At 70.9% G+C, this 55,445-nt stretch carries 55 protein-coding genes and 2 pseudogenes (2 of these 57 cut by a window edge); 20 read left to right on the top strand and 37 right to left on the bottom strand.

The window, feature by feature from the left end:
* Window positions 1-199 carry the 3' portion of a transposase gene (locus AB0L75_RS14660; RefSeq protein WP_365180510.1) on the top strand. 56 nt of this gene lie to the left of the window's left edge, so only the last 199 of its 255 coding nucleotides appear in the window; its start codon lies beyond the left edge, outside the window; its stop codon occupies window positions 197-199.
* Between the two features lie 18 nt (window positions 200-217).
* On the opposite strand, the gene AB0L75_RS14655 is transcribed toward AB0L75_RS14660, so the two are convergent.
* From AB0L75_RS14655 to AB0L75_RS14620, 8 genes and pseudogenes are all read right to left on the bottom strand, one after another.
* Window positions 218-868, bottom strand: coding sequence for a hypothetical protein (locus AB0L75_RS14655; protein ID WP_365180507.1), 651 nt, complete (start codon window positions 866-868; stop codon window positions 218-220).
* Complete coding sequence (locus AB0L75_RS14650; RefSeq protein WP_365180504.1) at window positions 865-1,134, bottom strand: SHOCT domain-containing protein; 270 nt, start codon at window positions 1,132-1,134, stop codon at window positions 865-867. Before AB0L75_RS14650 ends, AB0L75_RS14655 begins: the two co-directional genes overlap by 4 nt.
* 143 nt (window positions 1,135-1,277) lie before the next feature.
* Window positions 1,278-3,611, bottom strand: a complete 2,334-nt coding sequence (locus tag AB0L75_RS14645; protein ID WP_365180501.1) for a heavy metal translocating P-type ATPase — start codon at window positions 3,609-3,611, stop codon at window positions 1,278-1,280.
* Window positions 3,612-3,826: 215 nt separating this feature from the next.
* Window positions 3,827-4,210, bottom strand: a complete 384-nt coding sequence (locus AB0L75_RS14640; protein WP_365180497.1) for a hypothetical protein — start codon at window positions 4,208-4,210, stop codon at window positions 3,827-3,829.
* A 100-nt stretch (window positions 4,211-4,310) separates the two neighbouring features.
* A complete protein-coding gene (locus AB0L75_RS14635; RefSeq protein WP_365180494.1) occupies window positions 4,311-4,811 on the bottom strand; it encodes a universal stress protein in 501 nt (166 codons plus the stop codon).
* A 5-nt stretch (window positions 4,812-4,816) separates the two neighbouring features.
* Window positions 4,817-6,073: an arsenic transporter gene (locus tag AB0L75_RS14630; RefSeq protein WP_365180640.1), complete on the bottom strand. Its 1,257-nt coding sequence runs from the start codon at window positions 6,071-6,073 to the stop codon at window positions 4,817-4,819.
* A 28-nt stretch (window positions 6,074-6,101) separates the two neighbouring features.
* On the bottom strand, window positions 6,102-6,695 hold the full coding sequence (locus AB0L75_RS14625) for a cation transporter (RefSeq protein WP_365180637.1): 594 nt from the start codon (window positions 6,693-6,695) through the stop codon (window positions 6,102-6,104).
* 156 nt (window positions 6,696-6,851) lie between these two features.
* Window positions 6,852-7,200, bottom strand: a pseudogene (locus tag AB0L75_RS14620) (metalloregulator ArsR/SmtB family transcription factor).
* Between the two features lie 178 nt (window positions 7,201-7,378).
* Between AB0L75_RS14620 and AB0L75_RS14615 the strand changes: the two are divergent.
* The 4 genes from AB0L75_RS14615 to AB0L75_RS14600 all read left to right on the top strand — a co-directional run bounded on the left by AB0L75_RS14615 (window position 7,379) and on the right by AB0L75_RS14600 (window position 14,647).
* Complete coding sequence (locus AB0L75_RS14615) at window positions 7,379-8,794, top strand: amino acid permease (protein ID WP_365180492.1); 1,416 nt, start codon at window positions 7,379-7,381, stop codon at window positions 8,792-8,794.
* A 1,522-nt stretch (window positions 8,795-10,316) separates the two neighbouring features.
* Window positions 10,317-11,330 (top strand): 2-hydroxyacid dehydrogenase, encoded by a 1,014-nt coding sequence (locus tag AB0L75_RS14610; RefSeq protein ID WP_365180489.1) that lies wholly within the window; start codon window positions 10,317-10,319, stop codon window positions 11,328-11,330.
* A gap of 491 nt (window positions 11,331-11,821) precedes the next feature.
* Entirely contained in the window at window positions 11,822-14,206 is a 2,385-nt protein-coding gene (locus AB0L75_RS14605) for a phosphoketolase family protein (RefSeq protein WP_365180486.1), read from the top strand.
* A 36-nt stretch (window positions 14,207-14,242) separates the two neighbouring features.
* Window positions 14,243-14,647 (top strand): DUF1003 domain-containing protein, encoded by a 405-nt coding sequence (locus AB0L75_RS14600; RefSeq protein WP_365180484.1) that lies wholly within the window; start codon window positions 14,243-14,245, stop codon window positions 14,645-14,647.
* A gap of 969 nt (window positions 14,648-15,616) precedes the next feature.
* Here AB0L75_RS14600 and AB0L75_RS14595 read toward each other — a convergent pair.
* Together AB0L75_RS14595 and AB0L75_RS14590 are read right to left on the bottom strand one after the other, a co-directional pair.
* A complete protein-coding gene (locus AB0L75_RS14595; protein WP_365180481.1) occupies window positions 15,617-16,051 on the bottom strand; it encodes an SMI1/KNR4 family protein in 435 nt (144 codons plus the stop codon).
* Between the two features lie 614 nt (window positions 16,052-16,665).
* The gene (locus AB0L75_RS14590) at window positions 16,666-17,127 is read right to left on the bottom strand and encodes a hypothetical protein (protein ID WP_365180479.1); all 462 of its coding nucleotides are present in this window, start codon (window positions 17,125-17,127) and stop codon (window positions 16,666-16,668) included.
* On the opposite strand from AB0L75_RS14590, the gene AB0L75_RS14585 reads away from it, so the two are divergent.
* The 3 genes and pseudogenes from AB0L75_RS14585 to AB0L75_RS14575 form a co-directional block, all read left to right on the top strand.
* A complete protein-coding gene (locus AB0L75_RS14585) occupies window positions 17,126-17,839 on the top strand; it encodes an alpha/beta hydrolase (protein ID WP_365180476.1) in 714 nt (237 codons plus the stop codon). The two genes, AB0L75_RS14590 and AB0L75_RS14585, sit on opposite strands and share 2 nt — an antisense overlap.
* A gap of 83 nt (window positions 17,840-17,922) precedes the next feature.
* Window positions 17,923-18,318, top strand: a complete 396-nt coding sequence (locus tag AB0L75_RS14580) for a VOC family protein (protein WP_365180473.1) — start codon at window positions 17,923-17,925, stop codon at window positions 18,316-18,318.
* 68 nt (window positions 18,319-18,386) lie between these two features.
* Window positions 18,387-18,887 (top strand): annotated as a pseudogene (locus tag AB0L75_RS14575) (transposase family protein); the annotation flags it as partial.
* Window positions 18,888-19,046: 159 nt separating this feature from the next.
* On the opposite strand, the gene AB0L75_RS14570 reads toward AB0L75_RS14575, so the two are convergent.
* The 4 genes from AB0L75_RS14570 to AB0L75_RS14555 all read right to left on the bottom strand — a co-directional run bounded on the left by AB0L75_RS14570 (window position 19,047) and on the right by AB0L75_RS14555 (window position 22,974).
* Window positions 19,047-19,277: a hypothetical protein gene (locus tag AB0L75_RS14570; RefSeq protein WP_365180470.1), complete on the bottom strand. Its 231-nt coding sequence runs from the start codon at window positions 19,275-19,277 to the stop codon at window positions 19,047-19,049.
* A gap of 30 nt (window positions 19,278-19,307) precedes the next feature.
* Window positions 19,308-19,619, bottom strand: coding sequence for a hypothetical protein (locus AB0L75_RS14565; RefSeq protein ID WP_365180468.1), 312 nt, complete (start codon window positions 19,617-19,619; stop codon window positions 19,308-19,310).
* Window positions 19,616-22,027: a glycosyl hydrolase family 65 protein gene (locus AB0L75_RS14560; protein WP_365180465.1), complete on the bottom strand. Its 2,412-nt coding sequence runs from the start codon at window positions 22,025-22,027 to the stop codon at window positions 19,616-19,618. Before AB0L75_RS14560 ends, AB0L75_RS14565 begins: the two co-directional genes overlap by 4 nt.
* 71 nt (window positions 22,028-22,098) lie before the next feature.
* Window positions 22,099-22,974: a universal stress protein gene (locus AB0L75_RS14555; RefSeq protein WP_365180463.1), complete on the bottom strand. Its 876-nt coding sequence runs from the start codon at window positions 22,972-22,974 to the stop codon at window positions 22,099-22,101.
* Window positions 22,975-23,160: 186 nt separating this feature from the next.
* Between AB0L75_RS14555 and AB0L75_RS14550 the strand changes: the two genes are divergently transcribed.
* A complete protein-coding gene (locus tag AB0L75_RS14550) occupies window positions 23,161-23,811 on the top strand; it encodes a CBS domain-containing protein (protein WP_365180459.1) in 651 nt (216 codons plus the stop codon).
* Between the two features lie 11 nt (window positions 23,812-23,822).
* Here the strand turns inward: AB0L75_RS14550 and AB0L75_RS14545 are convergent, their stop codons facing one another.
* Window positions 23,823-24,743 carry a pyridoxamine 5'-phosphate oxidase family protein gene (locus AB0L75_RS14545; protein WP_365180456.1) on the bottom strand — a complete coding sequence of 307 codons (921 nt, stop codon included), beginning with the start codon at window positions 24,741-24,743 and terminating at the stop codon, window positions 23,823-23,825.
* A 116-nt stretch (window positions 24,744-24,859) separates the two neighbouring features.
* On the opposite strand from AB0L75_RS14545, the gene AB0L75_RS14540 reads away from it, so the two are divergent.
* A complete protein-coding gene (locus tag AB0L75_RS14540) occupies window positions 24,860-25,534 on the top strand; it encodes a CBS domain-containing protein (protein WP_365180453.1) in 675 nt (224 codons plus the stop codon).
* A gap of 25 nt (window positions 25,535-25,559) precedes the next feature.
* On the opposite strand, the gene AB0L75_RS14535 is transcribed toward AB0L75_RS14540, so the two are convergent.
* The gene (locus tag AB0L75_RS14535; RefSeq protein ID WP_365180450.1) at window positions 25,560-25,841 is read right to left on the bottom strand and encodes a dsRBD fold-containing protein; all 282 of its coding nucleotides are present in this window, start codon (window positions 25,839-25,841) and stop codon (window positions 25,560-25,562) included.
* Between the two features lie 91 nt (window positions 25,842-25,932).
* Window positions 25,933-26,751, bottom strand: a complete 819-nt coding sequence (locus AB0L75_RS14530; protein ID WP_365180447.1) for a universal stress protein — start codon at window positions 26,749-26,751, stop codon at window positions 25,933-25,935.
* Window positions 26,752-26,978: 227 nt separating this feature from the next.
* Between AB0L75_RS14530 and AB0L75_RS14525 the strand changes: the two genes are divergently transcribed.
* On the top strand, window positions 26,979-28,007 hold the full coding sequence (locus AB0L75_RS14525) for an alcohol dehydrogenase catalytic domain-containing protein (RefSeq protein ID WP_365180634.1): 1,029 nt from the start codon (window positions 26,979-26,981) through the stop codon (window positions 28,005-28,007).
* 149 nt (window positions 28,008-28,156) lie between these two features.
* On the opposite strand, the gene AB0L75_RS14520 is transcribed toward AB0L75_RS14525, so the two are convergent.
* Genes AB0L75_RS14520 through acsA form a run of 5 tightly spaced genes read right to left on the bottom strand, consistent with a single transcriptional unit; the run spans window position 28,157 to window position 33,827 of the window.
* Window positions 28,157-28,432, bottom strand: coding sequence for an acyl carrier protein (locus tag AB0L75_RS14520; RefSeq protein WP_365180445.1), 276 nt, complete (start codon window positions 28,430-28,432; stop codon window positions 28,157-28,159).
* A gap of 5 nt (window positions 28,433-28,437) precedes the next feature.
* Window positions 28,438-29,880 (bottom strand): dihydrolipoamide acetyltransferase family protein, encoded by a 1,443-nt coding sequence (locus AB0L75_RS14515; RefSeq protein ID WP_365180443.1) that lies wholly within the window; start codon window positions 29,878-29,880, stop codon window positions 28,438-28,440.
* Between the two features lies 1 nt (window position 29,881).
* Window positions 29,882-30,961 carry a pyruvate dehydrogenase complex E1 component subunit beta gene (locus tag AB0L75_RS14510; RefSeq protein WP_365180440.1) on the bottom strand — a complete coding sequence of 360 codons (1,080 nt, stop codon included), beginning with the start codon at window positions 30,959-30,961 and terminating at the stop codon, window positions 29,882-29,884.
* Complete coding sequence (pdhA, locus tag AB0L75_RS14505) at window positions 30,958-31,983, bottom strand: pyruvate dehydrogenase (acetyl-transferring) E1 component subunit alpha (protein WP_365180437.1); 1,026 nt, start codon at window positions 31,981-31,983, stop codon at window positions 30,958-30,960. The genes AB0L75_RS14510 and pdhA overlap by 4 nt, the downstream gene beginning before the upstream one ends.
* A complete protein-coding gene (acsA, locus tag AB0L75_RS14500; protein WP_365180434.1) occupies window positions 31,980-33,827 on the bottom strand; it encodes an acetate--CoA ligase in 1,848 nt (615 codons plus the stop codon). The genes pdhA and acsA overlap by 4 nt, the downstream gene beginning before the upstream one ends.
* Before the next feature lie 202 nt (window positions 33,828-34,029).
* Here acsA and AB0L75_RS14495 point away from each other — a divergent pair, with 202 nt between their 5' ends.
* From AB0L75_RS14495 to AB0L75_RS14465, 7 genes are all read left to right on the top strand, one after another.
* The gene (locus AB0L75_RS14495) at window positions 34,030-34,617 is read left to right on the top strand and encodes a hypothetical protein (protein WP_365180631.1); all 588 of its coding nucleotides are present in this window, start codon (window positions 34,030-34,032) and stop codon (window positions 34,615-34,617) included.
* A 155-nt stretch (window positions 34,618-34,772) separates the two neighbouring features.
* Window positions 34,773-35,957: a 4Fe-4S dicluster domain-containing protein gene (locus AB0L75_RS14490; RefSeq protein ID WP_365180431.1), complete on the top strand. Its 1,185-nt coding sequence runs from the start codon at window positions 34,773-34,775 to the stop codon at window positions 35,955-35,957.
* Window positions 35,954-36,772: an FAD/NAD(P)-binding protein gene (locus AB0L75_RS14485; RefSeq protein WP_365180429.1), complete on the top strand. Its 819-nt coding sequence runs from the start codon at window positions 35,954-35,956 to the stop codon at window positions 36,770-36,772. Before AB0L75_RS14490 ends, AB0L75_RS14485 begins: the two co-directional genes overlap by 4 nt.
* Before the next feature lies 1 nt (window position 36,773).
* Window positions 36,774-37,640, top strand: coding sequence for an oxidoreductase (locus AB0L75_RS14480; RefSeq protein ID WP_365180426.1), 867 nt, complete (start codon window positions 36,774-36,776; stop codon window positions 37,638-37,640).
* Window positions 37,641-37,666: 26 nt separating this feature from the next.
* Window positions 37,667-39,013, top strand: coding sequence for a nickel-dependent hydrogenase large subunit (locus AB0L75_RS14475; RefSeq protein ID WP_365180423.1), 1,347 nt, complete (start codon window positions 37,667-37,669; stop codon window positions 39,011-39,013).
* Window positions 39,010-39,492 carry a hydrogenase maturation protease gene (locus AB0L75_RS14470; protein ID WP_365180421.1) on the top strand — a complete coding sequence of 161 codons (483 nt, stop codon included), beginning with the start codon at window positions 39,010-39,012 and terminating at the stop codon, window positions 39,490-39,492. Before AB0L75_RS14475 ends, AB0L75_RS14470 begins: the two co-directional genes overlap by 4 nt.
* 125 nt (window positions 39,493-39,617) lie before the next feature.
* Window positions 39,618-40,493, top strand: coding sequence for a universal stress protein (locus tag AB0L75_RS14465; protein WP_365180418.1), 876 nt, complete (start codon window positions 39,618-39,620; stop codon window positions 40,491-40,493).
* 36 nt (window positions 40,494-40,529) lie between these two features.
* On the opposite strand, the gene AB0L75_RS14460 is transcribed toward AB0L75_RS14465, so the two are convergent.
* Complete coding sequence (locus AB0L75_RS14460) at window positions 40,530-40,742, bottom strand: hypothetical protein (RefSeq protein ID WP_365180416.1); 213 nt, start codon at window positions 40,740-40,742, stop codon at window positions 40,530-40,532.
* 159 nt (window positions 40,743-40,901) lie between these two features.
* Here AB0L75_RS14460 and AB0L75_RS14455 point away from each other — a divergent pair, with 159 nt between their 5' ends.
* Window positions 40,902-41,528: a hypothetical protein gene (locus AB0L75_RS14455; RefSeq protein WP_365180413.1), complete on the top strand. Its 627-nt coding sequence runs from the start codon at window positions 40,902-40,904 to the stop codon at window positions 41,526-41,528.
* A 19-nt stretch (window positions 41,529-41,547) separates the two neighbouring features.
* Here the strand turns inward: AB0L75_RS14455 and AB0L75_RS14450 are convergent, their stop codons facing one another.
* The 7 genes from AB0L75_RS14450 to AB0L75_RS14420 all read right to left on the bottom strand — a co-directional run bounded on the left by AB0L75_RS14450 (window position 41,548) and on the right by AB0L75_RS14420 (window position 49,718).
* Window positions 41,548-42,204 carry a TrkA family potassium uptake protein gene (locus AB0L75_RS14450; RefSeq protein WP_365180410.1) on the bottom strand — a complete coding sequence of 219 codons (657 nt, stop codon included), beginning with the start codon at window positions 42,202-42,204 and terminating at the stop codon, window positions 41,548-41,550.
* Window positions 42,201-42,860: a TrkA family potassium uptake protein gene (locus AB0L75_RS14445; RefSeq protein WP_365180407.1), complete on the bottom strand. Its 660-nt coding sequence runs from the start codon at window positions 42,858-42,860 to the stop codon at window positions 42,201-42,203. Before AB0L75_RS14445 ends, AB0L75_RS14450 begins: the two co-directional genes overlap by 4 nt.
* Window positions 42,857-45,715: a cation-transporting P-type ATPase gene (locus AB0L75_RS14440; RefSeq protein ID WP_365180404.1), complete on the bottom strand. Its 2,859-nt coding sequence runs from the start codon at window positions 45,713-45,715 to the stop codon at window positions 42,857-42,859. Before AB0L75_RS14440 ends, AB0L75_RS14445 begins: the two co-directional genes overlap by 4 nt.
* Window positions 45,712-46,164 (bottom strand): CBS domain-containing protein, encoded by a 453-nt coding sequence (locus AB0L75_RS14435; RefSeq protein ID WP_365180401.1) that lies wholly within the window; start codon window positions 46,162-46,164, stop codon window positions 45,712-45,714. Before AB0L75_RS14435 ends, AB0L75_RS14440 begins: the two co-directional genes overlap by 4 nt.
* Window positions 46,165-46,209: 45 nt before the next feature.
* Window positions 46,210-47,199, bottom strand: coding sequence for a nitroreductase (locus tag AB0L75_RS14430; RefSeq protein ID WP_365180398.1), 990 nt, complete (start codon window positions 47,197-47,199; stop codon window positions 46,210-46,212).
* Window positions 47,200-47,230: 31 nt separating this feature from the next.
* The gene (locus AB0L75_RS14425) at window positions 47,231-48,109 is read right to left on the bottom strand and encodes a universal stress protein (RefSeq protein ID WP_365180395.1); all 879 of its coding nucleotides are present in this window, start codon (window positions 48,107-48,109) and stop codon (window positions 47,231-47,233) included.
* Between the two features lie 235 nt (window positions 48,110-48,344).
* Window positions 48,345-49,718, bottom strand: a complete 1,374-nt coding sequence (locus AB0L75_RS14420) for a nicotinate phosphoribosyltransferase (protein WP_365180392.1) — start codon at window positions 49,716-49,718, stop codon at window positions 48,345-48,347.
* 171 nt (window positions 49,719-49,889) lie between these two features.
* On the opposite strand from AB0L75_RS14420, the gene AB0L75_RS14415 reads away from it, so the two are divergent.
* On the top strand, window positions 49,890-50,294 hold the full coding sequence (locus tag AB0L75_RS14415) for an Hsp20/alpha crystallin family protein (protein ID WP_365180389.1): 405 nt from the start codon (window positions 49,890-49,892) through the stop codon (window positions 50,292-50,294).
* 65 nt (window positions 50,295-50,359) lie between these two features.
* Here AB0L75_RS14415 and AB0L75_RS14410 read toward each other — a convergent pair whose 3' ends face one another.
* The 7 genes in view from AB0L75_RS14410 to AB0L75_RS14380 are tightly spaced (at most 4 nt apart) and all read right to left on the bottom strand, a layout consistent with a single transcriptional unit that may run on beyond the window.
* Window positions 50,360-50,980 (bottom strand): V-type ATP synthase subunit D, encoded by a 621-nt coding sequence (locus AB0L75_RS14410; protein WP_365180386.1) that lies wholly within the window; start codon window positions 50,978-50,980, stop codon window positions 50,360-50,362.
* The gene (locus AB0L75_RS14405; RefSeq protein ID WP_365180383.1) at window positions 50,977-52,377 is read right to left on the bottom strand and encodes a V-type ATP synthase subunit B; all 1,401 of its coding nucleotides are present in this window, start codon (window positions 52,375-52,377) and stop codon (window positions 50,977-50,979) included. Before AB0L75_RS14405 ends, AB0L75_RS14410 begins: the two co-directional genes overlap by 4 nt.
* Entirely contained in the window at window positions 52,374-54,113 is a 1,740-nt protein-coding gene (locus AB0L75_RS14400; protein ID WP_365180380.1) for a V-type ATP synthase subunit A, read from the bottom strand. Before AB0L75_RS14400 ends, AB0L75_RS14405 begins: the two co-directional genes overlap by 4 nt.
* Complete coding sequence (locus AB0L75_RS14395; RefSeq protein WP_365180377.1) at window positions 54,110-54,619, bottom strand: hypothetical protein; 510 nt, start codon at window positions 54,617-54,619, stop codon at window positions 54,110-54,112. Before AB0L75_RS14395 ends, AB0L75_RS14400 begins: the two co-directional genes overlap by 4 nt.
* On the bottom strand, window positions 54,616-54,849 hold the full coding sequence (locus AB0L75_RS14390; protein WP_365180374.1) for a V-type ATP synthase subunit F: 234 nt from the start codon (window positions 54,847-54,849) through the stop codon (window positions 54,616-54,618). The genes AB0L75_RS14395 and AB0L75_RS14390 overlap by 4 nt, the downstream gene beginning before the upstream one ends.
* Window positions 54,846-55,259: an ATP synthase subunit C gene (locus tag AB0L75_RS14385; RefSeq protein WP_365180371.1), complete on the bottom strand. Its 414-nt coding sequence runs from the start codon at window positions 55,257-55,259 to the stop codon at window positions 54,846-54,848. Before AB0L75_RS14385 ends, AB0L75_RS14390 begins: the two co-directional genes overlap by 4 nt.
* 4 nt (window positions 55,260-55,263) lie before the next feature.
* A protein-coding gene (locus AB0L75_RS14380; RefSeq protein ID WP_365180368.1) for a V-type ATPase 116kDa subunit family protein crosses the window boundary here: on the bottom strand, window positions 55,264-55,445 show its final stretch. It continues 1,243 nt past the right edge of the window; only the last 182 of its 1,425 coding nucleotides appear in the window; its start codon lies beyond the right edge, outside the window — the gene reads right to left on this strand; its stop codon occupies window positions 55,264-55,266.

The raw sequence follows: 55,445 nt of genomic DNA, 5'->3' as shown, positions 1-55,445 counted from the left end.
ACTCTGGTCACATGTCAAGGACAGCCTGGCGGGCCTCGCCTGCGGCGCACTCGATCGACTCGACACACTCGTCCGCGACCGTCTCAAACGCCTGCACTACTACTCGAACGTCCTCGACGGCTTCCTCGCGGCCAGCGGCCTCAACTCGGTCAACCGCCGCAGTCACCCTGGAATGCTGAAGTCAGCGATGCGTTCCTGAGGCGCCTGCGCCCTGTTGTCAGCCGCTCGTGCTGTTGCGGGAAGGGGATGGTTCTTCCTCCCTGACGAAGCGGCCATGCCACGTGTGGTACCAGACGTCGCCGGTGGTCGCGTTGACCGAGAGCATGCCGACGATGTGGTCGTCGCGCAGGGTGTGCAGGGTGTAGTAGCCGGGGAACCAGTCGGGTTTCGCGGCGTGCAGGTCCTTGTGGTGGTCGCGCAGCCACCGGTCGGCGATCCGCACGGCTTGCCCGGGTCCGATCTTCGTGGGGCCGGGCTGAGTGCCGGCGGGCATCATGCCGTAGGCGGTGTTCCACATCATGGCCGGGCCGAACTCCAACAGGACCGCGCCGCTGCGTGGGTCGATGAGTACCTCGGTGGCGCCCTTGCTGGAGGAGTCGAGGAGTTGGGCGTAGTACCCGTTGCTGAACTGCATGACCTCACCGACGCGCAGACCCCACCGGTCGGCGAAGCGCCCTGCGGCGCGGTCCGCGTCAGCGAGGTTGCGTATGGGGCCCTGTCGGGACGCCACGCCGCCCGTCATCATCCCCATCCGAGGTCCCCACGACGGGGAGCTGTTGCCCGCGACCCACACGAGCGAGGCGATCAGTGCCGCCACCGAGGCGAGCAGCACGGTCAGCGGCAGCAAGCGCCGGCGGAGCCCGCTCACCGTGGCCTCGGCCGGTGGGCGGTGAGGCGCTCGTGGGCCTCGGTGTACGTGTCCGTGTCGATCTCTCCCGAGGCGTAGCGACGGTCGAGGATCTCCTCCGGGGTCTCCCGGTGCTCGCGGTCTTCCCAGCCGTGGCTGCGACCGGAGGCGCCCCCGGACGGGCCGTGCGTCAGGCGGATCACGGCCCACACGGCGAGGCCGATCAGTGCGATCCACAGCAGGGGCATGAAGGCCATCCAGGCCCAGCCGCCATCCCAGTACATCACCGTGCCCACCTCCACCTGCAAGGTTTCGACCTGTGCCTTTTGTGTTCATGGTGGGCCTCGGCCGGGTGGGGACACCAAGGGCTTTTCGGCTCTGCCTCTGGACCACTCGGCACCTCTTGCCAGCTGGCCTGCATGCCTGTCGCTCACGGGGCGAGGGAGAAGTAGTTCTCCTCTTCCTGGGTGAAGTGCAGGCGTAGCACGGTGTTCAGGCCGTAGAGGCAAGAGCGCAGGTCGTCGAGTTGTCCGGGGGCAAGGCGGCCGTCGGCGCGGGCCAGTTGCAGGTGGGTGGCGATGCGGCGGGAGAGCCGTTCGATCTCGGTGTGGGCGCGGCTCATGGTGGCGGTGGCCTCGGGGCCGCCGAGGGTGGGTGCGAGGGCGGGGTATAGCTCGTGTTCCTCGGCGTGTTCGTGGGGCAACAGGCGTTCGGTGAGCAGCCGGTGGGTCTCTTCGACGGCGGCCAGGGCCGCGGGGCCGGGGGCGTCGGAGAGGCGGTCGGCGGCGGCGCGTACGGCTTCGAGGACGTCCTGGAGCTCGTCGTGTTCGGCGGCGAAGCGGTGGATGAGGGCTTCGGCGGCGGGGGTGATGGCCGGTCGCGTGGCGTGGTCGACGTGCAGGGCGCGCAGGGCGTTGAGGATGACGGCGACGTCGATGCCTTCCTGGAGCAGGGCGCCGGCGGCGGGCGGGAGGAGGCCTGCGGCGGCTGCGGCCATGGCGGCCAGGGACATCAGCATGCCGCCGAGGGCGCTCTGTACGGCGATGCGGCGGGCGCGCCCAGCGATGGTGACGGCGTCGGCGAGGCGGTCGACGCGGTCGGTGGTCAGGACGATGTCGGCGGCCTCGGAGGAGGCGGTGGAGCCGCGGGCGCCCATGGCGACGCCGATGTCGGCGGCGGCGAGGGCGGGGGCGTCGTTGACTCCGTCGCCGACCATGACGGTGATCGCGCGCTCGCGCTCGGCGCGCACGGCGGCGACCTTGTCAGCGGGGCCCAGTTCGGCGCGTACGTCGTCCAGGCCGAGGACGGTGGCGACTTCGTGGGCGGGTGCGGATCGGTCGCCGGTGAGCATCAGCAGCCGTTGGATGCCTGCCGCGCGCAGCAGGCGCAGGGTGCGCGGGGCGTCGTGGCGCAGGGGGTCGCGTAGCAGGACGGCGCCGGCCGGGCGTCCGTCGACGGTGAGCCAGGCGACGGCCGCGCCGTCAAGGAGGGCGCGGTTGTCGACCGCCCTGGCCCAGGTGGGCCGTGCGTCCGCGGGGCCGAGGCGGCCGATGGAGACCCGGTGTCCGTCCACGGTGCCGGTGGCGCCGCGGCCGGGTTCCTCGGTGACGTCGGAGGGGACCGACAGCTGCAGCCTGCGTTCCCGGGCGGTGTCGACGATGGCCTGGGCGAGGACATGGGGCGAGTACTGGTCGAGTGAGGCGGCCAGGCGGAGGGCTTCTTTGGGGGTGAGGCCTGGGGCTGCGGTGACGTCGAGGACGCGGGGGCGGCCGCGGGTGAGGGTTCCGGTCTTGTCCAGCAGGCAGGTGCGGGCGCGGCCGAGGTTCTCCAGTGCGCCGCCGTCGCGGATGACCACGCCGAGGCGGGAGGCACGGGAGAGTCCGGAGACGATGGCGACCGGGGCGGCCAGCAGCAGAGGACAGGGGGTGGCGACCACCAGGACGGCTACCGCGCGTACAGCGGAGCCGCTGATCAGCCAGGCCAGGCCGGCCACGGAGAGGGACAGGGGGAAGAACCAGGCGGCGTAGTGGTCGGCCAGCCGTACGACGGGCGCGGACTCGGCCCCAGCCTGCTGGGCCAGACGCACGATCCCGGCATAGGTGCTGTCCTGCTCGGTGGCGGTGGCGCGCAGCTCGAAGGCGCCGCCCGCGTTGACCACGCCACTGCGCACCATCTCGTCCCGAGCCCGCTCGACCTGGAGGGGCTCCCCGGTCAGCACGGACTCGTCGAGCACAGCGGCGACGCTCTCCACGCGGCCGTCGACGGGAACCACCTCACCGGGGCCGACGACGAGAAGGTCGCCGGCAGTGACCTCGGCCAGTGGCACCGTGGCCACCCCGGCGTCGGTGCGGCGGCGTGCGGAACGGGGCGCACGTTCCAGCAAGGTACGCAGGTCGTGGGAGGCACGGCGCTGGGCCGCGGCCTCCAGCGTGCGGCCGGTGGCCAGCATCAGCGCGATCAGGGCACCGGCCAGGTACTCGTGAACGGCCAGGGTACCGGCGAGCGCGAGGACGGCGATAAGGTCCACGCCCGCGTGCCCGTGCCGTAGCGCGGACAGCACCCATGCCACCGCGGGAACGACAGCCGACAGGGTGCCCAGCCCCCAGAAGCGGTCAGCGAGGCTGCCGTCACCGATGAGCCAGGCAATGCCGCCGCTGGTCAGGGCCGCTGCGGTGACGGTCAGGAGGACGGGTTCGAGCCGAGGGGACACCACCGCTGCGGACAGGCGACGCAGCCCTGCTGTGTGAGGAGAGCGGTGGTTCATGGGGTACCTCGGTCCGTCCGGCCCGGCGACCCTGGGGGCGGTCTCTAGCCATGACACCGTGCCGCCGGCCGCGGGTGGCAGGGGACGTCCGGCCCTCCTTCAGGGCCGGACAGCCGGTGCGCGCGTGTGCTCGTCATCGTTGTCCCCGGTCGGTGCGGAGGCGGAGGAGGGGGCGGTCGGCGACGGCTCGGCAGGCGGCCAAGGCGGGGAAGCCGTCAGCCACGGTGGGCAGCCCTGAATGGCAAGGGGTCGCATGGGCGGGCGCCGCGGGCGGCCAGGTAGGCGAGCCTCTGTGCTGTCTCACTCAGCCCGCGGGCCGATCGGGGGAGTGGGATGACGAGGGCCGGGACGATCCAGCAGCCCTGCACCTCATCGAGCTGAGGCTTCACCACCCGGTCGTCCTTGACCCGCGGCAGGGAGCCGGACAGGCCCACGAGGGTTGGCGACAGCGAGTTCCGCCACACGCCTGACTCGGCGGTGAACCGGCTCAAACCACCTGCCAGGACGTGCCGGCGTTCGGCACCCTTCGACCTTCCGCCGACGCGTATCGACACGGTGTGGGTGTCTGCGGGTTCGATCAGGCGGCTGTCCAGCTCCACGGTGGCCTCAGTCCGCCAGGTCGACTCCGCATTCCATGTCAAGCCGGTCCGGCGGTTCTGCCAGCGAATCGGACCCCGGCCGGCACGACCTCGCTGCTGTCTATCGGTGGTGCGGTGGGTGGGGCGGCGGTGACGGGATAGTGGCCGTGCTGGGTGCGGCCTCGGGCCAGACCAGCAGGACGGGGCAGGGAGCATGGTCGACGATGAAGCGGCTGGCGTGGCCGAGGCTGCGGGGGCCGAGGCGGGTGTGGTCTCCGTCGCGGGCGAGAATGAGCAGGTCGGCGCCTTCAGCAGCGGCCACGACCTCTCGTTCGACTGGGCCGGAACGCTCCGTCCTGGTGCACGGGCGGCCCAACCGCTCGGCCGCGGCGGTCAGGAGCTGTTCGCCGGCGGCAGCGGCCAGGTGTTCCACCGTGGTGCCGGGGTCGCGGTCGGGGCGTGCGCGGCCCAGCAGTGAGGCGTAGGCGCCGTGGGCGGCGCCGGGAAGTTCTGGGCCGGTGACGTGCAGGAGCACGATGTCGGTGCCCTCGGGCGTGTGGGTGCGGGCCGCGTCGACACAGGCGGGCCAGGTGCCCTCGACGATCCAGGCGATGACGGTCACGGTGCTCAGCCTCCGATCATGTGGAGTGAGGCCCACAGTGCCACCACCGCGAGCCCCAGGGCGGGGGGCACGGCGAGCAGACCGAGGCGGGTGAACTCGCCCAACTGGACGTCGGTGTCGTGCTGGCGCACGATACGCCGCCACAGCAGCGTGGCCAGGGAGCCGGCGTAGGTGAGGTTCGGGCCGATGTTCACCCCCAGCAGCACCGCGAGGACCGCTCCGGAGCCGGTGGGAGCGGTCAGTGGCAGCAACACCAGAATGGCGGGCAGGTTGTTGATGACGTTGGCCAGCACGGCGGCCAGTGCCGCGAGGGCCAGGAGGGCCGGCAGGGAGGTGCCGCTCGGGATGAGGTGTCCCAGTGCGCCCGCGAGTCCGTTGTCGACCACCGTACGGACCACGATGCCCAGCGCCAGGACGAACGCGAGGAACGGCACCGCCGCGGCGCGGACGATCGTAGAAGGGGTGGTGCGGCGCTGGGCCAGTGCGCGGCCGACGAGTACGACCGCGCCCGCCGCTGCCGCCCACGCCGGGTTGATCCCCAGGGCCGAGGTCAGGACGAACCCGGCCAGCGTGCACACGACGATGGCCAGGGCGAACACCGGTACCTCGCGAGGCTCGGCGGCCCGCGGGGCCCGGGCTCCTGCAGCCAGGTCGGTGGCGAAGAACCGCCGGATGACCGCGTACTCAGCGCCGATGGCGACCAGCCAGGGCAAGGCCATCAGGGCCGCGAAGCGCGTGAAGCTCACTCCGCTCGCGGCGAAGGCGAGCAGGTTGGTGAGGTTGGAGACCGGCAGCAGCAGGGAGGCCGTGTTGGACAGGTGGGTGCAGGCGTAGACGTGTGGCTTCGGGCGGGCGCCGAGCCGGGCGGCGGTGGCGAAGACCACCGGGGTGAGCAGCACCACGGTGGCGTCCAGGCTGAGCACCGCGGTGATCAGCGAGGCGACAACGAACACCTGGACCAGAAGCCGACGGGGACGCCCGGCCGCGGTGCGGGCCATCCAGGCTCCGCAGGCATGGAACAGGCCCTCGTCATCGCACAGTTGGGCCAGGACGAGGACGGCCGCGAGGAAGCCGATCACCGGTCCCAGCCGCGACGCCTCGGCCGCCGCGTGGTCCCAGGAGATCGCGCCGGTGGCGACGACCACCCCGGCGGCCGGGATGGCGACGACGGCTTCCGGCCAGCCCCACGGACGGATCACCGCACAGGCCAGCACCGCCACCAGCAGGGCGACGGAGAGCACTTCTGCGAGCGAGGCGTTCAGGGCTATGGCCTTTCCGTGGGAGGACCCGTCAGTGGTCGGCGGAGAAGATCTCGCGTACCTCGCGGACGGCGTAGTAGACGAGCACGTAACCGGCGGCCGGGTCGGCCCACCACCAGCCGACGGCAGTGTTCAGGGCGAGACCGAGCAGGACGGCGGCGGCCAGCAGCCCGTCGATGAGGGTGACCCGGCCTTCGGTCTTGAGGACCGGGTTGTCCAGGGCGGCGCCAGCGCGGGCCTTGCCCGCGGCGAGGGCGAACATCACGGCGGCGGTGACGGCGGTCCAGCCGATGCCCAGCGGCGAGTGGCGCGGGTGGTAGCAGGCGACGAGCACCCACGTGGACTGCACCAGCAGGTAGACGGCGAGCCCGGCGAAGCCGACGCCGATCAGCTTCAGCGCCCGGCGCCGGCGGTCCTCGCCGGTACCCGACAGCTCCCATACAACGACGGTGGACGCACCGATCTCGATCAGGGAGTCCAGGCCGAACCCGGCGAGTGCGACAGACCGGGCAGAGATCGCCGCGATGGCGAGCACCACGATGCCGACAACGTTCCAGGCGAGGGTGATGTACTCCAGGGTGAAACCCCGGCGGAGCAGGGCTGCTGCGCGCTCGGTCTTGTCCATAGTCACCGCCCGAGTCTCCCAGACCGCGTCACGGCCCCCTGACCGGGCATCTGGTCCTGCGCTGCTTCGGCGTTGCGGCGAGCCGTGTCACTCTCGGCGAGGCCGAGGTAGACGACGGTGACCGATAGGGGTTCGCCTTTGTTCCCTCGCGGAGAGCTACTGAATGCTCAGGATGGCCACGGCTTCGCGCTCCGGATCGGCGGCGAGGGCTGGGCTGTCGGTGACGCCGAGGCGGGAAGCGTTCGACGTGGTAGAGGGCTTTGGCGAGGAGTTCGGCGACGTGGTTGTCGTAGAGGGAATACACCACGGAGCGGCCTTTGCGGGTGCCGACCACCAGGCCGAGGTTGCGCAGCAGACGCAGCTGGTGGGAGCAGGCGGACTGCTCCATGCGGACCTCGGTGACGGCGAGGGAGCCCTCGCGCAGCCGGACAAGGATCAGCAGCCACGAGGGGGTGGCCGGGGCCCGCAAGGTGGTGGCGACGCGTGTGGCATGGGCCGCGTCCAGGCGCGCACGTCACCCTGCGGGAGGTGCGTTGTCGTCAGGAGCGGGCAGGCCGCGACCTTAACGACTTCTTGATGCTCTGCTGTCCCGTCCTTGACGTACAGTCATGCTCCGGTGTGCCGGGAAGTCTGGTCGGCGTTGCAGTCCCCTTTCGTTCCATCAACCGGGAAGCCCGACCGCTGTGAAGATCACGCCTCCGCCCGCCCCCGCCGGACTCTCCGACGCCGCCCACCAGGCCGGGTGGCGTGCGCTGCTGCATGCCCGCCCGGTGCTGCTGGTCGCGTTCGCGTTCGCGGTGATGGCAGACCCCGTCTCCTCGGTCGCCTACGCGATCGAGGCCGCGCTGCGTGCCCTGCACGGCGACCTCGGCCTGCTGCTGCCCACCATGGGCCTGGTCGTCGGCTTGATCGCACTGGTCATCGTCAATTACCACCAGCTCGTCGCCCGCTACCCGCAAGGCGGCGGGGCCGCCGCGGCGGCCGGGGAGGCGTTCGGCGAGGCATGGGCGTTCGTGCCGATCGGGGCGCTGATCGTGGACTTCGTGCTGACCATCGCGATCAGCTCCGCCGCCGGCGCCTCCGCGATCATCGCCTACCTGCCCGCCGCGGCCCCCTGGCGTATTCCCCTCGCGCTCGCACTCACCGCGCTGGTGGCCGGGATGACCTGGTTCGGGCACCTGGGCCGGGCCGTCTTCGCCCTCATGACGCTGGCGTTCATCGCCGTCACCGCCGCCGTCCTGACCGGCGGACTGACCGCCCCGGTCCACCCCACCGGGACCATCACCCACAGCACCGGGCACTGGGCGCCGCTCGCGGTCGCCGTCGCCTTCCCCGTCGCCATGGCCCTGGCCACCGGCGTCGAGGCCCCCTCCTCCGCGATCGCCCAGCTCGGACAGCTCGACGACGCCGGGCGGCGCCGCTTCGGCCGCATCACCCTGTGGCTGACACTGCTCCTGGTCGGCGGCATCACCCTCGGCCTCACCGCCGAGGCCGTCCACCTCAAGATCGGCATCCCCCGTCCGGACAGCACTCAGATCGCCGACCTCGCCGACCACGCCGCCCCCGGCGCCCTGTACGGCGTCTTCCAGCTGCTGACCGCACTGCTGCTCCTGTCCGCAGCCTCCTCCTCGTTCGCCGCCGGCCCCGGACTGCTCAAGGCACTGGCACGCCACCACCGCCCCGACGGCCACCAGGCGGGAATCCTCCCGGCGGTGTGGGGCCGCACCAACAGCCACCACACCCCCTACTGGGGCGTCGTTCTCTTCCTCGCCGTCTCCGGCGTGGTGATCGTCGCAGCCGGCGGAGACGACCAACGCCTGGTCCTCTTCTACGCCGTCTCCGTGTTCATGGCCTTCATTGCCGGACTGGTCGCCATGACCCGCTTCTCCCTGCGCGAAGGAAAGTTCGGCCACGCGACGGTCAACCTGATCGGCGCCCTTGCCGTCGGCTTCGTCCTGCTGGTCAACCTCTCCCGCGGCGAGCCGATCGCCTCGCTCGTCGCCGCCCTGGCCATCGCCGTGCTGCTGTACCGCATGTGGGTCAAGGCCGGACGCCCCCGCGGCATCCGCGACGCCGCCGCCGAAGCCGAAACCGGCTGACCCTGGAGGGCTTTCCGATGGAAGCGGTCCGCCCGGTGCTGCTGGAGCCGAACGCACCCAGTCCGGATCGGCTCCACCTGGCCTGGCATTTCGTCGCACACGGCAAGACCTCCGTCTGGATCAACCGCCGACTCGCAGTGCCACCCAAGGCGGTCCGCGTACTGATCGACGCCGCTCGCCAGCGAAGCTGACCTTCTACCAGGACACTGCGCCGACGCCTGCCATCGGCTAGGCCCAGCCGTCGTCGATCGTCCCGTCCGTACGGCGCAGGCTCATCGAGACTTCGCCGACCACATGGGACGTGCCCCACCTCCGAGCAGCAAGAACGGGAGGCAGAGTCCCCGGTCTGGACCAGCTGACCGCGAGCGGATCATCTCCGCCGCCTCCTGCACGACCGATTGCCTGGCACCGATGGTCCAGGTACTCGACGAAGCCTTCGGCATCGACTTGCGGCCTGCTGACCACCGTCCACGGCCACACCAACGGACCAGACGCTCCTCGACGGCCCGCACAAGGTCTGCGTCGGGCCGCCCGCTCGCTGGCCCTGAGCATCATTCCGACCACGACGACGAGGTCAACGCCACGGTCACCGAGGCCGCCGAGGGCCCGCTGAACGGCATCCTGCGCGTCTCGAAGGCCCCGATCGGCTTGTGGGATGCCATCAGCGACCCTGCCTCCCGTGTCTTCGACCCGGCCCTGAACTTGACCAATGGCACCTTGACCAAGGCCTTCGGCTGGTACGACGACGAGTGGGGGCGACGCCAACCGGCTCCTCAGCCTCACGGCGCCGACCGCCGATGGCTGACGCATACGGAGGGGAGCGGTGCCTCTCGTTCACCATGGCCGCCAGCAGGCGATAGCGGACGTCTTCGCACATGAGCTTACGCAGCCTCGTCCCAAGCTGTGCAGAACCCTCCCGCGGAGCCGCTGAGGACGGCGACCACGGAAACCAGGAGGACGCCTGCGCCGCGCACGCGGTGTGGCGCGCTGCGTCCAACCGGCCCGGACGAGAGGACCAGCAGCGACGAAGCAAGGCATCCGCCCCATCCAGAAGATCGCAACGAGCATGGACGAGCGGTGCTATCAGGGTTGCGGACCTCCAGGCACGCCGGTGATCTCATCATCGAGGTACGTGCCGAGCACGTCGAGGACTTCCGTTGCCCCTGGCGCCTGCGGAGTGGCTGCTCCAGCGGCCTGCGCCGGGTCCGACTCGGCAGGTCCGTCCAGTACGGACAGCACCAGGCGGCGGTTGACCAGCCGGTCGGCCTAGGCCCGGACTGCGGTGTCCCGGATCGCTGCCGACAGCCGGACGGGAACGGGTCTCCGCGCGGGTTCGGGCCGGTTCCGCGGCGCCGCCTCGGCCCAAGGAAATGGGAGGGGTTGTTCGGGGCTCGGGGCTCGGGGCTCGGGGCTCGGGGCTCGGGGCTCGGGGCTTGGGGCGCGTTGGGCCTGCCGCAGGGTCCCATCGGCCCTCCCGACCTACGGTGGGGGCAGATCGCCCGACTCGGCAGGAGGACAGCAGATGGAGATCGTTGCGTATGGCGTCCTCGCGGACGAGGAGCCCTTGCTGCGGAAGGCGTTCGACACGTCGTTCGCCAGCCGCCATGAGCTGCGCTGTCTGGGGATGTTCCTGGACCGGGACACCGTCCCGACCGCAGCCGGCCACGAGGTCGTGCTCAGCAGCGTCAACGACACGCTGGAGGCCGAGGTGCTGCGCCCGCTGGCCGAGGGCGGCACCCGGCTGATCACCCAGCGGTCCACCGGGTACAACAACATCGACCTGGGCGCCGCCCGGGAACTCGGGCTGACGGTGGCTCGAGTCTCGTACTACTCGCCCTACTCGGTCGCCGAGTTCGCTTGGACGCTGGCCCTTGCGGTCAACCGCCGTATCGTCCGGGCCGCGCACCGCACCCGGGAGTTCGACTTCCGGCTCGACGGCCTGATGGGACGCGACCTGCGCGGCCGAACGGTCGGGGTGGTGGGCACCGGAAAGATCGGGACTGTCTTCACCCGGATCGCCCATGGGTTCGGGATGCGGCTGCTGGGCTGGGACATCACCGAGAACCCCGACTGCCTCGCCCTCGGCATGGAGTACGTTCCGCGGGAACGACTGCTCGCCGAGGCGGACCTCGTCAGCCTGCACGTCCCGCTGCTGCCGGACACCCACCATTTGGTCGACGCCAAGGCCCTGGCTCTGATGAAGGACGACGCGATCCTGGTCAACTCCAGCCGCGGTGGCCTGGTGGACACCGACGCGTTGCTGGAGACGCTGCGCGCGGGGCGGCTGAGTGGTGTCGGCCTCGACGTGTACGAGGAGGAGGCCGGTGTGTTCTTCCTGGACAAGTCGCTGGAGGTGATGACCGACGAACGCCTGGCCAGGCTGATGACCTTCAGCAACGTCCTGGTCACGTCCCACCAGGCGTACTTCACCAGGGACGCCGTCGGCCAGATCGCCCGGACCACCGTGTCCAACATCGAGGACTACTTCTCCGGCCGCTCCGGCGACAACACGCTCGTGTGCCCCGAGACCAGGTGATCCCCGCCAACCTTCGCTGAGTCATCCCGCGCATGTCTGCTCTCGCGGCCGCGTGAAGAGAGGCCGCTGCTGACCGCGACCGGGGCCAGGGTGACCGGACTGCTGTTCGCCGAGTACCACGGCATGGTCGGTCAGGACTCCGACCGACCTGTGGAGATGTGCGTCACCGCCGACAGCCCGCTGACGGCAACCGGCCGGATCACGGTACGTGTCGATCCCGCCCACCTGGCAGCGTACGTGGAGGTGCCCAAGCGGGACCGTCCCTATCCGATGGTGCAAGTACGCCCTGAGCTCTGCCGGCCGAGGCGGTCATCCGCATGGACGAGCCGGCCGTGGGCCAAACGCCACCAGAGCAGCGGCAATTCGGGCTCTTTCGCAGGGGTGTGGCCCGAACGGCCCTGTCGGGGGTCCGACGGGGCGGTGGAGGGTGGGACGTGCGAACCGGCACGTATTGCCACCGGACCGCTGCCCCGGCATGGAAAGGAATCCCGATGTCCGTCGACAGGCGGCAGGCGCCCGCCCAGCTGGACGAGGACAAGCTGAGGTCGCTGGACGCCCACTGGCGCGCCGCGAACTACCTCTCCGTCGGCCAGATCTACCTCATGGCCAACCCCCTGCTGACCGAGCCACTGCGCCCGGAGCACATCAAACCGCGTCTGCTGGGCCACTGGGGCACTTCTCCGGGCCTGAACCTCGTGTACACCCATCTCAACCGGGTGATCCAGGCCCGTGACCTGGACGCGTTGTGCATCTGGGGGCCCGGCCACGGCGGACCGGCGGTGCTCGCCAACTCCTGGCTGGAGGGCTCGTACGCGCAGACGTACCCCGACGTCACGCGGGACGCGGCAGGCATGGCCCGGCTCTTCAAGCAGTTCTCCTTCCCGGGCGGGGTGCCGAGCCACATCGCGCCCGAGACCCCCGGCTCGATCCACGAAGGCGGCGAGCTCGGCTACTCCCTCTCCCACGCCTATGGCGCCGCGCTGGACAACCCCGGCCTGCTGGTCGCCTGCGTGATCGGCGACGGCGAGGCAGAGACCGGGCCGCTGGCCGCGTCCTGGCATTCGAACAAATTCCTCGACCCGGTCGACGACGGGGCGGTGCTGCCGATCCTGCACCTCAACGGGTACAAGATCGCCAACCCGACGGTGCTGTCCCGGCTCCCGGAGGCCGAGCTGGACGCACTGATGCGCGGCTACGGCCACGACCCCCTCCACGTCACCGGCGACGACCCCGCCGCCGTACACCGCGCGATGGCGCAGGCCATGGACACCGCCATGGACCGTATCGCGGCGATCCAGCGTGCCGCCCGCGAGGAAGGGGCCACCGACCGGCCGCGCTGGCCCGTCATCGTGTTGCGCACCCCGAAGGGCTGGACCGGCCCGGCGGAGGTCGACGGCCTGCCGGTGGAGGGCACCTGGCGCTCCCACCAAGTGCCGCTGGCCGCCGTGCGGGACGACCCCGAGCACCTGCGACAGCTGGAGCAGTGGCTTCGCTCGTACCGTCCCGAGGAGCTGTTCGACGAGCACGGCGCGCCGCGCGACGAGGTGCTGGCCTGCATTCCTGAAGGGGCCCGTCGGCTGGGCGCGACACCGCACGCCAACGGCGGCCTGCTGCTGCGTGAACTGCCCCTGCCGCCGCTGGAGCGATACGCCGTCGCCGTAGACAAGCCCGGCGCCACCCTGCACGAACCCACCCGTGTCCTCGGCGACGTGCTCCAGGACGTCATGGCCGCCACCGCCGACCGCCGCGACTTCCGCATGGTCGGCCCCGACGAGACCGCCTCCAACCGGCTCCAGGCGGTCTACGCGGCCAGCGGCAAGGCATGGCAGGCCGAGACCCTCTCGGTCGACGAACACCTGGACCGGCACGGCCGGGTGATGGAGATCCTGTCCGAACACACCTGCCAGGGCTGGCTGGAGGGCTACCTCCTCACCGGGCGGCACGGTCTCTTCTCCTGCTACGAGGCGTTCGTCCACATCGTCGACTCCATGGTGAACCAGCACATCAAGTGGCTGCGCACCACGCGCCGTCTGCCCTGGCGCGCCCCCATCGCCTCGCTCAACTACCTGTTGACCTCGCATGTGTGGCGGCAGGACCACAACGGCTTCTCCCACCAGGACCCCGGTTTCGTCGACCACATCCTCAACAAGAGCCCCGAGGCCGTCCGGGTCTACTTCCCGCCCGACGCCAACACCCTGCTCTCCGTGGCCGACCATGCGCTGCGCAGCCGCGACTACGTCAACGTGATCGTGGCAGGCAAGCAGCCCTGCTTCGACTGGCTGTCGATGGACGAGGCGAAGGTGCACTGTGCGCGCGGCGCCGGCATCTGGGAGTGGGCCGGCACCGAGGACGGCTCGCGGGAGCCCGACGTCGTCCTCGCCTGCGCGGGGGACGTACCGACCCAGGAGGTACTGGCCACGGCCCAGTTGCTGCGCCGGCACCTGCCGGAGCTGGCTGTGCGCGTCGTGAATGTCGTGGACATCGCCCGGTTGTTGCCGAGCGAGGAACACCCGCACGGGATGAGTGACTTCGAGTACGACGGACTCTTCACCGTCGACAAGCCGGTGATCTTCGCCTACCACGGGTACCCGTGGCTGATCCACCGCCTGGCCTACCGGCGTACAGGTCACCACCACCTGCACGTACGCGGCTACAAGGAGATCGGCACCACGACCACCCCCTTCGACATGGTCGTCCGCAACGACCTTGACCGCTACCGCCTGGTCATGGACGTCATTGACCGTGTCCCCGGCCTCGCGGTCCGCGCGGCGGCCGTACGCCAGAACATGGAAGACGTACGACAGCGCCACCACGCCTGGATCCGCGAACACGGCGTGGACCTGCCCGAGGTGGCGGACTGGACGTGGGACGGCTGAGGAACGGAGTGATCGCCACGTGAGAGGTGTGCCGAGATGAGCCAGTCCGCGACCGAGGCCCGGCACCACCCTGCGGTGATCGTCCACCACCGCAGGCGTACCGAAGACGTTCAGCTGCGTGTCGCCGACGCGATCACCAGATTCGCCGGATCGATGCCGTTCGTATATATCCATGCGATCGTCTTCGCCGTCTGGATGGTGTTCTTCGAGTCGAGTCCCTGGCCGACGCTGACCCTGGTGGTGTCGCTGGAAGCGATCTTCCTGTCGACGTTCGTCATGATCGGTCAGAACCGGCAGGTGGCCTTCCAGCAGATCAAGGCCGACCATGACTTCGTCGAGCAGGAGTTGGAGCTCAAGACCAATACCGAGCTGACTCGGGCGATCCACGCGATGACCAAGGAACTCCACAGGCGTTTCGTCGACGGGGACAGCGAGGAGTAGCGGCATCAGGCCGCTGCGACGGGTGACCGCAGGATCGATCCCTCGGCCGTCGGCCACACACAGCTTCAGGCGGGCCTTGGTGGCCTCAACGCTGACGTAGACAGCGCCAGGGCGAAGCCGAGCGATTCGGTGGACCGTTCGGTGGCCGCCACCATCTGGGCGCGTAGCCTGCTGTCGCGACGCGCCTGATCGTGGAGGGGCGTGGAGGACCAGCTCGGCTAGTCAACGATGTACCGCGACTGTGGCTTGCCGCTGACTGGATGAAACGGGCCAAAACGTGGCCTATGTGCGAACACCGATGGGCAGTGCGGGGTGTGGTGCTACCTCCACAGGACGGGAGTGGTTGGGATGGGGGTACTGCCGGGAGGCATTCGGCGTCTTGGCGGTGCCGGGTCCTTGACCGAGGCGGAACTTGCACGGATGGTGCGGACGCACTACGACAACGAGCCGCTGATGCGCCCGAAGACCACGGGGTACTGATGGAGCTCTCCGTAGACGTCGCGGCCTGGCTGGGGACTTCCGGGCCACACGTTGGTTCCCAGTGCCCACAGGGAGCCTGTGGGTTTGTCCCAGAGCACGGCGTGCCCGGAAGGGGAGCTTCATTTTCTGGACCAGCTTGCCGCAATTCCCCTGCCCGACATCGAAGACGCGCAATGTGTGGTGTGAATTGTTGCTGATGGCCAGCACTAGTCAGTGCCGAGGCCGCACGCAACAGCGTCACGTTCTGCACCCGCACGGTGTCCTCGCTGAGCAAGACAGCCCACAGTCCCTCCGTGTCCCGAGGAAGCCAGCCCTCACGCGGCACGAACCGGAACCAGACCTTGATCCGAAAGTCCTCAGTGCCATCGGGCTCGGTCGAGGTCGACAAAGTCATGGGCGAGATGATCGCTCATCTGTGACCCTCATCGCCATCGGGCGCGAACCCGACCCCTCCACCCGGCCATTACCTTGATCGCGTTGCTTGGCCGACTACTGATACCACTCGTCTCCACCCTCGCGAAGCGATCGTTCCAAGTAGTCCCTTAGGTGTCCAGCCACCCACCTGCGGCTGTCGGTCTCGTGCTCCCAGACGAAGATGTCCGGGCGCTCTGGCGACTGCACGAAGGCGAACTGGTCACCGCCACCGTTGTCCCCGAAGAACAGCAGGGGGTCAAAGGGCATGTACAGCCCGGCGAAGGACGCGTCGGTCCGGACGAAGAGGTTCTGCTCGATGATCCGGCCAATGGACCACACGGTGTCTACGCCGCTGTGGCCGATCACGCCGTTGGTCTCCAACAGCAACTTCCTCAGCTCCGTGGGTAGCCGTCCACCCAGCAGCTCTTCCGCTGCAGCCAGCTCAGCCTCTTGGACCGGGTCTTGAAACTTGGTCTCACCGAAGACCTGACTGACTGCTTCTCTCCACATAGGCGGAAGCGTAGTCGGCGCCCGAGCGGAACCGCCCCCCCCAGGAATCACTGGCAGAGTCGAGCTGCGGTGTAGTCCGGAAGAAGCACACCAGGCCGCCATCAGGCTCCGCGACCACCACGCGCGCCACGGAAGCCGCTGCGGAGCCATCCCTGCTACCGCGACTCAGTGGGCCAGCCCGGAGACAGTCGCAGACTACGTCCAACAGGAAGCCGCCGCGCTGGAATCCCCTGCTGAGGCCTTCTGCCTTCCATGTTAGTGCCAAGGGGCATGACAGACCGCCAGCACTTCGCGGCCCTACTGGCTGCCACGCGGGGCAATCTCCATGAGCGCTCCCACCGACCAGCAGCACCGGCAGCCCGATCATCAGCGGCAGCGTGGCCCGCTTGGGCAACACGTCCAAGCGCAGCACCACACCGGTCTTCTCGCGCCAGCCGGCGGCGGCGATGGCGAACAGCGCCACGTAGACCACGGTGGCGACCACCGTGATGACGGTCCATACGAGCCTCGCGAGCAGCGACTGAGAACTTGCCGTGATGCCCCCGAAAAGCGGTGGGATCGCGGCGATGTCGCGAGATGTGGCAGCGGATCGCGCTGCTCACCCGCGGCCGGCATCAAGAAGTGCCGCTACAGGCCAGGCGATCTCCTCCGTCCGAAGCGGAGATGGTGACGATGTACGGCATAGGGAAGTCAACCGCACGTGCCGCAGTCGCCGAGCTGTGCGGCATGGGACTGGCGGAGTCCTTGCAGGGCAAGGGCAGCAGGGTGCTTGCCACCGGCGGAGCCTGCCCGCCACTCGTGTTGACCGGCCCATCCAGCGCACTGCGAAAGGCAGTTGGCGTCTTCCGGTGGCGAAGGAGGCCGAGGCCCCTGCCGTCAGCAGGACCGCGCTGGATGGACCGCCAGCCCTTTTGCTGGACCAGCTCGACCAGGATGCCATCAGCGTCGACCGCATGCTCTGCGACGCGGCGACCGGCGCCCAGATGGCCCACCGTGTCCTCATCCCGATGGCCACCGCAGCCGATGTGCCCACTCTGGCCGAACAGCCGGACCGCGATCCTGGTGGGCGCATCCATGGGGGCCAGCATTGCGGTCGACACCGCGCTGGAGCACCCGGAACTGGTCCGCGCCGTGGTCGTCAGCGGCGCCGGGACCAGCGAGCCGTACTTCACCGACCCCTGGACCACCAAGACTTGGGCCGCGTGGCAATCAGCGATGGCCGCAGGCGACCTGGACGCCTCGGTCGAAGCGTTCACACTCTTCGCCGCAGGGCCGCACCGCACCCTTGGCGATCTCAACCCCAAAGTCGTCAGGCACCTGTGCGAGATGACGCGAGGCACCCTCTCCAAGCACACCGCCGACGAACCCAACTTCCTCACCCTGGTCCGTGACACCTGGAACCGTGCCGTCAAAATCGACGTTCCTGTTCTGGCCATCAACGGCGCCATCGACTCACCCGACCACATTGGCATGGCCGAACGCCTCACCCGTACCGTCACCGACGGGCGGGCCATCTCGATCGACGGGACCGCCCATTTCCCCAACATGGAACGCCCGGACGCCTTCAATGAGACCCTCGATCGAGGGCTTCCTCCGTACGGTGTGAGCATGCGGCCGCCTCCCCTACCCACGAACACCGGCCGTCACCAATGGCGGCCAGATAGCTCCCCTCCAGCGACCGTGGGGCAATTGATGGTGGGGCCGTCTTGGCTCGGGGTTTCGGCTGATGACGATCAGCGGGCGGTCGTGCGGACCGCCACCAACTCGCCGAGACTCACCGCGCAATGAGGACAGAATCTGACCTCAGTGACCCCTACTGTCGCGGCGTCGGCCGGGATGCGGTATCCACGGCGGGAAGGAAGGGGACACTCATGCTGCGAGGGCTTGCCACCGTCAGCTTCTGGGCCGCTGATCTGGCGGCGGCACAGAGCTGGTACACGGAACTACTGGGCGTGGAGCCGTACTTCCAGCGACCGGGGTACGCCGAGTTTCGTCTCGGCGACTACCAGCACGAGCTGGGGCTGATCGACAGTCGCTACGCGCCCGCAGGGGCGGGGACCGGGCCGGGCGGTGCTGTCGTGTATTGGCATGTCGACGATGTGAGCGCGGCTCTCGCAAGGTTGCTGTCCCTGGGGGCGAAGGAGCACGAACCACTCACGGAGCGCGGAGCAGGGTTCGTCACCGCCTCTGTGACCGATCCCTTCGGGAACATCCTGGGCGTGATGTACAACCGGCACTACCTCGATGTGCTGGGCGCACGCGGGTAACAACAGGGGTGCGGCGAGGGGAACGGTCGGGCCGTTACATGTGAGGGGCTGTACGGATTGGGTGAGTTGTGAAGCTGACCTGGGCCCGTACGGCCTGCTGCCACCCTGCCGCGTCCGGGGTCTCTCGTGCACACTTCGGGGCCGTTGCTCGAAGAACTCGCCCCGAAGTGGGCAGCGGCCCGTGAGTCGGCACTCTGCGAGCGGCGCGGCGGGGAGCGCTGGCTGGTGCTGGTGCTGTGCCCAAACGGCGGCTGGGGTTCGCCGATCGGCTCCTGATCACGTTGGTGCACCTGCGGTTGGGGCTGCCGCTGGGCGCGCTGGCCGAGTTGTACGGAGTGGACCGCTCCCCGTGTCCGGAGCGATCCGGGAGGTCCGCCCACTGCTCGCGGCCCGCGGCTTTGCGGTGCCCGATCGGCCTGGGGTGCGGCTGCGCACGCTGGAGGACCTGTTTGCCTACGCTGATGCGGAGGGTGTGGAACTGCGGATCGACGCCACCGAGGCGCAGGTCCGCCGCCCGCGCGCGGCCCGGCCGCAGGGCATTCGTGTCCGGCAAGAAAAAGCGGAACACCTACGGCGGTTCATCGGCCGCCGTGAGACCTACGCCGATACCCACCTCGCGATAGCCAGCCTGGTCTCCGACTGCTTCGCCCGCCAGGCGACCCGCCGCAACGTCAGCGCGGCCGAGGTCCGTCCGCCTCCACACATGTCTCGGATCCGGCACCCTCCTTTCAGTACCACTGGGTGGTGTCGTTCGGCACCGGCTGGAGAGGGACCCCGTAGGGTTGCGGCTGTGGGAGGGCCGCGGTGCGGTCGTCCCCGGAGGGCTTCAGCCTCGCCGGTGCCTGAAGGCTGCCATAGCGCTCCATGCGCTGCCACCGCAATCGTGAGCCCGACACGGCCGTGAAGACGGACTGGATGACCACCAGGTACATCAGCTGGCGGTGGACGAACTGCTGCAACGGCAGGCTCCACAGCGGGCCCGGGCGTTCTCAGTCCAAGCGGAACGCGTACAGGCACATCAGCAGTTGCAGAAGAAGGAAGGCCAGCCACAGGGCGGTGATCCGGACCGGGTCCAGGAACACCCGGCCGTACAGGGCGAAGATGTCTGTGACCGGCGCGAGCAGGGGCAGCAGTACCTGGAAGAGGAGGAGATACACCAGGCCGCGGCGGCCCAGTTTGCCGGCGGCGCCGCTCTGGACCAGTGCATCGTGGTGCTTCCACATCGCCTGCAGGGTGCCGAAGCTCCGGTGGTACCGCTGCCGCCGCAGGGCGTTCAGGGACACGGGTGCCTGGGTGCTCACAGGGATGAACTGTTCGGCACGGCGAGTGAGCAGGTCTCCCCGGGGCGGATGGTCACCGCACGATCGGCCAGCACCACACGGATCGGGGACTCCTCCGAGTCGGGCACGCTGATCTCCAGCCGGCCGCTCCTGCGCCGCACGCCGACCCCCCAGTGACCGCGATAGCGCAACGCGAAGCCGTACTCGGAAAGCGCGGGAAGCGGCACCGGGTCCAGCCATAGGGCGTCCTCACGTGTCGCCAGTCCCGTCAGACCGCGCTGGACCAGGTCGAGGGTGCCGGCCATGGCTCCGAGGTGGATGCCCTCGCCGGTCGTGCCGCCCTGGATGTCTGCGATGTCCGCCTCCAAGGCCTCGTGGACGTACTGCCATGCCTCCGCCCGTCGCGCTTTGGCGAGGACCAGGCCGTGGACGAGTTCGCTGAGGGTGGAGCCGTGGCTGGTGCGCCGCAGGTAGTAGTCGACGGTGCTGCGCCAGACGTCGTCGTCCAGGTCGTACCCGAGACGCCGGAACAGAGCCTGCAGTTCGGCGGGCGAGAACAGGTAACCCAGCATGAGGACGTCGGCCTGCTTGCACGCCTTGTAGCGGTTGACCGTGTCGTCCTCGGCCTCCAGGATCCGGTCGAGTCGGCGGATGGTGCGGTAGCGCTTTCGATAGGCGTCCCAGTCGAGTTCGGCGAGGTCGTCGTAGCCCTCGAACTGGCTGATGATGCCACGGTGGAACGGCACACTCAGGCGACGGGAGACCTCCTCCCATCGCGGCAGCTCATCGGTGTGCAGTCGGACCCGGTGGAACAGCTCTTCGCGGCGCCATGTGGGAAGGCGCCGCAGCAGTTCCAGAGTGAGGGTGAGGACCCAGGCGGCGGTGACGTTGGTGTACGCGTTGTCGTCCAAGCCGGGCCGATCGGCGCCCGGATAGCTGTCGTGGTACTCGTCGGGGCCCACGACACCGCGGATGCGGTAGCGGCCCGTGCCCGGGTCGAAGGCCGCGAAGTCCGCCCAGAAGCGGGCGATTTGGAGTAGCATCTCCGCGCCTCTGGTGTGCAGGTACTCCGTGTCACCAGTGGCTTCGCAGTACTGCCAGATGTTGTAGGCGATGGCCGAGCCCACATGATGCTGGAGCCGGGAGCGGTCCGGCAGCCAGCGGCCCGAGGCGGGGTTGAGATGCCACTCCTGGGTCTCCTCGCGGCCGTCGCTTCCGCTCTGCCATGGATACATCGCCCCGGCCCGCCCGGCTGCGGCCGCCGCTCTGCAAGCCCGCGGCAGGCGTCGGTAGCGGTAGTCGAGCAGTGACCGGGAAACCTCCGGGAAGTGCAGGTTGAGATAGGGCAGGACGAAGAGTTCGTCCCAGAAGACATGGCCCCGGTACGCCTCGCCGTGCAGCCCCCGCGCGGGAACCCCCACGTCCAGGTCCGCGGTGTGCGGCGACAGCGTCTGCAGGACGTGGAAGAGGTGGAAGCGCAGGATGCGACCGGCCTCGCCGGGCACGTGCATGTCCGTGCGTCGCCACAACCGCTCCCACGCGGCGGCATGGGAGTCCAGCAACGCGGGGAACTCCTCCGCCGCAGTCACCCTGTCGACCGCTTCGCCGAGCGGGTCGCTGATCGCCGTGTCGCGGGAAGTGTGCAGCGCCACGGTCTTGTCCACGGTGACGGGCCGGCCCGGAGCGATCGGGACGACCAGGCGGTGAACGGCCCGGTGGCGGGTCGCAGTAAGCTCCGACGAGGTCGGAGCACGGTCGGCTACGACCGTCGTCCGGGCGGCCATGGCCACGGCGATGCCCGAGGTGCTGGTCCGGCAGCTCAGCCAGACCGTGTGGGGCTCGTGTGCGCCGGTCCGCACATGAGCCACGTGATGGCGGTCGAGGGCGCGGTAGCGGTGCACATTGCCGTTGATCACCTCGCCGTCCAGGGAGCTTTCGATCTCGATCTCCCCCGACCAGCCTTCGGTCGTGAAGACCGTCCGCAGTGCGGCCAGGTGCGGATCCCCCATGTGCACCAGCCGGGTCTGCTCGACGCCGAGGAGGCCCGCATCTTCGCCGCGGTGGCGGAAGGACCGGGTGAGCGTGCCACGGCGCAGATCCAGGGTGTGCCGGTGCTCCAGGAGGGTGTGTGTGCCGGGGGAGAACCACGGGCCCCGTGCTCCGGCGGCGCGGTTCAGCCGGAACCGCAGAAGCAGCCAGTTCGGGAGGTTGACCAGGTCTTCGTTCACCACCTGCCGCCCGGCCACGGTCGACTCCAGGCGGTTGTAGCACCCGGCGGCGTAGGTGCCGGGGTAGTGCACCAGGCCCGCCCGACGTTCGGGCAGCGCGCCCCGCGTCGCGAAGTAGCCGTTGCCGAGGGTGCAGAGCGCTTCACGCAACCGCTCGGCAGCGGGGTCGTAGCCAGTCCACTCCCATGTCCACTCCGACATCCGCCACGCTTCCCTCTCGTCCTCAGGACGTCCTCCACAGGACGATGGAGGCCCACGTATGTGCGGGAGCCTCAGGCCGACTGAGGGACGACGGCGACGGGGCATGGCGCGTGGTGCAGCAGGGTGTGGGCGACCCTGCCGAGTTGCAGACCGAAGCGGCCGTGCCGGCGCTGAGCGCCGACGACAACCAGGTCGGCGTCAGCCGATGCCTCCAGCAGGACGCGGTGTGCGGGGCCTTCGACCGGCTGGCGCCGGACATCGACCCGGGGATGCTCCCGTACCGTCTCGCGCAGGGCGTCCTCGAGGGCGGTCGAGGCCCGCTGCTCACGCAGGCGTGCCGCGTCGTCCGCGATCAGCATGTGGTCCACAGGCTCTTGCAGTGGGTTGCGCCAGGCCCGTACGGCCGTCAGGATGCAGCCGCGCACCTCGGCCTCGCGCACGGCGAACCGTACGGCGGCCGTGCCCCCGGTGGGGTCCCCGATCCCCACCACGACCCGGCCGAAGCTTCCCCGGCGGTTGGGTTCCGCGCCACGGATCACGATCACCGGGCAGACGGCGCGAGCCGCCACCGTGAGGCTGACGGAACCCAGCAGCATGCCGGCGACCTCGCCACGCCCACGTGAGCCCGTGACCAGAGCGAACGCATCAGGTGCAACGCGCAGCAACGCGGACACGGCATCCTCGGCTAGCGCCCTGCCGGAGACCTTCACCTCGGGATTGCGCAGCCGGGCCCGTTCCGTGCAGGAAGCGACGATGTGCTCGGCCATGACCTCACCGGCAGAGCGGTCGGTGTGGAAGGACGGCTGGGCTCTCTCGTAGGTCTCCCATAGGGAGGCATGGACAAGGTGCAGGGGAAGCCCGTGCCGTGCTGCCTCGTCCACCGCCCAGTCGACCGCCGCGAGACTGGAGTCTGATCCGTCGACGCCCACGAACAGTGGGAGGTCCATCGTCGTCACCGCCTTCGCCCCGTCTGCCGAGAGCCCCTGTGACTACCGTCGCACCGCCCGCGCAGCGCCGCTACACGCCACCGGGACCGGATCGGGTGGGGCCGGTTTGCCGGCGGCCGGGTTGTGGTGATGCTGGAGGCGATGGCCGAGCCGGCTCTTCCGGCGCGCCTTGCGAGGACCGAGGACATGCCTGTCGCCGCTGCGCACATCGTGAGCGATGTGATGACCGCGCCCGCGGTGGCTGTCGGGCGCGACACCCAGGTCAAGGAGATCGTCCGGGTCCTGGGGGAGCGCCATGTGAGTGGTGTGCCGGTCGTGGATGCTATAGGGCGGGTCGTCGGTGTGGTGTCCGAGGCCGACCTGTTGCCCAAGGAGGAGTTCCGGGGCCGTCGGCTCACCCGTTTCGAGCGGATCCGGTACCGGTCCGATCTGGCCAAGGCGGGAGGAATGACGGCCGAGGAGCTGATGAGCACACCCGCCGTCACGGTCCGCCCGGACGTCACGCTGGCTCAGGCGGCTCGTCTCATGGCCGTGAACCACGTCAAGCGGCTGCCCGTGGTCGGCGACGAGGACCGGTTGCTGGGCGTCGTCAGCCGTGGCGATCTGCTGAAGGTCTTTCTGCGGCCGGACGGGGACATCGAGGAGGAGGTCCGCCGTACGGTGGTGTCCTACCTGTTTCCGATGCACGCTCATGCCATCCATGTGTCGGTGCGGGACGGGATCGTCACGCTGCGGGGACCTGTCCACGACACCTCGCTCATCTGGGTCGCCGAGCGTCTCGTCCGCGGTCTGGAGGGCGTGGTCGGCGTCGAGACCCGGCTCATTGGCGTCGGGTGAAACGTGGCCGTCTACTGATCCGCCGGGGTGATCCGGCGGCCTGTGAGGGTCGTGGGCCGGATCGACACCCACATCTCGCGCTCGCCGCCCGCCCAGGGCGTGGTGTGGGCCTGCTGGGTGAGCCTGCGCACGGCCTCGGGATCCGTCACCACGCTCGCAGGGCCCACGGCGAGCACGCTCCAGCCCTGGCTCAGCGCCTCGTCCACGTGGTCGACCTCGAAAGCGACTTCCCTCTCCGCGGCGGCCGCGGGCACGGAGTCGGGTACGGTCCGGAAAGCGATGGTGTCGTCGACGACCTCGTAGTTGACCGGGACGACCGCCGGGCGGCCGTCGGAGTCCGACACCGCGATGCGCCCCACGCCATGTGTGGAGAGAAGGGTGCGGCATTCCTCCGGACTGAGGTCCCGCAGCCGGGGGTGCAGCAGTGCGTGGCCCTGGCCGGGTGGGAGATCGATACCCCCGCCACGCAGCGCGGCGACCGTGGTGCCCAACGCGTCGGCCAGCCTGATGAGTGTCGCCAGCGTCGGGTCGGCGGGCCGTTCCTCCAGGTAGGCCAGGTAGTCGGGCGACATCCGGGCGCGGCGGGCCGTCTCCTCCCGGCTGAGCCCTCTTCGGCGGCGTTCGACGCCCACGCGCCGGCCGATGTCGCCGGCATCGGCCGGCCCGGTCGGGTGGGCGGCCGTGGTCATGGTCTCCGCCTCACTCGTGCCCGGCGGTGCCTTGGGTGTGGACGTGGCCTGTCCCTGCTCCAGATGGCGGATGTGGGCGTCGGGCCCGGGGAAGACGAGCGTGATTTCGTCCGTGTCCGACCAGCGCACGTCGTAGGGAGGTGTGCCGTCCTGGTGGTGGAGTCCGACGATCTCGCCGTCGCGCCTGGCGGCGCCGGTCGTGGGGCTTTCTATGACGAGCTGGTCGCCGAGGTGAGCTCGCATGGTCGCCGCCCTCTCCTCAGAATGGTGCTGTATCCAACCTGCCACGCGGGACACACCGCCGCACGGGGCGAGAGCCCTGTGTCCGCGTGGCAGGAGGCCCGGATCCGGGAGGCACCATGCACCACCGAACGGTCGAGGAGCTCATGACCCGGGACGTCGTCCGGGCACGGCGCGATACGCCGTTCAAGGAGCTCGTCAGGCTGTTGGAGGAGAACGACGTCACCGCCGTGCCCGTGGTGGACGATCTGGACCGCCCGATGGGCGTGGTGTCCGAGGCCGACCTGCTGCGCAAGTGCGCCGACCAGGCCGATCCGACGGGCCGGACTCCCCTTCCGCACCTGGAGGCGTGGGAGCGGGCCAAGGCCGAGGGTTCCCGGGCCGAGGAACTGATGTCGGCGCCCGCGGTGTGTGCGCGTCCTGACTGGAGCGCGGTCGAGGCCGCCCGTCTCATGGAGAGCCAGCACGTCAAGCGGCTGCCCGTGGTGGACGAGGCGGATCGGCTGCTGGGCATCGTCAGCCGTGGTGATCTGCTGCGGATCTTCCTGCGCCGTGACGAGGCCATCCGGGAGGAGATCGCCGGTGACCTGCTGCGGCGCACACTGGGCCTCGATCCGCGGGACGTGACCGTGGAGGTGCGCGACGGGCGGGTCACCCTCACCGGCACCGTGGAGAACCGAAGCATGATTTCCGTCGTCGAGCAGTTGTGCCGTGGTGTTGACGGCGTGGTCGCGGTCTCCGGGAACCTCGCCCACCGGACGGACGACACCCCCGACTCACCCACCGGGACGTGAGCTCAAGTTCTGCATCGGCCTGGGTTCACACGGTCCGTCCGGCGATGTGACGGGACTGGGACGCCGCCATGCCCTGGATATCGCGTTCGGCGGTGTTCAGCAGTTGATGGGCGAGGTCCTGCATGGCCCTGCCCGCCGCCAGCTCGTCGCCGATCTCCGGCACGTTCGTGTCCGCCGGATTGCAGTGCGCGTCTCCGTGGCCCGTGAGCGTCGTGGTGCCGGTGTCCAGCACCACATGTGCCTTCGTCGTTCCGTCGTCGTCCTCGAAGAGGTGGAGACGCACGTTCCACTGTGCCGTGTGCGACATCGCTCTCTCCTTGCCTCTCAGTCGAGTCCCGCTGAACTCCGCAATGTGTCTATGTCTACTGGTGTGTGATATTTCATCAGTTGAATGGCCGTCACCTCTGGGGGACCACCGCGACCGGGCACGGCGCGTGATGCAGTAGCGCATGATTGATCAGGCCCAGTTGCAGACCTGGATGCCCAAGCCGCCGCCGGGCGCCCACGACCAGCAGATCCGCCGTCGACGCGGCTTCCAGCAATGCCGGGCGCGCCGGTTTCTCGATCAGCTGTCGGCTCACCGAGGCGTCGCGGTACCGAGCCGTAGGATCGCGCAGGGCGTCGTCGAGCACCTGCGCCGGCGGGCGCCGGTGAGCTTCCATGACCCACGACGGGGCTTGCGGTGTAGTGCACGCACCGGACGGTGCACTCCAGGCGTGCACCGCCACGAGCCGGCACCGTCGAACACGGGCCTCACGGAGCGCGAAGTCCACGGCCGTGCCGCTGCCCTCCCCGTCCTCGACACCCACGACGACGCTCCCGAACCGGGCATCACGGTGCTCCACGGTGCCGCGCACCACGACGACCGGGCAGTCGGCGCGTGCCACCACGCCGAGGCTGACCGAGCCCAGCAGCATGCCGTCGAGGTCCCCGGACCCTCTGGACCCCAGGACCAGCGCGAAGGCGTTGCGTCCGATGTCGATCAGGGCGGAGGCCGCGTCTTCGCGCGACACCTCACTGGACAACGGGACCGCGGGAGCCCGCCTTCTGGCACGTGCCGAGGCGGCGTCGACCACCTCGGATGCCTCACGCTCACCGGCCGCCGCGTGCAGAAGCCGGAGCGGGACTCCATGCCGGGCCGCCTCGTCGGCGGCCCAGTCGACCGCCTCAAGGCTCCCCTCGGATCCGTCGACGCCCACCACCAGCGGAATCGTCACCGCCCCGGCCTCCTCTCGTCCCGTATGCGGGCGACGCCGGGCCTAGCCAAGCGGTCGGACCGTTCACCGTCATGTCCGGCTTCCATGTCCAGCTTCTTACGAGACCGAGGCCAGCGCCATGCAACCAGCGATCACCGTGGGCCTCGACGACGGCGCACGGACGGCCGTGTTGCCCGGAAGCACGGCGGGGGTGACCGTGGAGGTGGGGGAGCGAGGGAGTGAACACCGTGCGAGCGCTCGTCTACCACGGCCCGGCGCAGACCTCCTGGGACACCGTCCCGGACCCTGTGATCGAGGAGACGACCGACGCGATCGTGCGCATCGACGCGACCACCGTCTGCGGCAGTGATCTGCACATTCGGCGGGGAGACTTTCCCGAGGTGAAGCCCGGTACGGTCCTCGGCCACGAGGCCGTCGGCGAGGTCGTGGAGGTCGGCGGCGAAGTCCACCACCTTCGCCCCGGCGATCAGGTGATCGTGTCGTCCGTCTCGGCCTGCGGCGATTGCAGGGAGTGCCGTGACGCCATGTATGGGCAGTGCCGTGGAGGCGGCGGCTGGATCCTGGGGAATCTGATCAACGGGACCCAGGCCGAGTGGGTGCGGGTGCCCTTCGCCGATCACTCCACCACCCGACGCCCCTCGGACCTCCCGCTCGACGACGCGCTGCTGCTCGCGGAACTCCTCCCGACCGCCTACGAGGTCGGAGTGCGGAACGGACATGTGTGCCCGGGAGACACCGTCGTGGTGGTGGGCGCGGGCCCCGTCGGTCTCGCCGTCGTCATCGTCGCGCGGCTCTACTCGCCCCGGAGGATCATCGTCGTCGACCTGGCCGGTGCCCGGCTGGAGACCGCCGCCCGGGTGGGGCCGGACGCCGCCGAATCGCCGGGGAGGATGATCGCCGACCTGTCCGAGGGGCCGGGCGCCGACGTGGTCATCGAGGCGTCGGGCGATCCGGACGGGTTCGTGCTGTGCACGCGCGCTGTCCGGACCGGAGGGCACATCGCCAACATCGGTACGCACGGCAGACCGGCGACGCTGCATCTCGAGTCCCTGTGGCGCAAGAACGTGACGATCAGCATGGGCCAGGTCGACACGTCCTCCACGCCCCGCCTGCTGGAACTGATGAGGTTCGGGCGCCTGCACGTCTCCCGGTTGGTCACCCACACCTTCGGCCTCGACCGGATGGAAGACGCCTACGAGGTGTTCGCACACGGAACCACCACGGGCGCCGTCAAAGTCGTACTCCATCGCGAGTGAGCCGCACGGTAGCGGTGACCATGGGGAACACGGTCGTTGGTGAGCCGCTGACGGTGCTGGAGATCGAATCGCGCACCCCTGGCCGCATACGGCCGCTGCCCGGGCACCGCACGGGTATGAGACGCAGGGCGCGTACGAACGGCGGGAGTTCACGTTGCTGAGCCGGTCCCCTCCTTCGATCTCTCGACCAGGAACCGCGAGGCATCCGACAGCGTGGTCAGTTCCGGGTAGTCCTCCTCGTCGATACGGACTCCCGTGCGCTCCGACAGCAGCTCCACCAGGCTGAGGAAATCGAGCGAATCCAGTTCGAGAACGTCGCGGAACTTGTCGTCCGGTTCGACCAGAGTGAAGTCGGCGTCGGGGATGATCTGAGCGATGGACTCCTTGACCACGGACAGAGCTTCCGCGTTGTTCAGGGGCTTCATCTGAGTCACAGCTCCTCCGGATTCTGCAACAGTCGGTCGACCGCCGTGAGGTAGCGCGCCCCTACGGCGCCGTCCGTGGCCCGGTGGTCGGCGGCCAGGGTCGCGGTCATTACCGGACGCACGCCGAGCATGGCGCCGGTGGCCCAAGGCCGTTCGACGACCGCGCCGAAGCCGACCAGGGCCACCTGGGGCGGATGGATGACACCGAACACCGTCTCCACGCCCTGGTCGCCCAGGCTGGTGACGGTCAGGGTGGCACCCCTCATCTCGCTGCCCCGCAGCCGTCCCCGGCGGGCGCGCTGGACCAGGTCCTTGAGGCGGGCCATGAGGGCATCGGGCGGCAGTGTGTCGGCGCGGTGGATGACCGGCGCGAGCAGTCCGCCCTGCCGGAGCGACACCGCGACGCCCACATTGACCTCGTCAGCGGGGACGAACCCGCCGTTCTGCCAGTAGCCGTTGAGGCCCGGCACCTCGCGTACCGCTGCCGCGGCAGCCTTCAGCAGGAGGGCCGCGGGCACGAGGCGGTCGGCGGGCGAACGGCCGTGGTTGATCCGGTGCAGCCACTCCTCGGCCGCCGTGAGGTCGATGGTGGTGGAGAGGTAGTAGTGCGGGATCTCCCGCTTGGAGCGGCTCATGAGGTCGGCGATCGCACGGCGCATGGCGTCCGTGCGCTCTTCCAGGCGGCTGTCGGTCGGTTCGGCCACGCGCGTACGTCGCTCGCCGTCCTGTCGGCGCCGAACCGGCCGTTCGTGTTCGTCTCCTGCGGCGCGTGCGTGCACGGCCGCGTGCACATCCGTCGCTCGCACCGCGCGGCCCTCCCCGGTGCCCCGTACCGCCGTCAGGTCGATGCCGAGTTCACGGGCGAGGCGCCGTGCGTACGGGGTGGCGCGCACTCTGGGCGTGAGCGGCGGCGCTGCGTGCTCCACGTCGGCGCGGGTGATCCGTCCGCCGAGCCCGGTGCCGTGCAGTGTCGTCAGGTTGACGCCCCTCAGCTCCGCCAGGTGCCGCACGAGCGGTCCGGCTCCGGGAGCAGGCTCGGCCCCGGCGGGCACTTCCAGCGGCGGGTGCACAGGGCGGCCCGTCGCACGTGCGGGCTGCATTCCCGTGCGTGCAGGTTCCTGGACCATCTTCGGTCCGCGGACAGCCTTCCGGCGGGGCTTCGGACGTTCGTGTCGCGCGGGCGTTTCCACCACCGCCCGTACACCGGGCGCCGCCTCGCCCTCGATCACCGCGAGCGGTGTCCCCACCGGCACCCGGGCCCCCGGCGCGACGAGCAACTGTCCCACGGTCCCGGACTCGAAGCACTCGACCTCGATGGCCGCCTTGTCGGTCTCCACGACCGCCACGACGTCACCCTTGTGCACCCGGTCTCCGGGGCTCACGAGCCACTCCTGCAGCACTCCCTCGGCCATGTCCGCGCCGAGAGACGGCATGGTGAACGCGGTCATCTCAGCCCGACCCTTCGGTGGCCGGCCGCCGTTCCGCTTCGTCGGCTCCGGTCGGCGCGGGCTCGCCGACCGCGCGGCGCGCGGCTACGACGATGCCGTCGACCTGTGGCAGCGCGGCCTCCTCCAGTCTGCGCGCGTACGGCATGGGCACCTCGGCACTGCACACCCGCTCGACGGGGGCATCGAGGTCGTAGAAGTGCTGTTCGGTGAGGCGCGCGGAGATCTCGGCGGCGAGGCTGCCGGTGCGCCAGCCCTCGTCCACGACGACGGCGCGGTGGGTGCGTGCGACCGAGTCGCCGATGGTGGCGTCGTCGAGCGGGCGCAGGGTGCGCAGGTCGACGACCTCGGCGCTGATGGCGCCGCTCGCGAGGTCGTCTGCGGCGGCCAGGGCCTTGGGCAGTGAGCCGCCGTAGGTGATCAGGGAGACGTCCGTGCCGGGTCGGCGGACGGCCGCGTGATCGATGTCGACCGGTCCCGCGTCGGCGGGCAGGTCACCCGAGACGTTGTACAGACTGCCGTGTTCGAAGATCAGCACGGGGTCGGGGTCGGCGAGTGCGGGGGCCAGCATGTAGCGGGCGTCGGTGAGGGTCGCCGGGGCGAGGACCCGCAGGCCGGGGATGTGGGCGTACCAGCCCTCCAGGCTGTGCGAGTGCTGGGCCGCGAGCTGCCGTCCCGCGCCCGTGGTCATCCGGATCACGATCGGCACGGGCAGCTGGCCGCCCGACATGTGCAGCAGGGTCGCCGCGTTGTTGAGGATCTGGTCCAGGGCCAGCAGGCTGAAGTTGACCGTCATGATCTCGACGATCGGGCGCAGGCCCGCCAGGGCCGCGCCGATGCCGGCGCCGACGAAGGCGGACTCCGACAGCGGGGCGTCGCGGATTCGTTCGGGGCCGAACTCCTCCAGCAGTCCGAGGCTGACGCCGAAGCAGCCGCCGTACCGGCCCACGTCCTCGCCCATCAGGAACACCCGCTCGTCTGTGCGCAGTGCCTCGCGCATGGCGTCGCGCATGGCCTCCCGGTAGGTCGTCTTCCGGTCGGTGGGGGCGGCGGGCTCGGCGGTACGGGTGTGGGTCGCGGTCATGGCCGGCTCGCCTCCACCTGGCTGGTGACGTACTTCAGCAGGTCCTCGACGGGTTCTTCGGGAGCCTGGTCGGCCGCCTCGACGGCATGGTCGATCTCGGCGGCCAGGCGGTCCTCCATGGCGGTGCGGGCCTTGTCGGTCAGCTCTTTCGCCTCCCGCAGCCGCCGGGCGAGTCCTTCGACCGGGTCGCGCTCCTTCCAGTGCTCGATCTCGGCCTTGTCGCGGTATCGGTCGGCGTCGTACATGGAGTGGGCGCGGAAGCGGTACGTGCGCATCTCCAGGAAGTGCGGCCCGGTTCCGGCACGCACCCCTTCGGCCGCCCGTCGGGCTGCGTCCTCGACGGCGAAGACGTCCATGCCGTCGACGGCCCAGGAGACCATGCCGTACCCGGCGGCACGCAGCGCGAGGTCGGTCTGGGCCTGATGCCGGGCCAGGGCCGTGCCCATCGCGTACAGGTTGTTCTCGCAGACCAGCAGCAGGGGCAGTCCCCAGAGGGCGGCGAGGTTGGCGGTCTCGTGGAACTCGCCCTCGGCGAAGGCACCGTCGCCGAAGAAGCAGCAGGTGACCCGGTCCTGGCCGGTCATGTGGTCGGCGAGGGCGAGGCCGGCTGCGAGGGGGAGCCCGCCGCCGACGATCGCGTTGCCGCCGTAGAAGCGGCGCCCGGCGTCGAAGAGGTGCATCGAGCCGCCACGGCCCCGGCTGCAGCCTGTGACCTTTCCGAACATCTCCGCCATGATCGCCTCGGCCGGAACCCCGCGGGCGAGGGCGTGCCCGTGTTCGCGGTACGTCGACACGACCGCCTCGTCGTCCGTGAGCGCCTCGTTGACGCCGACGGCCACGGCTTCCTCACCGATGTAGAGGTGCATGAAACCCCGGATGCGCGCTGCGCTGTACAGCTCCACACAGCGTTCTTCGAACCGGCGGACGCGCAGCATCGACTCCAGCAGGGTCAGCCGGTGGGCGGCCTGTCGGTCCGGCCGGGGGGCGGCCCGCGGCGTGCGCCGGGTGCGGGTGGTGCTCATGCCGGCTGCTCCGTCCTCTCCCGGGAGGAGGTTTGCGGGGAGGACGCCTCCAAGGTGGAGTCCTCAAGGGTGGAGATGTCGCCCTCGGGCAGGCCGAGTTCACGGGCCCGCAGCAGGCGGCGCATGACCTTGCCGCTGCGGGTGTGCGGCAGGTGCTGCTCGAAGGCGATCTCGCGGGGCGCCACGGCTGGGCCCAGCCGGCGTCTGGCGAAGGCCAGCAGTTCCCGCCGCATCGCGGTGGTCGCGTCGAAGCCCGGGCGCAGCGTGACGAACGCCTTGACGACGTTCCCGGCGACGGGATCGGGCCGGCCGATCACCCCGGACTCGGCGACCGCCGGATGCTCCATCAGGGCGCTCTCGACCTCGAACGGCCCGATCAGGTGTCCCGCCGACTTGATGACGTCGTCGGCGCGTCCGACGAACCAGTACCAGCCGTCCGCGTCGCGCCGCACCACGTCTCCGGTCAGATACCAGCCGTCCGCGAAGGCCGCCGCGGTGCGCGGCTCGTCGTGCAGATAGCCGCGGAACATGGACGGCCAGCCGGGCCGCAGCGCCAACTCGCCCTCCACACCTGGCCTTTCCAGTACGGTGACGTGCCCGCCGACGACCTCGGCCAGGCCGTCCTCGCCGCGCCGCAGCACCGCCGCCTCCACACCGGGTAGCGGACGCCCCATGGAACCGGGGCGGATGTCACAGGCGGCGAAGTTGGCGATCATGATGGCGCCGGTCTCGGTCTGCCACCAGTTGTCGTGCACCGGCAACCCGAGCACGTCCCGCCCCCACGCCACGGCCTCCGGATTGAGCGGCTCGCCGACCGATGCGATGAACCGCAGCGCGCTCAGGTCGAATGAGCGGGGCAGGTCGTACGGCCCGTTCCGCGGTGTCGTCCGCATCAGCATGCGCAGGGCCGTCGGCGCCGTGTACCAGACGCTCACCCGCTGCTCGGCGAGGATCCGGTACCAGCGGCGGGCGTCGTAGTCGCCCTCGTCCACCACGACCGTCACGCCGTGCATGAGAGGGGCGATGATCCCGTAGGACATGCCGGTGACCCAGCCGGGGTCCGCGGTGCACCAGAACACGTCGTCCGGGTGGAGGTCGAGGGCGTACAGCGCGGTCAAGTAGTGGGCGACGGCCGCCTCGTGCACGTGCACCGCGCCCTTGGGGATGCCCGTGGTGCCGCTCGTGAAGTGCAGCAGGGCCATGTCGTGGGGCGAAGTCGGTGGAATGGCGAAGGTGTCGGCAGCGTCGGCCATCAGGGCGGCGAGGGGGACGGTGCCGGGCAGGTCGTCCGCGCCCTCGCCGACGATCAGCACATGGCGCAGGGAGGCGAGCCGCGCGCGTTGCCCGGCGACCTTCCTGCGGTACAGCTCCGCCGTGGTGACCAGTACCTGTGCGTCGCCCAGTGTCACCCGCTGGAAGACCGGGTCCGGACCGAAGGCGGAGAACAGCGGGCACAGGACGCTGGTGTTCTTCAGCGTGCCGAGGACCACGGTGTACAGCTCGGGACAGCGCCCCAGAAGCGTCATCACCCGGTCGCCGTGACCGACACCGAGGCCACGGAGCACGTTGGCGAACCGCGCCGTCGAACGGGCCAGGTCCCCGTAGGTCACAGAGGTGACCGAGTCGTCCCGCCCGACACAGCGCAGCGCGACCGCTGTCGCACGGTCCGATGCGGCGTGCCGGTCCACGGCCTCGTGCGCGATGTTCAGTCCTCGCCCGCCGGGCAACCCCTGCAGTCTGGCCCGCTCCTGCGTCCAGGAGAAGCCCCCGCACTCCTTGTCGTAGTCGCGCAGATTGGGCGCGACGCGGAGTGGGGTGTCCTTCCGGATGATCTCCCCACGCATGCCGGCCCCTCCTTCCTTCGGGCCTTCTTCGACCATCCGTCCGGCCCGCTCCGTGCGCACTGGGTCGAACGGCCCGTGTACCTGGCCGGACGGCTCAGGCCCACGGCCGGCCGCTTGCCTGAGACGATGCCCTGGTCACGCTTTCCGGGAGGTGACCCGTACGGTGCCCCGGCTTCGGCTCACACTGCTGGGCGTGGGTGCGATGGCGTCTCCGCGTTTCGCACCGGCCGGTCTCCTGGTCGTCTGCGGCCGCCATCGTGTCGCGTTCGACGGCGGCCCGGGGGCGGAGCCGCCCGAGGGCCGGCTGGACGCCTGGCTCGTCACCGACGAGCACGCCGAACTCCGCTCTGCCCTGCGGCGTCTCGCCGCCGAGCGGGGGCTGGAGCCCCGCATGACGGACGCGGACCTCGGCGAGCTGCGCATCCGCGCGCTGCCAGTCGCGCACACCTCCCATCCCACCTGCGGATATCGCATCGAGGGAGAGCCGGGGGTGGCGGTGTGGGCACCGGAGTTCTTGACCTTCCCGGCCTGGGCGGCGGACGCGGACCTGATGTTCGCGGAAGCCTCGGGCTGGGACCGCCCCATCCGCTTCCGCGGTGGCGTGGGCGGGCACGCTCCCGTGCGCAAGGTCGGAGCCGAAGCGGCACGGAACCGGATCGGACGCCTGGTCTACGCGCACATCGGCCGTCCCTGTCTGCGGGCGATGGACGCGGGTCTGACGCCCGAGTACGGGGAGTGGGGCCGGGAAGGTCACACGTACCTCCTCTCCCCACGCCGCCGAGCGCGCTGATCAGTGCCGTCTCGACCAGGTCAAGGGGACCAATGGACCCCGCGCGTGCCCGTATGGCTCTGTCGGGGCTCCGACGATGCCGGAAACGCTGTGGTCGTGGGCCTGAAAAGACGGTTGGGATCCGCGTGCCGTCCGCAGCGCTGTGGAGGTCGGTCATGAGTCTCGACGCCAATCGGAACGCCTCCCCGGCCGCCGCGTCCGACGGGCTCGTCATAAGCAAGGGCGGAATGGCCGCGCTGGTGGACGTACTGATCAGGCGCGGTTTCACCGTGATCGGGCCCACGGTGCGGGACGGTGCGATCGTGCTCGCGGAGCTGCGGTCGGCCGACGAGTTGCCGTACGGATGGGGCGTGGAGCTGGAGGCCGGACGGTACCGACTGCGGGAGCGGCCGGACGGCGCGGCCTTCGCGAACTCGGCGGGCCCCCAGTCGTGGAAGGCCTTCCTGCATCCGTCGCGGGTACGGGAGTGGAGCGCCGACCGAGTGGACGACGAGGTGGTCTTTACTGCCGACCAGGTCACGCCTCCTCGGTACGCCTTCCTGGGCGTGCGTCCCTGCGATCTGCGGGCCATCGCCATCCAGGACCGGGTACTGACCGGTGGGGCGTACCGCGACCCCGTCTACGAGGGGCGGCGCTCCGGCGCACTGCTGATCGTGGTCGAGTGCACGGAGCCCGGCGCCACCTGCTTCTGCGTTTCGATGGGCACCGGACCCGCCGCCTCTCCCGGCTACGACCTGGCGATGACCGAAGTGGTGGATGAGGGCGGGCACCGCTTCTGGGCCCGCAGCGGCAGCCCGGAGGGCGCCGAGATCCTGGCCGAACTGCCCAGCCACCCGGCCGACCCCGAAACCCAGGAGACGGCACGCGCAGGCGTCGCAGCAGCGGCGGACCGTATGGGACGGACCATGCCAGAGGCCGATCTGCGGGAGCTGATGGCCAAAACGCTCGACGCGCCCCGCTGGGACGACGTCGCCGGACGGTGCCTGACCTGCGGAAACTGCACCATGGTGTGCCCCACCTGCTTCTGCACCACCACCGAGGACATCACGGACCTCACCGGCGACCACGCGGAACGGTGGCGGCTGTGGGACTCCTGCTTCGACCTGGACTTCTCTCAGCTGCACGGCGGCCCGGTCCGCGCCTCCTCGCGCAGCCGCTACCGGCAGTGGATGACCCACAAGCTCGGCACCTGGTACGACCAGTTCGGCTCGTCCGGCTGCGTGGGCTGCGGACGCTGCATCGTGTGGTGCCCGGTCGGCATCGACATCACCGAGGAAGCCGCCGCTCTGCACGACTGGACACGGTCCGGGGAATCGGAATCGGCACCGGAGTCACCATGAGCACCGTGACGCCCCCGCTGCCGTACCGCGTCGCCGACGCCTGGGACGAGACTGCCGACACCCGCTCGATCGAACTGGTATCGGCCGGGCGGGAGCTCCCGCCCTTCTCACCGGGGCAGTTCGCGATGATCTACGCGTTCGGGGTCGGCGCGGTGCCCGTCTCGGCCAGCGCCCTGCACGGCCGCCACGGCGGTCTCGTGCACACCGTGCGCGCGGTGGGCGCGGTCTCGACCGCGCTGTACCGGCTGTGCCCGGGTGACACCGTCGGGCTCAGCGGGCCGTACGGCACCGGCTGGGACCTGGAGGCCGCAGCCGGCCACGATGTGCTGGTGATCGCGGGCGGCATCGGGCTGGCTCCGTTGCGGCCGGTCGTGCACGCGGTCCTGGACCGGCCCGCCGCGTACGGTCGGCTCGTGATCCTGGTGGGCGCCCGTACCCCCGCCGACCTGGTCTACCGGGACGAGATCGAGAGCTGGCGCGGCCCGGCCCGGGTGGAGGTGACCGTTGACCGCCTCGGCCCGGGCTGGCGCGGTGCGGTGGGCGTGGTCACCACGCTCCTCGACCACCTCGACCTGAGACCCGACCGGACCAGCGCGCTGGTGTGCGGACCCGAGGTGATGATGCGGCACACGGCACGTGACCTCGTGGCCCGGGGCTTGGTCCCGCACCGCGTCCAGGTGTCCTTGGAACGGAACATGCACTGCGCCACCGGCCATTGCGGCCACTGCCAGCTCGGCCCGCTCCTGCTGTGTCGGGACGGGCCGGTCGTCGGCTACGACCGCGTGGCACAGCTGCTCCTCGTGAGGGAGTTGTGACATGGTCACCCATCTCCGAACGGCCACCGAGTCTGGACCGGCCACCGATCCACGGCCGACGCTCGCCGTGTGGAAGTTCGCCTCCTGCGACGGCTGCCAGCTGACCCTGCTCGACTGCGAGGACGAACTCCTCGGCCTCACCGAGCGGGTACGGATCGACCACTTCCTGGAAATGACCCCGGCCGAGGGCGCCGACGGGGAGCGCGCGCGGCTGGCCGGCCGGGGGCCGTACGACCTCTCCCTGGTCGAAGGGTCGATCACCACGGCCGAGGACGCCGAGCGGATCCAGCACGTCCGTCGCATCTCCCGGTACCTGGTGACCATCGGAGCCTGTGCCACCGCGGGCGGCATCCAGGCACTGCGCAACTTCACCGACGTCGACGAGTTCCTCGACGCGGTGTACGCCCAGCCGGAGTACATCGCCACGCTGGAGACCTCGACACCGATCTCGGCCCACGTCCCGGTCGACTTCGAACTGCGCGGCTGCCCCATCGACCGCCGCCAGCTCCTCGAAGTCATCACCGCCTACCTGGCCGGACGCAGGCCCCAGATCTCCAGCCACAGCGTCTGCTTCGAGTGCAAGAGACGCGGCACCACCTGCATCACCGTGGCCCACGGCACCCCCTGTCTGGGCCCGGTCACACACGCCGGGTGCGGCGCGATCTGCCCCGCCTTCGGACGGGGGTGCTACGGCTGCTTCGGACCGATGAGCAAGCCCAACCTGCGCTCCATGGTCGCGCAATTGCGCCACGACGGGATGAGCGAGCGTGACATCCAGCGTGTCTTCCGCACCTTCAACGCCGCGTCGCCGGAATATGCCCCCGTACCCGATCTCGAGGCCGAGGGGCAGCACAGCTCCCGGGCCTGACACAGACCACACCCCGAAAGGCCCGCATGAACCATCGCGGAACTCATGTCCTGCGACTGGACGCGCTGGCCAGGGTGGAAGGCGAAGCGGCTCTCCGCCTGCGCGTCGAGGACGGTTCCGTCACCGAGACACGTCTGAGCATCTACGAACCTCCCCGCTTCTTCGAGGCCTTCCTGACCGGCCGCGGCCACACCGAACCCCCCGACATCACCGCTCGCATCTGCGGCATCTGCCCGGTCGCCTACCAGATGAGCGCCTGCCAGGCGATCGAGGACGCCTGCGGTGTCACGGTGGACGGTCCTCTCGCGGAGCTGCGCCGCCTGCTGTACTGCGGCGAGTGGATCGAGAGCCACACCCTGCACATCTATCTGCTGCACGCTCCGGACTTTCTCGGCCACGCGGATGTAGTGGGCCTGGCCCGCGAGCAACGACCCGCCGTGGAACGCGGCCTGAGACTCAAGCAGACCGGCAACGCGATCCTCGAACAGCTCGGCGGCCGCCCCATCCACCCGGTCAATGTCCGGGTCGGCGGTTTCTACCGGACGCCCGCCCCGGAAGAGCTCCGCCCGCTGGCGGAACGGCTGCGGCAGGCCCGGGAGGACGCGCTGGAGACCGTCCGCTGGGTGGCGGCATTCGACTTTCCCGACGCCGAGTGCGACCACGACCTGTTCGCGCTGCGTGACCCCGGCCGCTACGCCGTCGATTCCGGAACACCGGCGGTCATGGTCGGCCATGACCAGGGCCCGGCGCTGCGCGAGTTCCAGCTGGCCGCCTTCGAACAGCACGTCCAGGAAGGGCAGGTGCCGCACTCCACCGCCCTGACGGCCACGCTCGACGGCCGCCGCTACCTGACTGGCCCGCTCGCCCGCTATTCGATCAACGGCCGGTGGCTGCACCCCGTGGCCGCCGAGGCAGCGAGGGACGCCGGGCTGGGGGACCCGCTGACCGGCGCCGTCTGTGACAACCCCTTCCGGAGCATCGTCGTACGCGCCGTGGAAGTGGTGCAGGCCGTCGAGGAGGCCCTGCGGATCATCGACGGCTACGAACCACCTCCCCGGCCGGCCGTCGAGGTTCCGCCGCGCCAGGGCGTCGGCCAGGGGGCCACCGAGGCGCCTCGGGGGCTGCTGTACCACCGCTACGCCCTCACGGAGGACGGCACGCTCACCGAAGCCCGTATCGTCCCGCCCACGGCCCAGAACCAGACGGCCATCGAAGAGGATGTGCGCAGGGCGGTCCAGGCCCGCCTGGACAGGGACGGACCGGCCGCGGACGACGACGAACTCACCCTCCTGTGCGAACGAGCCATTCGCAACCATGATCCCTGTATCTCCTGCGCCGCCCACTTCCTCGATCTGACCGTGGAACGCACATGAGCTGCCGGGTCGTGGTGATCGGCGTGGGCAATCCCCTGCGCGGTGACGACGGGGTCGGCCCGGCGGCGGTGGAGGCGTTGCGGGGCCGGGTTCCCGACGACACCGTGTTGGTGGTCAGCGACGGTGAACCCGCGCGCATGCTCGACCTGTGGCGCGGTGCGGACACCGTGGTCGTGGTGGAAGCCCTCCGCACGCCGCAGGCCCGGGCAGGCGAGCTGCACACCATGACCCCGGCGGAAGCGGCCGGCCACGCACGGGGTACGGCAAGCACCCATGCCTTCAGTCTGGGGGAGTGCCTGGCCCTGGCGGAGGCCCTCGACCAGCTACCGCCAAGGCTTGTGGTGCACGCTGTGGAGATCGCCGACGTCGCACTCGGCGCCGGTCTGAGCGACGCGGTGCGTACGGCGCTCCCCGAATTGATCGACCGGGCCGCCGCCTCCGTACGACAGGCGAACGAACGACACCACGAGCCGTCGTAGGGGGCCGAAGGTCCTGCGACGCGGGCCGAAGCGCCCTCGCGACTCCGGTCACAGCGGTGCGACGGTGAAGTTCACCCCCCATGTGCCTGCACGATGTGACGGCTCCACGAAAGGCGGTGGGGAGCATGACACTCCCTCTGGTGGTGGGCGTCGACGGATCGGACTCATGTCTCCTGGCGGTCGACTGGGCCGTGGACGAAGCCGTACGCCACGGTCTTGCGCTCAGGCTGGTCTACGCCTCCCTCTGGGAGCGCTACGAGGGCGGCCTGCCCTCAGTAGGCCACGAGCGTCCCTCCGAGCAGGTGCTGGCGGAGCACATCGTGGCCTCTGCGGCCGACCGTGCCGCGCGGCGCAACACCGATGTGCAGGTCACCACCGACATCATCCCGGAGGACGCGGCGGACGCCCTCGTACACGAGGGCAACCATGCCTTCGCCATGGTGACGGGGTCCCGCGGCCGCGGTCCGCTGAAGAGCATGCTGCTCGGATCGGTCGGTCTCGCCGTGGCGGCCCAGGCACACTGCCCGGTGGTCGTGGTCCGGGGTGATCGGGCGGGCCTGGCGGGTATGCACGAGCGGATCCTGCTCGGCTTGGGCGAAGCCGACACGAGTGCCGAGGCTGTACGGTTCGCCTTCCGGGAGGCCGAGCTGCGTGGTTGCGTCCTGGACGTGGTGCGTGCCTGGCGCAGGCCCGCCTACGACGGGAGCGGTGACCGGTTGTCGGCCGCAGGACCGGCAGAAGAGTACGAAGGGCGAGCCTCCGCCCTCCTCGACGCTCAGCTCGAAGCCATGAGCGCCGCTTACCCGCACGTTCGGACACGCCCGACGACGGTTGAGGGCCCCGCGGGGAAGGTCCTCGTGGACCGGTCGGCGGCCGCGGATCTCGTGATCATCGGAGCACGGCGCAGAACGGGCCACTTCGGGCTCCAGCTCGGCCGGGCCAGCCACACACTGCTGCACCACGCCCAGTCTCCGGTCGCGGTCGTACCGCAGAGGCACTGACGTCACGACTGAGGCACGGGGCCGCGGGTCTCGCGCTCAGCCGAACAGACTCCGCACCCGGATCGTCTCGACGCGCCGCCACGTGCCGTCGGGCAGCAGCACCCGATCGCCACCCGCACTGCGGGCCTGCGAGCGCATGGAGCCGGCCGTCGACCGCATGGCCCCGCGCCGCGTCTTCCCGGCCCACGGCAACGCGGCACTACAGTTGGCGCGCTCGACACGCGAGTCGACTCGGGTGCGCTTGCTCATCGTCCCTCCGTACACAGCATTACTCCTGCTTACTCCTGGGGCACCCGGTCGGGTGGGGCCGAACGGCACTCACGAGGACCGTGGGGCCCATACCGGGCGGGTCTGTGGCGAGCGACGAGGGCACACGGAACCGACGAGTCCAGAGCGGAGGGCCGTGTCATGCGGACACCCGATTCCTTCAGTCACCGGCCCGCCTCCGGCCCGCCCGGCAAGCGGGCGCCGCACGGACCCGACCGAACACCGAGCCCCCTGGAACGGCCGGCGGACCGGGCGGAGCGCAGATTTCGCGTCGTTCTGGCGGCCGTCGCCCTCGTGGTGCTGCCGCTGACGGCGTGGGCTGCCGGGCAGGGGGTGTACAGCCACTACACACATGCACGGCAGACGAAGCTGGCGCGACTGCATCCCGTCACCGCGCGACTGGTGACCGACGCGCGGTCGGCCGGCGACCGCCCCGGTGCGCAGTCCGGTTTGCACGCGCTGGTGCGCTGGAGCGACCGGGAAGGTGGCCATACGGGCGTCGCGCCGGTGCGGGCCTGGCTCCACCGCGGGGCTGCCACGACCGTGTGGCTGGATGCCCAGGGTGCCATCGCCACGCCGCCCGAGGGCCGGGACTTCGCGGCGACGGCCGGTGTGGCGGTGGCCTTCGCGACCGCGTTCGGCGGCGTTGCCTCCGCCTACGGCCTGTGGTGGGCCGTCGGCAGGAGCATGGACCGCCGCCGTCTTTCCCAGTGGGGCCGCGAGTGGGAACGCGTCGAGCCCGGCTGGGTGACGCGCTATAGCCGCTGACGGCAGTGCGGGGTCCCCGTCACTGGAAGGCCGCGTGGATCTCCTGCTCGGTGGCCTCGTGCGAGACGAGCAGGAGTTCGTCGCCGGGCAGCAGCCGTACCTCGGGACCCGGGACGGTGGGTCGGCCGTCGCGTACGACGGTGGCGACCACGGTGCCGGCGGGCAGGGCGATCTCGCCCAGGGTGTGCCCCGCGGCCCGGGACTGCGCGGTGATCGCGGTCTCGATGACCTCGACGCCCGCCTTGCTCAGCCGCAGCAGTGCCACCGTGTCCGTGGCGCCGGTGGCCTCCTCGATGAGGGAGATGAGCGGGGTCGCGGCTGGGACCGCCACGTCCACGCCCCACCGCTCGTCGAAGAGCCAGGCGTTCTCCGCCTCGTTGACGCGGGCGGCTACCCGTCCCACCCCGAACTGTCCTTTCGTGAGCAGGCTGATGACGAGGTTGTCCTCGTCGCGGCCGGTGGCGGCGATGACGAGATCGGAGGTGAGGGCTCCCGCGCGCTCCAGCACATCCGGCTCGCAGGCGTCCCCGGCCAGGAGGCGCACCTGCGGCAAACTCCTGAGCTCGGCCACCCGGTCGTCGTCGGACTCGACGAGGGTGACGTCGTTGCGCGCGGCGGACAGCACCTGGGCGATCTGGGTGCCGAGTCGGCCTGCGCCGGCGATGAGGACCTTCACGTTCCCAGCTCCTTGTCGAGGACGCCGCGCAGCCGGCCCAGTGCGGTCGCGGCGACGGCGAAGGTGACCAGGTCCCCGGGCTCGGCGAGGACACCGTGGGCGGGCAGCAGTGAGCGGCCGCCCCGGGTGATCTCCACGACTCGGATCTCGCCGTCGACGTCGAAGTCGGTCACCTGCCGTCCGGTGAGATAGGACGGCAGCTGCGAGCGTACGAGGGTCGTCTCGCCGTTGCCGAAGGAGAGTTCGGGGGTGAGGTGGCGGTGCAGCAGCATCTGGTGGATGCGGCCGACGGCCCAGCGGACACTGGAGATCGTGGGGATGCCCAGGTCCCGGTAGATGTCGGCGCGGCGCGGATCGTGGATACGGGCGAGGACGACCGGGACCCGGTACGTCTCCTTGGCGGTCCGTGCGCTGACGATGTTGCTGTTGTCCCCGGAGGTGACCGCGACGAAGGCGTCCGCATGGGCGATTCCGGCCGCTTCCAGCACGGAGCGGCTGAAGCCGTTGCCCACGTGGAAGGCGCCGGGAAAACCCGGAGACAGCAGTCGGCGCGCCTTCGGCTGCCGGTCGATCAGCCGTACGTCGTGGCCCTCGGTGACCAGCTGCGTGGCGAGGGCGGAACCGACCCGGCCGCAGCCCGCGATGATCACTCTCATGGTGTGCCTCCCTTCGGGGACGTCCTCCGGCGCCGCAGTGTCCATTTCCGTGTTTCCTCCGCGGCCAGCAGGAGCGCCCCGAACGCGGCCAGGACCGCCCAGTCGGTGGCGGTCAGCGGCGCGGTGTGGAAGACCGCCTGGAGCGGCGGCGCGTAACTGATGGCGGCCATCAGCGCGATACCTACGCAGCCGGCGCCGATCAGCCAGGGATTGCTCAGCAGCCCGGCTCGGAAGACGCTCTGCCGGTCGGTGCGCACCGCGAGCGCGTTGAAGAACTGGCTGACGACGATGCCGGCCTGGACCATGGTGATCGCCTCCCGGTAGACGGGAGTGCTCCTGGTGAACTTCGCGTAGGGGATGCCGGAGGCGTGGATGTGCCAGAAGAAGACGGCGCACACGCCGAGAGCCTGGATGCCGCCGAGGAAGAGAATCCGGCCCATGACGGCCGTCGAGAAGAGCCGCTCCTCGCGGGGCCTCGGCGGGCTGTTCATGACGTCGGGCTCCATCGGCTCCGCACCGAGCGCCAGGGCGGGCAGCACGTCCGAGCCGAGGTCGATCGCGAGGACCTGCACGGCCGTGATCGGCACCAGCGGGAACCCGGCGAAGGTCGCCGCCAGGATCGGCACGAGTTCGGCGATGTTGTGGCTGAAGAGGTAGATAAGGAACTTCCGGATGTTCCGGTAGACCGAACGGCCCAGCCCCACCGCGGTGGTGATGGAGGCGAAGGAGTCGTCGAGCAGCACCATCACGGCGGCCTCGCGGGCGACGTCGGTGCCGGAGGCGCCCATGGCGACGCCGATGTCCGCGTGCTTCAGGGCGGGGGCGTCATTGGCTCCGTCGCCCGTGACCGCGACGACCTCACCGCGCCGCTGCAGCGCCGTGACCACCCGCATCTTGTGCTCGGGGCTGACCCGGCACAGCAGCAGTTCGGCGGAGCCCGCCAGCAGGGAGTCCAGGCCGCCGTCGTCCAGCGCGTCCAGCTGGGTTCCTGTCGCCACGGTCGGGTCCGGCTCGCGCACGATGCCGACGCGGCGGGCGACGGCCTCCGCGGTCAGGGGATGGTCACCGGTGACCATGACGATGCGGATACCGGCCCGCCGGCAGGCGTCCACCGCGTCTCGCACCTCCGGCCGGGGCGGGTCGTACATCCCGACGAGCCCCAGCAGGGCCAGCTCCGACTCGACGTCCCCGAGCGGCGGCCGGGCACCGGCGACCCGCCGCCGGGCGACCGCCAGGACGCGCAGACCCTGCCCGGCCATCCCGTCCGCGGCCGAGGCCACTTGGGTGCGGTCGGCCTCCGTCAGCGGCGTTCCCGTGCCGCCCCGGTCGATGGCATTGCAGCGGGCCAGTAGTTCGAGCGGTGCGCCTTTGATGTACGCGAAGAACGTGCCGTCGTCGTCGCGATGCACCGTGCTCATCAGCTTGCGTGCGGAGTCGAAGGGATACTCCGCCACCCGCGGTGTACGGGCCTCCTCCTGCGTCGGATCCAAGCCGGCTTTCAGGGCGGCCACCAGCAGTGCCCCCTCGGTGGTGTCCCCGAGCACCCGCCAGGTGTCCCGCCCGGTCGGAGGCACCAGCCGGGCGTTGCTGCACAGGGCTGCCGCCCGCAGCAACTCCCGTACGGACGCGTCGTCGTCGATCTCACCGACCGGCGTGTACCCCACTCCCGCCACGGTGTGCGACACACCGTCCGCCCACAGTTGTACGACGGTCATCTCGGCCTGTGTGAGGGTGCCCGTCTTGTCGGTGCAGACCACACTGGTCGAGCCGAGAGCCTCCACCGCGAGCAGCTGTTTGACGAGCGCGTGCCGGCGGGCCATGCGGCGCACTCCGATCGCCAGGGACACCGACAGCGTGGCGGGCAGCCCCTCCGGCACGAGTGCGACCATCACGCCGAGCGAGAAGACGAACGTGTCGACGAACGGCTGCCCGGTGGGCACCCGAATAGCGAACAGGGCGGTGCCTGTGGCGAGCGCGACGCCCGCGACCCGGCGGGCCATGGCGGCGACCTGGCGTTGCAGCGGGGTCTGCTGTCGCGGGGCGGCGGCGGTGAGCCGGAAGATCCGCCCGAACTCGGTTGCCGTGCCCGTGGCGAACACGACGGCCTTCCCGGTGCCTGCGACCAGATCGGTGCCCATGAACACGCAGTTGCGCGCCTCCAGCACCGGCCCCGGTGGCACGGGGCCCGCGACGCGCGTGACGGGATCACTCTCGCCGGTGAGCGCGGCGTTGTTGACGGCGGCTTCCTGGGCCTCGACCAGCCGGCAGTCGGCCGGCACCGCGTCCCCGGCTTCCAGAACCACCAGATCGCCCGGTACCAGATCCCCGGCGGGCAGCTCCCGGCGCTCCCCGCCACGCAGCACCCGGCAGGTGTGCGGCACCATCGCCTGGAGGGACTGCGCCGTGCGCTCGGCGGAGTACTCCTGGGCGAAACCGATGCCGGCGTTCAGGAGCACCACCCCGAGGATCGCCAGGGCCAGCTGGAGGGTGGCGGGATCCCGTGGTCGCCCCAGACCGTACGCGAGGAAGGTGATCGCCGAGGCGACGAGCAGCACGACCGCGAAGAGGTCGGTGAACTGCGCGACCAGCCGCCGCCACACCTGGCCGCGGCCCGCACCGGGCAGCACGTTCGGGCCGTAGCGGGCCTGCCGCGCGGCTGTCTCCAGCGGTGTGAGCCCGCGCGCGGAGCTGCCCAGGGCGGTGAAGACGTCGGGCACCGGCAGGCAGGAGAAGGACGACGCGGGGACGCCGCCCGGCCGGTCGGCGGGCGGCTCCGGGGCCGGGGCCGGGACGCAGGTCGGCGGGCCGCCCTCGCGCAGAGCCGCCGTGCCCAGCCGTGCCGGTTCGGGGCTCATACGGGACACCCCGTCTTCGTTGACGGCCCCGGGGGCTCCTGCAGGACGCTCCAGGTGACCGGACCCAGCAGGTCCGCCAGCCGCCGGAAGACGTCGAGGAGCAGGTCGTCGATCGTGAGCACGCCCACCACCCGCTCCGCGTCGAGGACCGGCAGCCGGCGGACGCCGGTGCGGCGGAACGTCTGGTAGGCCACCTGGAGGTCGTCGTCGGCCTGGACCGTGACCGCTCTCGCCGACATGACCGCGTCCACCCGTGCCGTCGGGTCCAGGCCGCCGCCGATGCCGCGCAGGGCGAGGTCGCGGTCGGTGACGATGCCGCGCAGTGCTCCGTCCGCGACGACGAGGACGGACCCGACGGCGTACTCGGTCATCCGTCGGGTCACCTCGGCCAGGGAGACGTCCGGTGCGACGCACACCGGCGGAGCGGTCATGACCTCGGAGACCTTCATGCGGCTCCTCCTCGCTGTCGGATTCCGGCCGCGCCCGAGCCCGTGTCAGAGGACGTCGAGCAGGTCGGCGACCGGTCGCCGTGGGCTCGCGGGGCCCTCGGGGCCGTAGCCGAGCCGGATCACCATCTGGACGTGTGCCATGGCCGAGACGGGATCGCGGACGGCCCACCGGAACTCCGGCCACTCCAGGGGCTGCGACGTGAGCGAGGTGACCAGTCCGTCCGTGGTGGCCTGGAGCAGGACCCGCTCCAGTGCCTGACCCGCACGCAGCCAGTCCGCGGGCTGGTCGTAGGCGGTGCCCAACAGGGCGATGTTCGGGTGCTTCTCGAAGGGGGCCCAGCCGCGCCCGGGCACCGGGCGGCCGGCCGCGAAGTCGCGCACGGGGGCCGAGGTACCGCTCTGGCGAGGACCGAAGGCCTCGGCGGCGATGCCGTCAGTTGCCCCGGCGGTGCCAGACGGCTCGGTACGCGTCCACCGCGCCGTTTCCTCGCGTATGCCCGGGTCGACCGCTTCCCTGCCTTCAGCGTCCTGTACCAGGTCCAGGACCGACCGCACATGCCAGGCGCCCGGAAACAGCAGCTGTGCTCCCTCGGCGCGGGCCGCCTCGTGCAGTCGCTCGTTCACGAGGGCGGGGATCTCCTCGTCGCGGTAGGGCACGCGGCTGGAGTGACGGCGGCGGATCGCGGGGCGCAGCCCGGTGAGCGCCGCGTCGGGTGCTCCGGTGCCGCACAGGTGCACCTCGGCGAGGAACTCCGGACAGGCCGGGTCGGGCAGCAGCCGGACGATGGGTGCCAGCCCCGCCGCCGCGGCGGCCACGCGCAGGTTGAGCAGCGCGGCGCCGCAGCCGATGTGCAGGCCCCGGTTGTCCGGGTCGGTCCGCGGCAGGGCGCGCTCCAGGTCGGCGTACAGGCGCAGGACGCCGAGGTCCCGCAGGTAACGGAAGGACCAGGGCTGCGCGTTGTGCAGCGAGGGTGCCGCGCCGGCGTCCGCCACGAGCGCGGTGACGGTGTCCACAGCAAGCGGTTCTACGGTCACGGTGGCCCTCCTTCGTGCCGGCCGCCGCGGCTCACCCGCGGGACGGGACGGCGATGACAGGGCAGCGGGCGTGGTGCAGGACACCCTGGCTGACCGATCCCAGCAGCATGCCGGTGAAACCTCCGCGCCCCCGGGTCCCGACGACCAGGCCCAGCGCATGGGCCGAGGCCTCGGTGAGGACTTGGACGGGATGCCCGACGACCAGTTCATGGCGCAGGTCCACCTCGGGGAAGCGGTCGCGACGGCCCGCCACGATCTCCGAGAGCAGCCGCCGGCCCTCCTGCTGCGGCCCGTGCTCGTCGAAGATCCTCAGCGGGCCGGGCTCCCAGACGAACAGGGCCCGCAGCTGGGCGCCGTGCAGGGCCGCCTCCTCGAATGCCACGTCGACCGCGGCGGCGGAGTGTTCGCTGCCGTCGACGCCGACCACGAAGTGCGCGGGGTCCTGAGTGATGTGTTCCGGCTCGGGGACGATCACCAGGGGGCAGTGCGTGTGGGCCATGACCGGCAGGGCGACGGACGCGGAGCCGAACACCTCCCGTGTCCGGCTCAGATGCCGCGATCCCACCACGACGGCGGTGGCGTCGCGGCTCTGCTCGCGCAGCACCCACACCGGGTCGCCTTCCGCGAGCAGGGTGTCCACCTGAAGCTGCGGGTGCCGGGCTGTGACGAAGGCCGCGGCCTCCTCCAGTACCTGTTTTCCGGCCTTGTGCAGCGCCTCGTTCCACTCCTCCCAGGACGGCGGCACCTCGCGCCTCCGATAGCCCCTGGTCGGAACACCCTCGGCGTGGACCGCACGCAACGGAAGCCGACGGCGGGCGGCATCGTCGGCGGCCCAGGCCAGTGCCGTTCGCCGGGCGGGATCGGGATCGACGCCCACCACGATCGGTCGGCGCTCACCGGGCCCGGACATGGCCGCCTCCAACGCTCAACTCGCGGGAAGCACAGGCCTGTTCGGGGCCGACAGCGGGTGCGGCCCGGTCATTCTCCTGCAACGGTGCGGGAGCGGACATCGCCCTCGCCTCCTCCCTGCGGTGGCGCGGACGAGCGCCGCCGTCGATTCCATGGAAGGCTTCGCTGCGACCGGCCCGACAGGGGCCATTGGTCCCCATGGCGGCCCTGTCGGCCCTGGCGCGGCATCGGGACCGTCACGACGGGCGGGCCGAGAGCGCGGACGGGGGGAGAACGGCGGCGGGTCGGCGCAGCCGGGCTTCGATGCCGGAGCGCACCCTCGCGGTCAGCTGCTCCAGCGCCGGGGATCGGACCGGCGGGACCGGCTCGGGGTCCTCGATCCGACGTGCCGAATCGGGCAGCGCGGCGATGTCCTCTCGGAATCGCTCGCGGGCGTCCTGCCAGTGGTCCGGCGGCCCGGTCCGGCGCCCGTCCCGCATGACGGTGCGCAGCAGCGGCTGCGCGGAGTCCGGCGGGTCCTCCTGCGCCAGAGCGATGACGTCGGGAAGTCCGGCGCGGCGGAAGACCTGCTTGCGGCCGGGGGCCGTGATTTTCGCCGAGGACAGTTTCGTGACGGGACGGCCGGCGTACTCGACGAGCTTGTACGCGGCGTCCAGGTACGGGGCGTCCGCGGCCACGCCCACCTTCGTGCCCACCGCGTACACGTCGATCGGGGCACTGGCGCGTACCAGCCGGTCCACGCCGTACTCGTCGAGCCCGCCGCTGGCCACGATCCGTACGTCGGCGAGCCCTGCGCTGTCCAGCAGGGCGCGCGCCCGCCGCGCGAGCGCGTCGAGGTCGCCGCTGTCCAGACGGATCGCACAGCCGGGGCCGAGCCCGAGATCGGTCAGCACCCGGGCGGCGATGCGCACGCCTTCCTGGGTGTCATAGGTGTCGACGAGGAAGGTGACCGGTCCGGGATGGCTCAGCGCGAAGGCGCGAAAGGCCGCCTCCTCGCTCGGAAAGGCCTCGATGTAGGAATGGGCCATGGTGCCCGAGGCCGGGATCCCCAGGGAGACGGCGGCGGCGACATTGCTCGTGCCCGCAAATCCCACCAGCGTGCCCAGCCGGGCGGCCTGCAGCCCCGCCCACGGACCGTGCGCACGCCGCAGCGAGAAGTCCACCACCGGCCGCCCGGCCGCGGCCAGCACGCACCGTGCCGCCTTGGACGCCACCACCGTCTGATGGCAGAACTGGTTCAGCAGATATGTCTCGATGAGCTGGGCCTGCGGCAGTGGCGCGGTCACCTCCAGCAGAGGCTCCCCGGCGAACATCACACGGCCTTCCGGAACCGCCCGCACCTCGCCCTCGAAGGCGAGGCCGAGGAGCGGCATCAGGTCGCGCACTGGGCGATGCAGGGCGGCCGCGAACTCCTCGACGTCGTCGCGGTCGACGCGGTAGCGGGCGAGGAAGTCCAGGGCGGGCTCCAAGCCTGCGGTGACCAGGAAGCCGCGGCCGGGCGGGAGGTCGCGCACGAAGAGGCTGAAGGTGGCCGGTGAGTGCATGTCCTCGCGGAGGTAGGACAGGGCCATGGTCACTTCGTAGAGATCGGTGGTGGTGACGTCGGACATGGTGATCGCCGCCGAGTGTGGTGCCTTCCTCGTCACCAGTCTGATCGCGAAAACATAGGGCAAAAAGGGACTTCGAGGACCGGGTGATGGGCCGTTCGGCCTCAGCGGCGGGTGAGCGGGCGCGCTGCACTGGAGGTGTCGGCAGACGACGACAACCGAGGAGGTACGGCGATGGCCACACTGATACGCAGGCAGAGGTTCCCGTTCCCGGAGATCCCGGACTGGTTCGAGACGTTTCCCAGCAGGCTGACCATGCCTGCGGTCCGTATCGAGGACTACATGCAGGACGACCGCTACGTCATGCGTGCCGAGCTTCCGGGCATGTCCGCCGAGGACATCGACGTCGTGATCGGCGACGGGGTGCTGACGGTGCAGGCCGAACGCACCGAGCGGGAGGTGGCCAAGAGCCACAGCGAGATCCGGTACGGCGAGATGAGCCGCAGCGTGACGCTGCCGCCCGGCGCCGACGAGGACGACGTCAAGGCCGACTACACCGACGGCATGCTGACCGTCAGCGTGGGTCTGGGCGCCCAGAAGGCGGAGGCCAAGCACGTGGAGGTCCACCACGGCAGCTGACGAGGACGCTTCTGACCGGCGGGCCCCAAGTGGGCCCGCCGTCGTCCGCCGATCTCCCGCCGCGGTCACCGGGCGCCGCGCGAAGCGGCCCAACGGCGCCGGATCGCCTCCTCGTGCTCGCCCTCCTCCAGCGCCAGTTCCACCGCCTGAAGCTCCCCCCGCAGCCGGGGGATCCAGTGCCGGCGCAGGGCGCGGACCCGCTGTCGGGTGCGTACGGCCTCGGCGGCGAGCAACTCCGCCGCGGTCTCGTGAGCGGCGTACGTCGCGGCGGCGCGGACCGCCGCGCGGTACACCGTCTCGGCATGCGCCAGCGCGGTGTTCGGCGGCGTCCGTTCATCGGGGGAGCGGACGGGGTCCGTCCAGGAGACGGTCGCCGGATGCCGTACACCCATCAGCGTGGCCCACTCGATGTCGATACGGGCCCGGTCCGCCGGCGCCGCCTCAGCCAGCGCCTCCTCACCGCCGAGCAGTACACCGCGCACCAGCCAGCGGTCCGCCTCGGCGAGCCGCCCCCGCCATACCCGGCCTGCCTCCTCCGCCGTACGGCGTGCCACGCGCTCCCGCTCCGTCAGCAGCCGGAGCTTGCGTTCCAGCAGATCCGCTCCGCGCAGCGCTGTCGCGAGGTTGCGGCGCAGCCTCAGCCGTCCGGCTCGGCCTGCCGGTACTCGGCTTCCGCGGCCGGTCACGGTGCTTCACCCGGCTTCTGCGCGCCAGCCTGGCGGGCGTCGAGCAGGTCGGCCGGGAGCATGCCGAGCTGACTGCGCGGCAGCGTCAGCAACACGTCCCAGGCCCGGTCCAGGGAGTCGTCCAGCGACCGGTTCTCGTCCGTGGCCTGGGTGAGGAACCGCTGCCGGAAGGCGTCCTCCAGGTCGAGATGGCGCAGGTCGGTCGGGCTGAGGGCCGGCCGGCCGATCAGGTCTGCCAGCTCCCGTACCTGATGGGACCGGGCGAGTGCGGCGATGAGCTGCGCGGCGACGTCCGGATGATCGGCGCGTGTCCGTCCCGCCCCGGCTCCCTTGCGCATCAGGCGCGAGAGGGAGGCCAGCGGGTCGATGGGCGGATACGTCCCGGTGGTGTACACCTCGGCGGACAGCACGATCTGCCCCTCTGTGATGTAGCCGGTGAGATCGGGGACGGGGTGGGTGATGTCGCCCGCCGGCATGGTGAGGACCGGAAGGACGGTCACCGAACCCGGCCGGCCCCTGATTCTGCCGCACCGCTCGTAGAGGGACGCGAGGTCGCTGTACAGGTAGCCGGGGTAGGCACGACGGGCGGGGATTTCGCCGCGCGCGGCGGACACCTCGCGCAGTGCCTCGGAGTAGGCCGTCATATCCGTCATCACCACGAGGACGTGCCGGCCCTCCGTGAACGCCAAGTCCTCGGCGACCGTCAGGGCGATACGCGGGGTGAGCAGCCGCTCGATGACCGGGTCGTCGGCCGTGTTGAGCAGCAGGACCAGTTCCCGTGCCGCCGAGCGCTCCGCGAGTCCCGCACGGACGAACGATGCGTCGGCGTGAGTGAGTCCCATGCCGGCGAAGACGACGGCGAACGCCTCGCCTCCGCAGGTCGCCTGGGCCGCGATCTGTACCGCCAGTTCCAGGTGCGGCAACCCGGCCGCGGAGAACACCGGCAGCTTCTGGCCGCGCACCAGGGTGGTGAGCACGTCCACGGCGGACACGCCCGTCAGCACCGGCTCGTTCGGCGGTGCCCGGCGCACCGGGTTGATCGGCGCGCCGGCCACCGCCGCATCCGTCGCGCCCAGTACCGGCGGCCCGCCGTCGGCCGGTTCGCCCCGCCCGTTGCACACCCGGCCCAGCCAACCGGCGCCCACCGGGATCCGCAGCGGCGTGCCCGAGAAGGCGATGCGGGTGCCGGTGCGGTCCATGCCGGCGGTGTCCTCCAGGACCTGCACCACGGCGAGGTCCCGGTCCACCTCCAGGACCAGCCCGTGGCGTCGTTCACGCGAGTCGAGGGCGATCGTGGCGAACTCGTCCCAGCCGACCCCGCAGACGCCTTCCACGACGACGAGTGGGCCGCGCAGTTCCCGCACCCCCGTGTACTCGACGTCCGCGAACCCGCTCATGCCGTCGCCGCCTCCGCCAGTCGTCCCAACACGGTGTCGCGGGCCGCTGCCACCGGAGCGGTCTCGGCCGGGCCGGCGCTCTCGCGGGCCCGCAGCAGCGGGGTGAAGTCGACGGCCTCGACGGCGTCCGCTCCCGTACCGGATTCCACCAGGTCCAGGCAGCGGTCGATCACCGTCAGGGCCGCCTCCACGAGCACCGCCGTCTTCGCGGGAGCGCTGTAGGCGTCCTTCGGCGACAGGGCGCTCTGCTGGATCACAGCCTCGCGCAGCAGCCGCCCGGCGAGGACGCTGATCCGCTCGCGCGGTGGCAGGGCCGTGATGCCGACCAGCTCGACCAGATCGGCCAGCCGGTCAGCCTCGGCCAGTAGCCGCGCCACGCGTCCCCGCCTGCCCGCCCAGTCCGGGTCACCGGAGCGCGCATGCGCGGTGGCCAGCACGTCGGCGTCCCGGGAGAAGGAGTCCACCCAGGAGACGGCCGGGTAATGGCGTGCGTAGGCGAGGTCGCGGTCCAGGCTCCACAGGCATCGCACGAACCGTTCGGTGTGCGCGGTGACCGGTTCGGTGCGGTCGCCGCCCGGTGGGGACACGGCACCGATCACCGTCACGGACCCGGTCGCACCGCCCAGGGTGCGCACCGTCGCTGCCCGCTCGTAGAACGCAGCCAGTTGGGAGGCGAGCCCCGCCGGATAGCCCTCCTCAGCGGGGAGTTCGCCCATGCGGGAGGCGAACTCGCGCAGTGCCTCCGCCCATCGGGAGGTCGAGTCGGCGATGACGACGACGTCGAGGCCCATGTCACGGAAGTACTCGGCGACGGTCGCCCCCGTGTGCACGCTCGCCTCACGGGCCATCATCGGCATGTTGGAGGTGTTCGCGATCGTCACCGTGCGCTCCGACAGCCGCCCTCCGGTGCGCGGGTCGACCAGTTCCGCCAACTCCTCGATCACGTCAGCCATTTCGTTGCCCCGCTCGCCGCAGCCGACGTACACGATCACGTCGGCGTCGCACCACTTCGCGATCTGCTGCAGCAGCATGGTCTTGCCGGTGCCGAAGCCGCCGGGCACGGCGACCGTGCTGCCGCGGGCTACCGGGAAGAGCAGGTCGACAGCTCGCTGTCCGGTGTGCAGCGGCAGGTCGGCGGGCAGCCGCTCGGCGACCGGGCGCGGCTTGCGAACCGGCCAGCTCTGGGCCATGCACACCTCGTGCCCGTCCACTACGGCGAGCACCGCGTCAGCGGGGTACCCACCCGTCGCCGCGACGGCGGTCACGATGCCCGAACGGCCGGGCGGCACGAGCAGCCGCAGGGGAACCGTCGCCGCGATCTCGCCGAGGACGCCGCCGGCGGTCACCCATGTCCCCTCGGCCACGCGAGGTGTGAACTGCCAGGTGCGCACGTTCGGCGCGCGGTCCGGGCCGCCGGTCAGGAGCAGGTCACCGGCGCCCGACAGGGGGCGCAGCAGGCCGTCGAAGACGCTTCCGAGCAGTGCGGGCCCCAACAGCACCGACAACGGCCGGCCCCGCGATTCGACGGGGTGCCCCGGCGCCAGACCGCCCGTGTACTCGTAGGCCTGGACGGTGGCCGTGTCGCCGTGGACGGCCACCACCTCGCCCGGCAGCCGATCGGCTCCGAGCAGTACGAGGTCGTGCATGGCCACGGCGGCAGGGCACTCCATCTCCACCAACGGCCCGGCGACCCGCAGGATCCGCGGGAACGCGGCTGGGGCCCCGGAGAGAGTCACGGCCGGTCCCAGAGGCTCTCGATCCGCACGCCCATCCGAGCGAGGGCGCGGTCGGCGAGGGTGTCCGCGGACAGGTCGAGCCGGCGCCCGGGCACCTCGGCGGTCACTCCGCCGCCCTGCACGGCCGTGATGCGCGCGTCCGCGCCGAGCAAGGCCCGAGCCGTCTCCGCGAAACGGGCGGACGGGAGCGCACCGTCGACCAGCGCCTGGCGCACACCGCGGCGCGTCTTGACCCGTAGATCGGCGAAGACCTCGGCACGGGCGGCGAGTTCCCGGGCCCAGGCGTCCTCGGCCGCGCGCACCCGTTCCCGGGCGGCCGCCGCGCGTCCGTCCGCCGCGCCGAGATCCCGGGCCTGCGCGAGCACCTGTTCCGCGGTGCCGCGCGCGAGGCGCAGGGTCTCGTCCGCGTCGGCCCGCGCCCGGCCCAGGACGGCCTCGGCCTCGGCCCGGGCTGCGCGAAGCAGTTCGGCGCGTACGGGGTCCAGGGCGTCGGCCGGTGCCGTCATCGGGGCATCACCACCGTCAGCGGACGGGACGGGTCCGGCTCCGTCACGGTGGCCCCCAGCGATTCGGCGGCCGACGCCGTCAGGATCACCAGGGCTACCGTGCCGGGAAGGTCCTGCCAGGCCCGGCGGACGGCGTCCGGATCCTCCGCGACCAGTACGTCGACCCCGGCCAGAGCCAGCCCGCTCACGCTTGTCCGCGCACCGATGGCGGCCACGGTGCCCACCGTCATGCCTTCCCGATCAGCAGGATCGCGACCACCAGCCCGTACACGGCGATGCCCTCGGCCAGGCCGACGATCACCATCGCCCGGCCGAACATCTCCGGGCGTTCGCTCAGCGCGGCGAGCGCGGCGGCTCCCGTGTAGGCGACCGCGATGGCGGCGCCGATCGAGGATCCGGCCACCGCGATGGCCGCCCCGATCAGGGCGGATCCATTGACGCTGCCCGAGGCCGCGGCCTGGGCCGAGGCCTGTGCGGGGCCGACGAGGGCCGTGGCCAGGACGACGCTCGCGCCCGCCAGCAGGGCGAGGTTCGTCGCCAGCAGCCAGCGGAACGCGTGTCGGGTACGGCGCCGCCGCAGCATCCGTACGGCACCGAGCACCGACACGAGGACCGGCAGGACGATCAGCCAGGTGAGCATGGGATCACCTTCGTAGGAGCACGTCGGCAGGATCCGCTGGCGGAACGTGCCAGGGACGGAACGGACGGCCCTCCGTCCCGAAGAGCCGGGAGAAGAGTTCGTAGAACTCCAGTCGCAGGGCCTGCACGCCGGCCACCAGGGCCTCCAGGCCGAAGGAGAGGGCCGTCCCCACGGTGAACAGCAAGA

Origin of the sequence: Streptomyces sp. NPDC052101 (assembly GCF_040680235.1) — a bacterium.
GTDB lineage: Bacteria > Actinomycetota > Actinomycetes > Streptomycetales > Streptomycetaceae > Streptomyces.
This window is presented reverse-complemented; position numbering and strand designations above follow the sequence as displayed.

Excerpts from the sequence above, each read along its gene's own strand:
- AB0L75_RS14645 (WP_365180501.1), bottom strand. The coding sequence starts at position 3,611 with ATGAACCACCGCTCTCCTCACACAGCAGGGCTGCGTCGCCTGTCCGCA.
- AB0L75_RS14625 (WP_365180637.1), bottom strand. The coding sequence starts at position 6,695 with ATGGACAAGACCGAGCGCGCAGCAGCCCTGCTCCGCCGGGGTTTCACC.
- AB0L75_RS14610 (WP_365180489.1), top strand. The coding sequence starts at position 10,317 with ATGGAGATCGTTGCGTATGGCGTCCTCGCGGACGAGGAGCCCTTGCTG.
- AB0L75_RS14605 (WP_365180486.1), top strand. The coding sequence starts at position 11,822 with ATGTCCGTCGACAGGCGGCAGGCGCCCGCCCAGCTGGACGAGGACAAG.
- AB0L75_RS14600 (WP_365180484.1), top strand. The coding sequence starts at position 14,243 with ATGAGCCAGTCCGCGACCGAGGCCCGGCACCACCCTGCGGTGATCGTC.
- AB0L75_RS14595 (WP_365180481.1), bottom strand. The coding sequence starts at position 16,051 with ATGTGGAGAGAAGCAGTCAGTCAGGTCTTCGGTGAGACCAAGTTTCAA.
- AB0L75_RS14585 (WP_365180476.1), top strand. The coding sequence starts at position 17,126 with ATGGGGGCCAGCATTGCGGTCGACACCGCGCTGGAGCACCCGGAACTG.
- AB0L75_RS14590 (WP_365180479.1), bottom strand. The coding sequence starts at position 17,127 with ATGGATGCGCCCACCAGGATCGCGGTCCGGCTGTTCGGCCAGAGTGGG.
- AB0L75_RS14580 (WP_365180473.1), top strand. The coding sequence starts at position 17,923 with ATGCTGCGAGGGCTTGCCACCGTCAGCTTCTGGGCCGCTGATCTGGCG.
- AB0L75_RS14560 (WP_365180465.1), bottom strand. The coding sequence starts at position 22,027 with ATGTCGGAGTGGACATGGGAGTGGACTGGCTACGACCCCGCTGCCGAG.
- AB0L75_RS14555 (WP_365180463.1), bottom strand. The coding sequence starts at position 22,974 with ATGGACCTCCCACTGTTCGTGGGCGTCGACGGATCAGACTCCAGTCTC.
- AB0L75_RS14550 (WP_365180459.1), top strand. The coding sequence starts at position 23,161 with ATGCCTGTCGCCGCTGCGCACATCGTGAGCGATGTGATGACCGCGCCC.
- AB0L75_RS14545 (WP_365180456.1), bottom strand. The coding sequence starts at position 24,743 with ATGCGAGCTCACCTCGGCGACCAGCTCGTCATAGAAAGCCCCACGACC.
- AB0L75_RS14540 (WP_365180453.1), top strand. The coding sequence starts at position 24,860 with ATGCACCACCGAACGGTCGAGGAGCTCATGACCCGGGACGTCGTCCGG.
- AB0L75_RS14535 (WP_365180450.1), bottom strand. The coding sequence starts at position 25,841 with ATGTCGCACACGGCACAGTGGAACGTGCGTCTCCACCTCTTCGAGGAC.
- AB0L75_RS14520 (WP_365180445.1), bottom strand. The coding sequence starts at position 28,432 with ATGAAGCCCCTGAACAACGCGGAAGCTCTGTCCGTGGTCAAGGAGTCC.
- AB0L75_RS14515 (WP_365180443.1), bottom strand. The coding sequence starts at position 29,880 with ATGACCGCGTTCACCATGCCGTCTCTCGGCGCGGACATGGCCGAGGGA.
- AB0L75_RS14510 (WP_365180440.1), bottom strand. The coding sequence starts at position 30,961 with ATGACCGCGACCCACACCCGTACCGCCGAGCCCGCCGCCCCCACCGAC.
- pdhA (WP_365180437.1), bottom strand. The coding sequence starts at position 31,983 with ATGAGCACCACCCGCACCCGGCGCACGCCGCGGGCCGCCCCCCGGCCG.
- acsA (WP_365180434.1), bottom strand. The coding sequence starts at position 33,827 with ATGCGTGGGGAGATCATCCGGAAGGACACCCCACTCCGCGTCGCGCCC.
- AB0L75_RS14495 (WP_365180631.1), top strand. The coding sequence starts at position 34,030 with ATGGCGTCTCCGCGTTTCGCACCGGCCGGTCTCCTGGTCGTCTGCGGC.
- AB0L75_RS14490 (WP_365180431.1), top strand. The coding sequence starts at position 34,773 with ATGAGTCTCGACGCCAATCGGAACGCCTCCCCGGCCGCCGCGTCCGAC.
- AB0L75_RS14485 (WP_365180429.1), top strand. The coding sequence starts at position 35,954 with ATGAGCACCGTGACGCCCCCGCTGCCGTACCGCGTCGCCGACGCCTGG.
- AB0L75_RS14480 (WP_365180426.1), top strand. The coding sequence starts at position 36,774 with ATGGTCACCCATCTCCGAACGGCCACCGAGTCTGGACCGGCCACCGAT.
- AB0L75_RS14475 (WP_365180423.1), top strand. The coding sequence starts at position 37,667 with ATGAACCATCGCGGAACTCATGTCCTGCGACTGGACGCGCTGGCCAGG.
- AB0L75_RS14470 (WP_365180421.1), top strand. The coding sequence starts at position 39,010 with ATGAGCTGCCGGGTCGTGGTGATCGGCGTGGGCAATCCCCTGCGCGGT.
- AB0L75_RS14465 (WP_365180418.1), top strand. The coding sequence starts at position 39,618 with ATGACACTCCCTCTGGTGGTGGGCGTCGACGGATCGGACTCATGTCTC.
- AB0L75_RS14460 (WP_365180416.1), bottom strand. The coding sequence starts at position 40,742 with ATGAGCAAGCGCACCCGAGTCGACTCGCGTGTCGAGCGCGCCAACTGT.
- AB0L75_RS14455 (WP_365180413.1), top strand. The coding sequence starts at position 40,902 with ATGCGGACACCCGATTCCTTCAGTCACCGGCCCGCCTCCGGCCCGCCC.
- AB0L75_RS14445 (WP_365180407.1), bottom strand. The coding sequence starts at position 42,860 with ATGAGAGTGATCATCGCGGGCTGCGGCCGGGTCGGTTCCGCCCTCGCC.
- AB0L75_RS14440 (WP_365180404.1), bottom strand. The coding sequence starts at position 45,715 with ATGAGCCCCGAACCGGCACGGCTGGGCACGGCGGCTCTGCGCGAGGGC.
- AB0L75_RS14435 (WP_365180401.1), bottom strand. The coding sequence starts at position 46,164 with ATGAAGGTCTCCGAGGTCATGACCGCTCCGCCGGTGTGCGTCGCACCG.
- AB0L75_RS14425 (WP_365180395.1), bottom strand. The coding sequence starts at position 48,109 with ATGTCCGGGCCCGGTGAGCGCCGACCGATCGTGGTGGGCGTCGATCCC.
- AB0L75_RS14420 (WP_365180392.1), bottom strand. The coding sequence starts at position 49,718 with ATGTCCGACGTCACCACCACCGATCTCTACGAAGTGACCATGGCCCTG.
- AB0L75_RS14415 (WP_365180389.1), top strand. The coding sequence starts at position 49,890 with ATGGCCACACTGATACGCAGGCAGAGGTTCCCGTTCCCGGAGATCCCG.
- AB0L75_RS14405 (WP_365180383.1), bottom strand. The coding sequence starts at position 52,377 with ATGAGCGGGTTCGCGGACGTCGAGTACACGGGGGTGCGGGAACTGCGC.
- AB0L75_RS14395 (WP_365180377.1), bottom strand. The coding sequence starts at position 54,619 with ATGACGGCACCGGCCGACGCCCTGGACCCCGTACGCGCCGAACTGCTT.
- AB0L75_RS14390 (WP_365180374.1), bottom strand. The coding sequence starts at position 54,849 with ATGACGGTGGGCACCGTGGCCGCCATCGGTGCGCGGACAAGCGTGAGC.
- AB0L75_RS14385 (WP_365180371.1), bottom strand. The coding sequence starts at position 55,259 with ATGCTCACCTGGCTGATCGTCCTGCCGGTCCTCGTGTCGGTGCTCGGT.